We start from the raw sequence: 55,519 nt of genomic DNA on the forward strand, positions 1-55,519 counted from the left end.
TCAAGTTCCCTGCCGGGCTAGGAACCGGATCGGCCTACACGCTCAGCATCTACAACGCCAGCGGCACCAACCTCTACAGCTTCGACCTCGACGCCGCCGCCGGTAACGGAACCTGGCTCGCCGGCCAACAAATCAATCTCCCTGCCGGCCGCGCCTACATCAGGATCGACGGCTACGACAGCTGGGCCGCCTGGGGCAAGACCTACACCCTCAACGTGGGCTGGATTTGGTCCGCAACTCCTGTGCCAGGCATCTCCGGGACCCCCCAGGTGGGCCGGACCCTGACAGCTGTGACGGGAACCTGGTCGCCCACGCCGGACGTTCTCGGATACCAGTGGTTCCGCTCCGGAACCGCCATTACCGGGGCAACGGGCAAAACCTACACGCTGGTTGCCGCCGACCTTGGCAAGACCATCACCCTGAAAGTAACCGGCAGCAAGGCGGGGTACCCCAGCGCGACGAGGACCTCCGCCGCCACGACAGCGGTCACCCCAGGTACCCTGACCGCTCCGGTACCGACCATCTCAGGCACCGCGAAAGTTGGATCGACCCTGACCGCGGTCCCGGGCATCTGGGGGCCGGCACCCGTCACCCTGGCATATCAGTGGAAAGCCGGCGGCGTCGCCATCACCGGCGCCACCGCGGCCACCTACAAGGTCGCCGCGGCCGATACCGGCAAGACCCTGACCGTCACCGTCACCGGGACAAAGACCGGCTACACCACCACCGCGAAGACCTCCACCGTCACGACAGCAGTGACGCCAGGTACTCTGACGGCTCCGGTACCGACCATCACGGGTACCGCGAAGGTCGGATCGACCCTGACCGCGGTCCCGGGCACCTGGGGGCCGGCACCCGTCACCCTGGCATATCAGTGGAAAGCCGGCGGCGTCGCCATCACCGGCGCCACCGCGGCCACCTACAAACCCGTCGCGGCGAACATCGGCAAGACCATCACCGTTACCGTCACCGGGACAAAGACCGGCTACACCACCACGGCGAAGACCTCCACCGCCACAGCAGTAGTCGTTTGACGGTCGAAGATCGATCCGGCCGGCCTATATGAAGGTCAGTTCTCCCGTTGGTAGGTGCGATTTAGGCGTAGGAGCCGGCACGATTTGCGGCTCCTACGCCTCGCCTCGCCTCGCCTCGGTTAGACATCTCACCGTGTCAAGGGCTACCAAGGCCTACGGGGACCCGTGAGGCCGGGCCGGCCACGTCGGCCGCCATAGCCGGGAGCCCCAGGGCACCCGAACCGAGGATCGCCCCGACGTAGATCCCGGTGGCCCGGAACAGGCCCAGTCCCTTATTGCTGTTGCTGATTTCCACTCCTCCCCCAACTAGCTCGCAGCAGGGGCCGTTTTGAGGGCTCATAACGGCCCCTGCTGCGAGCTAGTTGGGTGGGTCCACCCATTTCCGATCCCGGGAGGGTAGCGTTCCATTATGAGTGCGCAGCAGCCTGACGATGTGTACACGCACGGTCACCACGAGTCGGTGGTCCGCGCCCACGCCTCCCGCACGGCGGAGAACTCGGCCGCGTTCGTGATCCCGCATCTCACACCCGGGGTCTCCGTCCTGGACGTCGGCTGCGGGCCGGGCAGCATCACCTGCGACTTCGCGGAGATGGTGGCACCGGGCAGGGTCGCGGGCCTGGACCGTTCCCCCGACATCATCGCCCAGGCAGCGGCCCTCGCCGCCGAGCGCGGCGTGGACAACGTCGACTTCGCCACCGGCAACGTCTACGACCTCGATTTCCCGGACGAGTCGTTCGACGTCGTCCACGCCCATCAGGTCCTGCAGCACCTCACGGACCCCGTCGCGGCCCTCCGCGAGATGCGCCGGGTGGCCAAAGCCGGCGGCATTGTGGCGGTGCGCGACGCCGATTTCCACGGCATGAGCTGGTACCCGGCCATCCCCGAACTCGACGACTGGATGGACTTGTATCAGCGGATCGCGCGCCGTAACGGCGCCGAACCCGATGCCGGCCGCCGGCTCGTGTCCTGGGCGCAGGCCGCCGGGTTCACCGACGTCGCGCCGTCGAGCAGCAACTGGCTCTACGCCACCGGGCAGCAGCGGCGGTGGCAGGCACGGGTGTGGGGTGAGCGGGTGCTGCATTCGTCCTTTGCCGACCAGGCGCTCGAGTACGGCTTTGCCAGCGAGGCTGACCTGGCCCGGATTTCCGCCGGGTGGCACCGGTGGGGCTCCACTGAGGACGGCTGGTTCCTGATTCCCAACGGCGAGGTCATCGCCCGGGCCTGAGGCGCGGGTCCCTTGGTCCGGACTCCCGGCTAGTGGTGGAAGGCCTGGGTTTTCCCGTCCGGGGTGGCCGCCGCACCCGAGCCGCTCCCACTCCGAATCTGACACGGCAGCAGGGCGGCTTTGACGCGCCTTCCGGGCACGTTCGATTCGCGTCAGCCCTCACAGCACGGGCACAGCGCCGCCAAAGTGCCGCCATACCTGCCACGCAGAGGCTGGGGACAGGCCGGATCCCCGGCCGGCCCGGATGCCCGGGCCCCAGCAAAGGAGTTTCACCATGGCACATATCAACAAGACGACGGCCGGCATCATGCTTGCCGCGGTGATCGGCGGCGGCGCCATCGGCGCGGCGGCCATCCCCGCAATGGCCGACGACGGCACCGGCACGTCCTCCTCGTCGAGCACCGCGGCCCCGGACGGCTACGGCGGCTACGGCATGCCCGGCGGCACGGGAGGCCAAGGCGGCCCGCACCAGGCCAACGGCAAGACGGAGGAGGTCCTCACCGGTGACACCGCCACGAAGGTCGAGGCGGCGGTGAAGGCTGCCCAGCCAAATGCGACGATCGAACGGATGGAGACCGACGCCGACGGCGCCACCTACGAAGCCCACATCACGAAGGCGGACGGCAGCCGCGCCACCGTCCTGCTGGATGCGAACTTCACCGTGACCGAGACCCAGGACCAAGGCCAGGGTGGCCCCGGCGCCGGCGGCCATGGCGGCCCAAATGACGGGGATGCGGACGATCCCGCCACGGGCGGCTCCACTTCCAACGGCTAACCCCTGGCGGGCGACGCGCTGGCGGTTCTGACGGGACGGTCCCGCCAGCCAGCACCTCACCGCAGGCAAGCGCTGCTCCGGGCGGCGGCACCGCCGTTGTCCGGAGCAGTCGCGAACGAGGTTGCTGACAGCCATTCCCTGCTCCCTGATGTGCGGATAGGGTGCACTGAAACACACATCGGTAAGGAGAACCCATGCGCAAAGTGACGGCCGGCCTTTTCTGTTCCGTGGACGGGGTGGTTGAAGACCCGTTCCTGTGGCAATTCGACAGTTTCGACGCGGAGTTGGGCGCCGGGATGGGCGAGATGATGGGCCGGATCGACACCGGGCTCCTGGGTCGCGTCGGGTACCAGCAGTGGGCGAGCTACTGGCCGAACGCCGAAAGCGACGCCGACTTTGGCGGCTTCATCAACAAGTTGCCCAAATTTGTGGCCTCCCGGACCCTGACCGGCGAGCTTGAGTGGCAAAACTCTCGGCTCATCGAAGGTCAGCTGGAGGACTTTGTGGCGGGCCTGAAGAACAGCGACGGCGGCGAAATAGGGGTCTTCAGCAGCATCTCGCTGGTCCGCCAGCTGCTGTTCGCCGGGCTGCTCGACACCTTGATGCTGATCGTCCACCCGGTCATCGCGGGCAGCGGCCGGCGCCTCTTCAACGACGGTGATCCCCTGACCCGGCTGGTACTGCAGGAGTCCCAGGAGACCAGCAAAGGCAACATGATCCTCAGTTATGGTGTCCGCGGGGACTGACTTCCCGCTGGACATCGGGGCGGACAAGCAGGCCGGCCAATGGGGCCGGCCAACTAGCGGGACCGGCTGCGTCATCCGTTCCGGTCGGTCACGGCCGGGACCGTAAACTTGGCTGGTGCAACCCTCCCTTTGGCTGGCCCTGGCCGGCGCCGGCGTCCTGATCAGCTTTACTCCCGGCGCGGGCGCCATCAACACCATGAGCAACTCCCTGAACTCAGGGTTCCGCCGTTCCATCTGGGGCATCCTGGGCCAGCAGGCCGCCCTCGTGGTGCATATCCTGATCGTTGCCCTCGGCGTCGGAGTGCTTGTGGCGAGCTCGCCGCTCGCCTTCAACGTGATCCGCTACGCCGGCGCCGCCTACCTGGTCTATCTGGGCATCCGTCAGTTCCTGCACAAACCGGATCTGGATCAGGAGAAGGCCGCAGCCCTGCGCAATGAGCCGGCCTTCTCCATGTTCCGCCGCGGCCTCTGGGTCAATCTGCTCAACCCCAAGGCCGTGGTGTTCTTCCTGGCCTTCATGCCCCAGTTCATCCGGCCGGAGCAGCCGCTGCTGCCGCAGTACGCGGTCCTGTCCGCCACCGTGATCGTGATCGACATCCTGGTCATGTGGTTCTTCTTCGCGGCGGCGGCCAGGTCCTTCCAGCGCTTCACCCATGACGCCCGCGGACAGAAAGTCCTGAACCGGACGTTCGGGGTGCTCTTCGTCGGCGTCGGCGTCCTGCTGGCCTCGATCCACTAGACACCGTCACCGCGGACGGGCTTAGAGCCCGAAGCCACCGACAGCGCCCGCGCCGTGCCCGCCAGTTCGGGCGCTTCCCGGGCCACGACTTCCTCAATGTAGGCGGTGGCACCGTCCGCGAGCCCGTCGTAGAGGAGCACCAGCAGGTCCCGGGCCTCAGTCCGGGGCCAGGCTTCCGGCAGAAGTTCGGCGGGAAGGTCAGGGTCACTCCACGGGAAGGCCCGCCACGCGTCCATCAGCTCGGTCCTGACCCTGAAGGCCTCCGCCGGGCTGACCGTACCGGCGTCGAGGCGCTCCGCCCAGGGCGTGAATTTCTCGGTAAACGGACGGTACTGTTCCTTGAACTCCTGCGGCGACCAGGCCTCGACGAGCCGTTTGCCGCGGAGGCTGGATTCCGCCGTGCGGAAGATGACGTATTCGTCCACGCCATAGCCCATGCAGGTGCTTTCGAGCTCCTCGGAGTGGTCGCGCGGCGAGACCCACAGCGCCCCGAACAGCGGTGCGAATCCGCGCCAACGCAAGCGTGAGCGGAACATTTCGCGGACATCCCGCGACGTCTCCGGAATGGAAAACGCGATGACGGTCCAGTTGCCGTCCCAGTGGCGGGACTCCTCGCCGAAGGCGGAGACCTGCGCGAAACCTTGGCGCAGCCGGTTCCGTGCGCCCTGGGTGATGCGGTAGCGCGAGGTCCGCCCGGCACTCGACTGCTCCAGCACCCCGCGGGACGCCAGGCGGCTTAGCGCCGTCGCCGTCGCCGAGCCCGTGATCCCGAGGCCGGCGGCCAGGGCGGCGATAAGCCGGGACGGCAGCCATTCCTCGCTGGTGAACCAGTAATCGACCAGCAGGGTGACCAACTGGTGCTGGGTGGACGGCCCCTTCAACGGCCGCGGAAAGTCGATGGCCAGGTCCGGGTCCATACCGGGCACTGAGGCCGGCCGCTCGCTCATCACGCCTCCATCATGCCAGCCGCATCCACTGTCATTCTTATTTTGCACTTAGATTGACGGACGCAGAACAAAGTGCATACCATTGCTTTCAGAGTGACGGAGGCCACAGCCGACCCCGCCGCCCGCTCAGCATGCGAGCCACAGATCTTTCCCAGCCTCACCGTTTCAGGTGCTATTCGCCTGCCCATCTAGGAGATCCGCAATGACCGCTGGTCCCATCGTTCCGCCGTCGCCGTTGACGCCGCCCGCGGAACAGGCCCCCGATTCCCGCGAGGGAACCACCCATGCCCGCCGTGCCGCTGCCGCCAGCTTCATCGGCAGCACCCTGGAGTACTACGACTTCTTCATCTACGGTTCGGCGTCGGCCCTGATCTTCAACAAGATCTTCTTCCCCGGCATCGATCCCGCCCTCGGCACCATCCTGTCCATGGCCACCATCGGCATCGGCTACGTCGTCCGGCCCCTCGCGGCCAGCGTGATCGGCCACTTTGGCGACCGCCTCGGTCGGCGCCAGATGCTGGTCCTGACGCTCGTCGTCATGGGCGTGGCCACCTTCCTCATCGGCTGCCTGCCGCCGGCGGCCGCCATCGGCGCCGCCGCCCCGGTCCTCTTGGTGGTTCTGCGCGCACTTCAGGGCGCCTCCGCGGCCGGAGAGTCCGTCGGCGCTGTCACTATGACCATGGAGCATGCGCCCAGCAACAAGCGGGCCTTCTACAGCAGCTGGGTCAACACCGGCGCCGTGGCCGGCATCATGCTCGCCTCCCTGGCCTTCCTCGCAGTGTCTCTCCTCCCGCAGGAAGACCTGCTCAGCTGGGGATGGCGGCTGCCGTTCCTTGCCAGCATCCTGGTGGTCGCCGTCGGCCTCTACATCCGCCTGCGACTGCCCGAATCCGAGGTCTTCGAAGCCGCGAAGGAGGAAGGCGCCAGCCAGGAACTGCCCCTCAAGGTGGTCCTGCGCGATCACTGGCGCACCATCGTCAAAGTCATCTTCTTCGGGCTCTGGAGCGTGGTGTCCTCGGTCTTCGCGGCCTTCGGACTGGCGTATGCGACCGGAAAATTCGGCGTCCCCTCCGCCGCCATGCTCGGGGTCACCATTGCCACGGCCGCCCTGGGCATCATCGCCCAGCCCTACGCCGGTATTCTGGCCGACCGGATCGGCCGCAAGCCGGTCTTCATCACCGGCAACATCATCTGTGCCGTGGCCGCCTTCGCCTACTTCTGGTCCATCAGTACCGGGGTCATCCCGCTGATCTTCGCCAGCGGCATCCTCTTCATGACCGTGGGCTACGGAATGGTCAACCCGCTGGGGCCGGCCATGACGGCCGAAATGTTCCCCACCCGGATCCGCTACACGGGCGCCGCCACGGCCTCGCAGCTGGGACTCGTCGTCACCGGCTTCGCCCCGGCAATTGCGGCCGCCATTGTCCAGCCCGGCCCCGTCGGCTGGGTCCCGGTGGCGGCCTTCACGGCAGCCTGCTGCCTGGTCTCCGCGGCCGTCACCGCGATCTGGGTCAAGGAAACCTACCAGGTGCCCACCGAGGCCCTCGGCGCCAAGGCATCGGCCGGCACCCCTGCCTAAAACCCGCCACTCACCCGCCACTCACCCGAGGGGGCCGGGACGCGTGCACCGCGCCCCGGCCCCTCCCGGCATGTCTATCCGCATCTCCGTTCCACGTTAGGACCCTTCCGTGACACCCCGCCCCGTGCTTATTGACCATGACGTCGAGACACCGCTGCCCGACGGCACCATCCTGCGCTCCACCGTGTACCGACCCGCGGACGGGGAACCCTGCCCGGTCCTGCTGACCAGGACGCCGTACGGCAGGGACCTTGCCGTCAATTCCGCCTACCTGAACCCGGCGACGGTCGCCGCCGCGGGCTACGTGGTGATCCTGCAGGACTGCCGCGGGCGCTTCGGTTCCGGCGGAACGTTCGACCCCTCTGTCAATGAGGCGTGCGACGGCGCCAGCACAGTCGAGTGGGCAGCGCGGCTGCCGTACTCCAACGGCGCGGTGGGCATGTGGGGGCGGTCATACTTCGCCGAAACCCAGTGGCGCGCGGCCTCGCGCCGACCCGCCGGGCTCGCCGCGTTGGCCCCCGGCATCTCCGCAGGAGCCAACGCAAACAACGGCTCCCTCTACCGCGGCGGCGCCTTCGAGCTCGGCAGCCGCCTCACGTGGGGCCATGCCTCCATCGCCGCCAATGAGCTGCTCCGGGAGTTCCCCGACGACCCCGAGCTCCGGGCCAAGGAAATGGAATCGTGGCTGGACCTCGACCGCTCGTTTTCCGACGCCACGGCCTTCGGCACACTGCCGCTCCGGGACCTGTCCCCAAGGCTCGGCACCTTCATGAGGCGCCACGTCCTGCCCTCGGCCGGAGAAACCCCGGGGAGCGGCTTCACGCGCGTGTGGGACGCCGCGTCGGCCGCGCCGGTGGACATGCCCACCCTGCACATCGGCGGCTGGTTCGACATCTTTGCCCCGAGCACGCTCGCGCAGTACCGGATGCAGCTCGAGCACAGCCGCGCCAATCCCGCGGCCGCGCCGCGGCTCATCATCGGCCCGTGGACCCACACCAACTTCTCCGGGGTCTACCCGGAGGTCAGCTTCGGGCTCAACGCGGCCGCCGGTGTGATGAACGGCCTCGGCGATCTGTCCGGACTCCAGACGGCCTGGTTCGATGCCGTCCTCAAGGGCGATCCCGACGGGCTGCGCAAGGTGCCGCCGGTCCTGCTGTACGTCATGGGGGAAAACCGGTGGCACGGCTTCGAGGAACTTCCGGCCCCGTCCCGGCAGCGCTCGTGGTTCCTGGGCGCCGGCGGGTCCCTCGGGGATGTGCCGGGCGCCGCCGGGCGGGAAAGCTACGCCTACGATCCCCTCGACCCCGTCCCGACGGCGGGCGGGGCCACCATGATCCACGGCTCCGTCCCGGCAGGGCCGGCGCACCAGCAGGCCGTCGAGGCGCGCGACGACGTCCTGACCTTCACGACGGCGCCGTTCGACGCACCCGTGACCATCTTCGGCGAGGTCAGCGCCACGTTCTTTGCCGCGTCCTCCGCCGTCGACACCGATTTCGTGGTGCGCCTCTGCCGGGTCACCCCGGACGGCACGTCCCTGGGCCTGGCCGATGGGATCATCCGTGCGTCCTGGCGGGACAGCTACGCAGGCAACGGGCTCTGGGAGCCCGGCCACGAGCCCTCCCCGATCGCACCCGGTAATCCGTATGAATACACCGTCAGTCTTTGGCAGACGGCGTACACCTTTGCGCCCGGTGAGCGGCTCCGCGTGCAGATCACGTCCAGCTGCCATCCGCGCTGGGACCGGAACCTCAACACGGGCAAGCTCGCCTACGACTCCGCCGAGACAATCGTTGCCCGGCAGTCCGTCCTGTTCGGCGAGGGCCACCCGAGCCGGCTGACGGTCGGCATCCTGTGACGGCCCCTCCTCCGGCACCGCCGGGACTGCCCTTCCCTCCCGGACTTTCCTTCCTGACGGAGGTGTCCGTGAGCGTCGGGGAGCCGGTGGAGGTCGGGCCCACGCCGGAGGGCCACCGCCGAATGGTTCCTATCACCGGCGGAACCGTCCGAGGGCCTTCCCTCAACGGGCGCGTCCTGCCCGGCGGCGCCGACTACCAGTTCCTCCGCGGCCCCACCCTGACGGAACTCGACGCCCGGTACGTGCTGGAAACCGACGACGGCCACCGGATCTTCGTGCACAACACGGCCCTCCGGCACGGCTCGGCCCGGGACATCGAACTGCTGAACTCCGGCGTCGCCGTCGACCCGTCCCTGATCTACTTCCGCTGCTGGCCGCGGCTCACCACCGCCTCCCCCGCCCTGGACTGGCTGAACACGCGCCTTACGCTCGGGACGGGCGTCCGGCAGCCCGGCCAGGTGGTCATCAGCATCTTCACTGTCGACTAACGGGCCGCGGGGATTAGTGGGCCTCCCCGTCCGGTTTCGCGCCGGGCACCCTCCGTTCGGGGGCACTTTGAGCACAATGCCCGACGCCGGCGCCCTGGTTGGCGGCGTGTCGGCACCAAAGTGCCCCCGGACCGCAGCCGCACCGCACCGCGGCCGCGGGGCAAGGACTCACACGGTCCCTGCTCCCTGTCAGACGTGGCCGGGCGTGAGTTTCCGAAGATCGGCCTTCCGGATCTTGCCGCTCGCCGTCCTGGGCATTTCCGCCACGAACACCACCGACTTGGGGATTTTGTACCGCGCGAGCCTGCCCTCCAGATGCGAGCGCAGCTGCTCTTCCGTGAGCCGTGCGCCCTCCCGCAGCAGCACCACGGCCCGCGGCACCTCGCCCCACTTTTCGTCCGCCACGCCGATCACCGCGACACTTCCGACGGCGTCGAGTTCGGCGATCGCCTGCTCCACCTCGGCAGGGTAGATGTTTTCCCCGCCGGAGATGATCATGTCCTTGAGCCGGTCGGAGATGAACACGAAGCCGTCCGGGTCCTTGTAGCCCATGTCGCCGGACTTGAACCAGCCGTCGGCGGTGTAGGAATCCGCGGAGGCCTCGGGTCTGTTCCAGTACTGGTGGATGACGTTGGGACCCTTGATCTGGATCTCCCCCACTGTTCCGGGCGCGGCCGGGCCGGCCCCCGGGTCCACGGGATCGGCCACCCGGACCTCGGTGAAGAAATGCGGCAGCCCCGAGGACCCCGCCTTGTCCCGGGACCGGGCCGCCGGCAGTGTGGTGGCGCCCGGCGCCGTCTCGGTCATGCCGTAGCCGTTGGAGAAGCGCAGCCCCCGCCGTTCGTAGGCTTCCAGGACCCGCAGGGGCACAGCGGACCCGCCGCACGTCAGCTTGTTCAGCGAACTGAGATCCGTGGCGTCCCAGTCCGGGTGCTCGCACAGCATCTGGTACGTGGTGGGCACCCCGCTGATGGTCGTCGCGCGGTGCCGCTCGATCAGCTCCAGCGTCCGGCGGGGATCGAACTTGGCTTCCAGGACCACCGTGCCGCCCTTGAGGAGCGTGGGCAGGACGCCCATGTCGAGGGAGGCGACGTGGAACATCGGGGAGATCATGAGGGCCACATCCGTGGAGGCAAAGTCGAAGTCGACCAGCACATTGACGCAGTTCCACGTGATGTTGCCGTGCGTCAGGAGCGCACCCTTGGGGTTTCCGGTGGTTCCGGAGGTGTAGAGGATCATGGCGGCGTCCTCGAGACCCACGGGCTCGTCCGGCGGCAGCGCCGCGCCGGAGGCGATCACGGCCTCAAAGGCCTCCACGGCGGTTCCGCCGGCAACACTGCCGGCCGCACCGCCGCCGTCGGGCCCTGTTTTCCCGGGAACTGTCGTGCCGGGCACCGCTGAATCGTCGACGACGATCCGCCGGCCCACCGCGGTTCCCGCCGAGCCGCGATCCGCGAGTTCCGCGAGCGCCGCCGAGTGGACCAGCAGGACGGCGCCGCTGTCCCGGAGCTGGAACTGGATTTCGGGCGGCGCGAGCCGGGTGTTCAGCGGGACGAAGACCGCCCCGGCCAGGCCGGCGGCGAACAGCGTCTCCAGGAAGGAGGGATCGTTTTCGCCGAGGTAGGCCACGCGGTCGCCCTTGGCCACGCCGCGGTCCAGGAGGGCGTTGGCGAGCCGGGCGGACCGGTCCGCGAGTTCGACGTAGCTGAGCTCCCTGTCCCCGGTGATGACGGCGGTCTTGGTGCCCGACTTCGGGCGGCGCCGTTGCAGCCACGAGCCGATGCCAAAATTCTCCACGGCAAATCCTTTCTAGTTAGACGGTAGTACGCTGGGACCGGGTTAGGACCGGACAGTCTGCAGATCGTTGTTCTTCGGCTCGCGGGTCAGCAGGATGAAGACGATCGACACGACGGACATGATGGCCAGGTACCAGACCACGGCGGCGGTGTTCTGGCCGGAATCCTTGAATATCTGCGCCACGATGCCCGGCGTGAATCCGGCCCCGAGGAGGGTGGCGAGCTGGTAGCCCAGCGAGGCGCCGGTGTAGCGCGAGGTGGTGCCGAACTGCTCGGACACGAAGGCCGCGAGCGGGCCGAACAGGGTGGAGTGGATCATGAGGCCGATTGCGAAGGCCACGAAGATCAGCCCGATGTTGTTCGAGGACAGGAGCTGGAACATCGGCGTGAGGTAGAGGATGAAGAGCACCAGGCCGCCGATCATCACCGGCCGCCGTCCCAGCTTGTCGGAGAGCCGGCCGCCCATGATCACGAACGCGATGGACACGAAGGAGGCTGCCGCAAAGGCGTAGAGCACGCCCTGCCGGTCAGCGCCCTTGGACACGGCATAGGTCACGGAGAACGTGGCCAGCACCACCTGGAGCGCGAAGCCCGCGGCGCCGGCCAGCATGGTGAAGATCAGCGTCTTGGGCCGGCGCAGGACCTGCAGGAGCGGAATTTCGCGACGCACGGGCGTACCGCCCGGGACTGTGCCCGGCGCCGTCTCGGCCTTTGCCCGTTCGGCCTGCTCCTGCTCCAGTGCCGCCTTGAAGATGGGGCTTTCGGTGACCTTGAGCCGGACAAACATGCCGACGCCCAGCAGGACGAAGGACAGCAGAAACGGCACGCGCCATCCCCAGGCCAGGAACTGGTCATTGGGCAGGGCCGCGAAGGCACCCATGACGAGGGTGCCCAGGACCGCGCCGGTGGGGGCGCCGGCGTTGACGAACGAGGCCGCGAAGCCGCGCTTGCCCGACTCCGAGTGCTCAAGCGCCATGAGCGCGGCGCCGCCCCACTCCCCGCCCACGGCAATGCCCTGGCAGACGCGGAGGAACACGAGCATCACGGCGCCCCAGGCTCCGGCCACCGCGGCGCCGGGCACCAGCCCAATCAGGGTGGAGGCGATGCCCATGACCAGCATCGAGATGATCAGCATGTTTTTGCGGCCCAGCCGGTCGCCGAAGTGGCCGAAGATGATGCCGCCGAGGGGCCGCGCCACGTAGCCTGCGGCGAAGGTGCCGTAGGCGGCCACCACCCCCACCCACTCGTCCATGCCGGTGAAGAACACCTTCGGGAAGACCACAGCGGCGGCCGTGGCGTAGAGCAGGAAGTCGTAATACTCAATGGTGCTGCCGAGATAGCTGGAGGCGATGACGGTCCGTGCTTCACGGCGACGCGTACCCGCGTCCAGGGCCTGCAACTGCGAAATTTGGGACATCGTTGTTCCTTTAAGTGCAGAGGGATGGGGGTGCAGAGGAATGGGGCGGAGAGTGGTGTGGCGGCCGTAGCGGCTTACTTGTAGAAGCGGGCGAGGAACTCCGCGACGACGGCGGGGCGTTCCTGGCCTTCGATCTCGATCGTGTTGGCGACCTTGATCTGGGCGCCCCCCTTGACTTCGGTGACCTCGGCGATGGTGGCCCGCATGCGGATGCGCGAGCCCACCTTGACCGGGGAGGTGAACCGGACCTTGTCGAGGCCGTAGTTGACCTTGGTGGTGACGCCCTCGACGTCGAACAGCTCGCCCCAGAACGGGATGATAAGAGAGAGGGTGAGGAAGCCGTGGGCGATCGGGGCGCCGAAGGGGCCGTCCTTGGCGCGTTCCGGATCCACGTGGATCCACTGGTCATCACCGGTGGCATCGGCGAACTTGTTGATCTGTTCCTGGGTGATTTCGCGGTAGTCGGTGACACCGAGGTCGGTGCCGGCGAGGGTGAGCAGTTTGTCGAAGTCGACGACGAGGTTGGGCATCTTTGGCTCCTGTGCTGATGGGGATGGGTTGATGGACGACGGCGGCGCGGTCAGCGTGTAAAGGCGCTTTCGCCGGTGAGGGCGCGGCCGACGATCAGGGCGTTGATTTCGTGGGTGCCTTCGTAGGAGTAGACGGCCTCGGCGTCGGCGTGGAACCTGGCGACGTCGGTGTCCAGCGTGATGCCGTTGCCGCCCACCACTTCGCGGGCGAGCGCCACGGTCTCGCGCATCAGCAGGGACGTCTGCATCTTGGCCAGGGCGGAGTCCTGGTCGCGGTAGATGCCCTTGTCCTGCTGTTCGGTCAGCCGGACCACCAGGGACAGCGATGAGGTGAGGTTGCCGAGCATCCGGGCGAGCTTTTCCTGGACCAGCTGGAAGGAGCCCACCGGACGGCCGAACTGCTGCCGCTGGGTGACGTATCCGAGCGCGGCTTCGAAGGCTCCGGCCTGGATGCCCGTGGCGATCCACGCGACGTCCGAGCGCATGGCCCGCAGCATCGCGGCCACGTCCTTGAAGGAGTTCACGTTGTGCAGCCGCCTGGCCTCGGGAACCCGCACTGCGTCGAGCGTGATGTGGGCATTCTGCATCATCCGCAGCGCCGTCTTGCGGTGGATCTTCTCCAGGGTCACGCCGGCCGCGTCGCGGTCCACGAGGAAGGCCTTGACCTGCCCGTCGGCCGTGTCGCGGGCGAAGACCGCCAGGACGTCGGCCGTGGCGGCGCCGCCGATCCAGCGCTTGGCGCCGTCCAGGACCCAGGTGTCGCCGTCCGGACCGGTCTCCCGGCGGGCGGTGGTCGCTAGACCGCCGGCGATGTCCGAGCCGGATTCCGGCTCGGTCAGCGAGAAAACGCCCTTGAGCGAGAAGTCGATGACCTTGGGCATCCACTCGGCCTGCTGTTCCGCGGAGGCGCCGACTCTGATGGCGGTCCGGAACAGCCCGGCCTGGGCGGTGTAAAAGGTGGCCAGCGAGGCGTCCGTCCGGGCGAGTTCGAAGATCCGGAAACCCTGGTAGATCCCCCGGGCGGGTCTGTCGGTCGTGCGCTCGGCGGGTTCCATGAGGTCCAGTTCGATCAGCGGCCGCGCCAGCTGGTCCGGAAACTCGCCGCGTTCCCAGTAGTCGGCCAGCAGCGGCTTCGCCTTCTCATCGAGGAAGGCCCGCAGCCTGCCGAGGACGCGGCGCTCGTCCGCGGTGAGGAGGGACTCGGCATCGTAGTAGTCGCAGACGCCGTAGAGCCTGGTCTGGTTTTCGGTCGTCACTGACATCTCAGCCTCCCAGCCCGAGCAGGCGGACGGCGTTGTCCTTGAGGATCTTGGGCCGCACCCCGTCCTTGAGCGGAAGGTCGGCGAAGGCGCCCAGCCATTTCTGCGGCGTGATCAACGGGAAGTCCGTGCCGAACAGGACCTTGTCTTGCAGCACCGAGTTGGCCATCCGGACCAGGGACTCCGGGAAGTACTTCGGGGACCAGCCGGAGAGGTCGATGAACACGTTGGACTTGTGCGTGGCGATCGAGTTGGCCTCGTCCTGCCACGGCACCGAGGGGTGGGCCATGATGATCTGCAGTTCCGGGAAGTCCGCGGCCACGGCGTCGAGCAGGAGCGGGTTGGAGTAGGCCAGCTTGATGCCGTACCCGCCGGGGAGCCCGGCGCCCATGCCGTTCTGGCCCGTATGGAAAATGGCCGGCAGGCGCAGTTCCTGCAGGGTTTCCCAGAGCGGGTAGAACTGCTCGTTGGAGGGGTCGAAGCCCTGCAGGCTCGGGTGGAACTTGAACCCGCGCGCGCCGAGGTCGATTGCCTGGTGCTTGGCGCCCTGGATGGCCTCGGCGCCGGTGCGCGGGTCCACGCTGCCGAACGGGATCAGGACGTCGTTGTTCCGTGCCGCCCCTGCAATAAGCTCCGGGATGCTGTTGGGCTCGTGCTTGAGCTGGGTCCGGGCGTCGACGGTGAAGACGACGGCGGCCATGTTCAGTTCGCGGTAGACCTCGGCGATCCGGTCCAGCGACGGAGTCCGATCCTCGGCCTTGAAGTACTTGGCGGAGGCTTCCGTGAGTGCCGGCGGCAGGGATTCGTGGCCGTGGCCGTCCACTTCGAGATGGACGTGCATGTCGATCGCATCCAGCGAGGCGGCGTCGATGCCCAGTTCATAGCGCTGCGCGGACATGGCTAGCCGACCTTCGCCGGCGCAGCGGACTCGGGCTGAGCCGTTGCTGGCTGCAGTTCCTCCGGCAGCGGCAGGAACTCTTCGCCGACGCTCTGCAGCTTGTCGCCGAAGAGCTTCCCGAAGTTTTCCACGAGATCCTGGTAGCCCCAGCCGCCCTCACGGTATTCGGTGGCGGCGGCCTCGGGGTGGGTCCAGAGCTGCAGCCGGTCGCCGCCGGCGCCGATCGCCTGGCCGGTGATTCCCGCGGCCGCGTCGGAGGCGAGGAACGCCACGAGGCCGGCGACGTCGTCGGCCGTGCCGAACCCGAGGTCGTGGCGGAAGAACGCCGGCATGGCCTCGCCGCGCTCGTCGGCCTCGACGGCCTTCTGGAAGTACGGGACGGTTTTGGTCATGGCGGTGGCGGCCACGGGGATGACGGCGTTGGCCGTGACGCCGGCTTTCTTCATTTCCAGGGCCCACGTGCGGACCATGCCCACGATGCCGGCCTTGGCGGCGGCGTAGTTGGTCTGGCCGAAGTTGCCGCGCTGGCCGGTCGGTGAGCCGATGGTGATGATGCGGCCGGCAATGCCGTTCTCCTTGAAGTAGCCGAAGGCTTCCCGGGCGCAGGTGAAGGTGCCCTTGAGGTGGACGTTGATCACGGCGTCGAAGTCCTCGTCCGTCATCTTCAGCAGGCTCTTGTCCCGCAGGATGCCGGCGTTGGTGACCAGGATGTCCAGCCGGCCGAACTCCGTAACGGCTGCCTGCACGAGCTGTTTGGCCACCTCGGAGCTGCCCACCGGGGCAACGACGGCGGCGGCCCGGCCGCCGTCGGACTCAATAATCCGGACCGCTTCGGCAGCCACCGCAGCGTCGACGTCATTGATAGCGACGGCGGCGCCCTGGCGGGCCAGTTCCCGGGCGTAGGCCAGGCCGAGGCCCCGTCCGCTTCCGGTGACGATTGCTACTTTTCCTGACAGGCTCATTGCCGCTCCTTTGCTAGCTGCCGCGTGCATCCGACCCTGCGGCGTGGGATGCTGGTCTGCATCCATGTAAATATGGATAGTTGAAAAAGTCAATGATTTATTTTTTGGACCATTGGAGATGGCATGCCGACAGAAGTTGACGACGCGCCGGGCACCGTCCCGGCAGAGAAGCTCATGGCGGCAACCATCAGCCGGGATGCGGGCTTCCTCCTAGCCAAGCTGCATGCCGCGGGTTCGGTCCTAAACAACCGCGCGCTGGCCGGATTCGGCCTCAAGGAGCGCTCCTATTCGGTGCTGGCCCTGGCCACCAGTGAGCTGGAGCCCACCCAGCGGGAGATGGCCGAATTCCTCAGCCTGGATCCCAGCCAGATCGTCGCGTTGATTGATGAGCTGGAGAAGCGCGGCCTGGTGATCCGCGCGCCCGGAAAACAGGACCGGCGCGCCAAGATCGTCTCCGCGACCGTGGAAGGCGCGGCAGTCTTCCGGCAAGCCGAGGCTGCGGCACGGGAGGCGGAATCCGCAGCCCTGGCCGGCCTCAGCGACACCGAGATCGCGGCCCTCAAGGGGCTGCTGCGCAAGGCTTTATGGGGGCCGGCGGCCTGATCCGCCCCGCACGGCGCGCGCCCATTCGCCCGGGCGCCGGAATCCGCAATCGGACGCGCTGAATCCGCCCCTTGCCGCCCCTTGTCAGGTCGCTATTCAGTGTTACTATCTAGTGGTAGTCAGTAACACTGAGTAGCTGTAGGGAGGGTTCCATGGGCAAGCAGATGACCGAAATGCTCAAGGGCACGCTCGAGGGCATCGTCCTCGCGATCCTGGCCGCGCAGCCGGCATACGGCTACGAGATCACGGCGCGGCTGCGCGAGCAGGGCTTCTCCGACATCGTCGAGGGCACCGTCTATGCGCTGCTGGTCAGGATCGAGCAGCGCGGCCTCGTGGACGTGGCGAAGGTCCCGTCCGAGAAAGGGCCGCCGCGCAAGGTCTATTCCCTCAACGCACTCGGCGGCGAGTACCTCGAAGAGTTCTGGAGGACTTGGAGCTTCCTCCAAATGCGGATCGAACAGCTCCACCACGACATAGAACACCCACAAAGCGAAGGGGAGTAACCATGGCCGCAGGATGGATCGAAAAGATCACCGGATCGTTCGAGGACAAGAAGCGCTGGCGCCGGTACAAGGATCGAAAAGAACAACTCCCCGCCAGCTATCGAACCGCAATCGACGGACTCGAGCGCTACTTCATGTACGCCGGGTCCATCGTCAAGGGCGATGTGCTGATGCAGATGCTCGAGGACCTCGCAGACCTGATCGAGCGGGCCGCCGTCGACGGCACCCCCATCCGCGACATCGTCGGGGACGACCCGGTGGAGTTCGCAGACACCTTCATCCAGAACTACTCCGACGGCCAGTGGATCAACAAGGAGCGCAAGCGCCTGACCGACGCCATCGATCAGGCCGCCGCCGACGGCGTGTGAACGCACCGGGAACGGAGAACCGGATATGACCACCGGACAGGCCCTCGAACCCGCGATCCGGGTGCAGGGCATCGAGAAATCATTCAAGGACCTGCACGTTCTGCGGGGCGTCGACTTCACCGTCAGTGCGGGGAGCATCTTCGCGTTGCTCGGTTCGAACGGTGCGGGCAAGACCACGCTGGTGCGGATCCTGTCGACGCTGCTGAAGGCCGACGCCGGCACCGCGACGGTTCACGGCTTCGACGTCGCCGCGAAGCCCGGCGACGTGCGCGAGTCGATCAGCCTGACCGGCCAGTTCGCCGCGGTCGATGAAGTGCTCACCGGTCGGGAAAACCTCGTGCTGATCGCCAAGTTGCGTCATCTGACAAACCCGGGTGCGATCGCTGACACACTGCTCGACCGCTTCGCACTCACCGAAGCAGGACACCGCAAGGCGTCGACATACTCCGGCGGCATGCGACGCCGACTCGACATTGCGATGAGCCTGATCGGGAACCCGCCGGTCGTCTTCCTCGACGAACCGACGACCGGGCTCGACCCCCAGGCACGCATCGAGGTGTGGCAGACCGTCAAGCAACTTGCCGGTCAGGGCACGACGGTACTGCTCACCACGCAGTACCTCGACGAGGCCGAAAAGCTCGCCGACCGCATCGCGATCCTGCATGAAGGCAGGATCATCCAGAACGGGACTCTCAGCGAACTCAAGCAACTCCTCCCGCCCGCCACGGTCGAGTACGTCGAGAAGCAGCCCTCCCTCGAGGACGTCTTCCTCGCCCTCGTCGGCGCCACCGGCGGCGACCGCACCGACGACGACCGCACCGACGACCCGGTCCCGGCACGAAAGGCACCCCGATGACCACCCGCGTCCTTGGCGACACCGGCGTCCTGACTGGCCGCTCGCTGCGCCACATCCTCCGCAGCCCGGACACGATCATGACCACCGCCGTCACCCCGATCGCGCTGATGCTGCTGTTCGTGTACGTATTCGGCGGCGCGATTAACACCGGATCCGGCGAGTCGTACGTCAACTACATGCTCCCCGGCATCCTGCTCATCACGATCGCGTCCGGCGTCGCGTACACCGCCTACCGGTTGTTCCTCGATATGCAGGGCGGTATCTTCGAACGCTTTCAGTCCATGCCGATCGCGAGGTCAAGCGTGCTCTGGGCGCACGTGCTCACATCCCTGGCAGCCAACCTTGTCGCGGTCGCGATCGTCATCGGCGTCGCGCTGATCATGGGGTTTCGGACCGGCGCCTCCGTGGCAAACTGGCTCGCCGTCGCTGGCATCCTGATCCTGTTCACCCTCGCACTGACCTGGATCGCCGTCATCGCAGGGCTGTCCGCGAAGAGCGTCGACGGCGCGAGCGCGTTCAGCTACCCGCTGATCTTTCTGCCGTTCATCAGCTCGGCGTTCGTACCCACCGACTCGATGCCCGGCCCGGTCGCCTGGTTCGCCGAGAACCAGCCGGTGACCTCCATCGTGAACACCATCCGAGCCTTGCTCGCCCAGGAACCCAGTGGCAGCGACATCTGGATCGCCCTCGCCTGGCTCGTCGGCATTCTCGTTGTCGCCTACGCCTTCGCGATCGCCATCTACCGTCGCAGGATCAGCTGAGGCCAGGCGCTGGCGGTCCCGGAATGCCGCGCCGGTTCAGGACCACCACCATTAGCCCTGAGAACCGGGTCCCCGGTCGCGTAGTTCTTCCTCCACCGGGGCCGGCCCGCCTGATTGACCCAGCTTTCGGGGGCAGGCCACAGCCCGCCACGCGCTTTGACTATGCCGGTTGAGATAGCGTTGGGACAGGAGGAGCCATGACCGTTCGGAGCGCCGGCATTCTGCTCTACCGGCTGGGCAGCACGCCCGGACCCGGCAGTGCGTCCCCGCAAACGAGCGCCCCGGAACACGGCAGCGCTTCTCCGCTGGAGGTCTGGATCGCCCACATGGGCGGACCGTTCTGGGCCGGCAAGGACGCCCGCGCGTGGTCCGTCCCCAAGGGCGAATACCCCGCCGGCGAGGACCCGTTGGAGGCCGCGCACCGGGAGTTCGCGGAGGAAATAGGCACCCCTGCACCCCCGGCCGACTACCACCGGCTCGGCGACTTCCGGCAGCCTTCCGGCAAGGTCATCACGGTCTACGCGGCCGAATCGGACTTTCAGCCCGACCGCATCGTGAGCAACACCTTCACCCTGGAGTGGCCCAAGGGATCCGGCGCCCTCCGCAGCTTCCCCGAGATCGACGACGCCGAATGGGCCACGGAAGAACAAGCCAGGGACCGGCTGGTGAAGGGCCAACTGCCGATCCTCGACGCGCTCCTCCGGCACCTCGGACTCAGCGTGGCACCGGCCGGGGAGCTAAATCCGACGGAATCTAAATGATGTTGTCAACGGATATTGGTGTGCCGCTCCGGCGTCCCGGCCAGCCGCGCCAGCGGTGGCCCTCATCCTGGTTGACGCCGCGAAAAGCAGGTGCGGGACAATCCCCTGCTGTTCCTGCGGCGCTGACCGGGTAGCGACAGCCGCCTAAGCCGCGTTGTCCGGGTTGTGTCCACTGGCGGGCAGGTGGAGCCCTCCGCACTGCTCAAAGCTGGGCGGTTTCTAACAACCGTCGCAACAAGTCTGCCGTGAAGCTACCAGTCCTAGTAAGTACTGCTGCCCTACCTTTCAGAAGCTTGACCTTCGCATTGCCGAGTTGGCCGCTAAACCATTTACCTCGTTGGATGTGGGTCCGCGCCGTAACCGCGTTGTCGCGCCACGCGACCGGATCCCAGATTTGAAACAAATGCATTTTCCTGACAAGCTGTCGGAAAGATGCCGACAGCTTGTCAGCAACTTCATACTTTCCGCCCCCAACCTAGGACTGCCAATGTTCCTCGCACTCCGCGAATTGATCTTCGCGCGTGGCCGCTTCAGCCTGATGGGCGGTGTCATTGCACTCATCGCCGTCCTGATGGTGATGCTCTCCGGCCTTTCCTCCGGCCTCGTCAACGACGGCGTGTCAGGCCTCAAGTCGATGCCCGTGACCACTATCGCCTTCGACCAGGGCACCAAGACCGACAACGCCTTCTCCCGCTCCGTGATCGATGACCAGCAGCTCAACGCCTGGCGCAGCGTCGAGGGCGTGGCCGCCGCCGCGAAGATGGGCGTGGGCATGGCCAATGCCACGACCGATTCCGGCAAGCAGATTGACCTCACGCTTTTCGGCATCGAGCCCGGATCCTTCCTGGAACCGTCCCGCTCCGCAGGCACCGGTCTCGGCGATCCTGACGGCATCGTCGTGTCCTCGACCGCGAAGGCTGAAGGCATCGACCTCGGCACGGTCGTGACGCTGGACCGGATCGGCACGAAGCTTAGAGTTGTTGGCTTCACCGATGGGCAGGCCACGTTCGGACACGTCGAGGTGGCCTACCTGCCCCTGAAAACCTGGCAGCTGATCGCCTCCGGCCAGGCCGCCGCCGGAGCCCCGAGCGCCGAGCGCATGTCCGCAGTGTCCTTTGATACCGCCAGCGTTGTTGCCGTCCAGGCCAAGCCCGGCGCCAGGCTGGACCTTGCCGCCGGCGACACTGCAGCCGGAACGACCAGCAAATCCCTGTCCGCCGCCTTCAATGCATCTCCCGGCTATGAGGCCGAGACCATGACCCTGAGCATGATCCAGGTCTTCCTCTACGCGATCTGCGCTCTGGTGGTCGGCGCGTTCTTCACCGTGTGGACGATCCAGCGCAAGCACGAAATTTCGGTCCTGCGGGCCATCGGAGCCTCAACGGGGTACCTGCTGCGGGATGGACTGGCCCAGGCCGCCATCCTGTTGGTGGGATTCACCGCGCTGGGCGTGGCCGCCGGTCTGGGACTCGGCGCCGCCATGCCGGACGCTATGCCGTTCGCTCTCGAGGCCACACCGATCGCCATCGCCACGGCTCTCACCATCGGGCTGGGCCTGATCGGTGCCACCGTGGCCGTGGTGCGCATTTCCCGGATCGACCCGCTCAACGCCCTCGGAGGACAGCGATGACCAGCTCCACCTTTCCCGCAGCCGGGGCAAGCCGTGCCGACGCACCGCAGGCCGCCGGCCTGTCCATCCGCCACGCGGTGATGGAACTCGGCGACGGCGACACCCGGGTGACAGCCCTGGATGACGTCAGCCTCGATGTTGCCCCAGGCGAGTTCCTGGCCATTGTGGGGCCGTCCGGTTCCGGCAAGTCTTCACTCCTCGCCGTCGCCGGCGCCCTGGCATCCCCGGATTCCGGAACGGTCACGGTCAACGGCCAGGACCTTTCCCAACTGAGCCAGGGCAAACGCGCTGCGTTCCGGCTGTCCAATATTGGCTTCGTCTTCCAGTCCGGCAACCTCATCCCTGCATTGACCGCGGCGGACCAGCTCCGCCTGATCAACCGGCTCGCGGGCGGCCCGAAGACCTTCGACCCGGTTCCCCTACTGGAATCCGTCGGCATGGCCCACCGTGCGACCAACCGTCCCGGCCAGCTCTCCGGCGGCGAACGCCAGCGCGTCGGCATCGCACGGGCACTCGTCACCGGAGCGAAACTCCTTCTCGTGGACGAACCGACCGCGTCCCTGGACCGGGCACGCAGCCGCGAAGTCGTGGAACTCCTCGCACGTCAAAGCCACGAGCACGGCGTCGCAACCATCATGGTCACCCACGACCACGACGTCCTCGGCTACTGCGACCGCATCGTCGAAATGGTGGACGGCCGCTTAGGCGCCCCGGCCCCGGTCCGCTAACACACCCGACCCCGGGCGCGAGACGGCGACCCGCTCAGCACGCCGCCGTCTCGCGCCGTACTCTTGATGCGTACGTCAGCCAGCGTCAAAGGATCCCCGCAATGCCCAGAATCAGTGCCGCCACCGTCGCGGAACACCGCGCCGCACAAGAACGCGCACTACTGGACGCTGCCCACGAACTCCTACAAGAAACCTCCGAAGCGCCCACCATGGCCGACGTGGCCTTGCGGGCCGGACTCTCACGTCCCAGTGTTTACCAGTACTTCGGCTCCCGCCACGACCTCCTCCAGGCGCTGGTCCGCGACATCTTTCCGCGCTGGACCGAGCGCGTCACCGGCGCCATGGCCGATGCCCCCACCAAAGCCGACCGCATCCTGGCCTACGCCACAGCCAACGTGGACCTTGTCGCCGAAGGAGCCCACGCCGTGGGTTCGGCGCTGGCCGCGCTGGCCCCGGGGGCCGAACTCGACGAGCAAGCCACCCGCATGCATCGCCAGCTTCAGGAACCGCTCATCGAGACGCTCACAGAACTCGGGGTTCCGGACCCCGAGTCGCTGGCAGAGATGATCAACTCCGTCGTCCACGCCGGCACCCGCATGCTCGAATCCGGGCAAACGCTGGAACAAGTCCACTCCCACCTCAGCACGCTGCTCGGTCCCTTCGTGACAGCACACCAAAACTCCGAAGGCACCCGCATTTAGGTCTCTTCGACCGCACCCTCATGGGTTCTTGTGTCCTTTGCTGAGGATTCCGTGACCGGAGGCGGCTCAGGTGCCCGCAGGACGGAAGCATGACAAAAGCCGATAAGTAATTGACATTGTTTGTAACACGGCGGAGGTCTCTGCTAGCCAAGAGGGCCGGGATCGTTCATGCTTAGCTATGACCTCAATGCCGAGCCAGTACCGGATCATCGCGGTATGCACCGGAAACATCTGCCGGTCCCCGATGGCAGAGCTCATGCTGGCGGAGGCATTCCGTGCCGAGCGCCTCACCCGGGCGGTGGTCGATTCGGCAGGAACCACCGCGTATGAGGCCGGCCGGCCCATCGATCCCCGGGCCGCGCGCAAACTCACCTCCCAGAACATAGCCTCGGACCGCCACATGGCGCGCGAATGGCGCCCTGAATGGTTCGTCAGCCGCGAGCTGATCCTGGCCCTCGACGTCGACCACTACGGCTGGCTCCGGCAGGCGGCACCGGACCGCGAGTCGCTGGCCAAAATCCGCATGCTGCGCAGCTTCGACCCCGCGGTGGCGGACAAGGACCCGCTGGAGCAGGGCATCGAGGACCCGTGGTACGGCGGCCACACCGACTTCGACACCACCTGGAACCTCATCCGGGCCTCCGTTCCGGGGATCGTGGAGCACGTCCGCACCGAGCTTCAGCGCCGGGACGGGCACCATCACGGCAGTGATCAACCCAATGCAGAGCAGCGGGTACGCTCTATTTCATGAGCCCCGCACCCGTCATCATCGCAATCGACGGGCGGTCCGGCTCCGGCAAGACCACCCTGGCCATCGAGCTGGCGGCGCGCCTCCGGGAACACCACAAAGTCTCGCTCTTCCACCTGGAGGACATCTACCCCGGCTGGAACGGGCTGGCGGCCGGCATTGAACGTTACGTCACTACAGTGCTGTCGCCCTTGCGTCGCGGGGAGGCCGCGGAGTGGGTCAGCTGGGACTGGGAGCGGCACTACGACGGCGAAGTCCGCACCACGCGCCCGGCCGAAATTGTCCTGGTGGAGGGCGTCGGCGCCGGCGCCGCAGCGGCGCGCCCGCTGCTGGACGCGGTGATCTGGGCCGATTCTTCCGACTCCGACCGCCGGGCCCGGGCGCTGGCCCGGGACGGCGAGACCTATGAACCGTTCTGGGACCAGTGGTCAGCCCAGGAAGATCAGTGGCTGGCGGCTGACGACGTCCCGGCCCGCGCCGATGTGCACGTGCTGAACCGTGCGGACGGCGCCGCCCCCGACGACGTCCTGCAGGCCCTTCAATACCTTCCGGCCGTCGCGCCCGCGCTGCTGCCCGAACTCGCCATCCGACGCGCCCTGCAGTTGCGGGCTGAACGGATCGACACCGAGCCTGACGCCGCGCAACTGTTCGATGCGCTCTTCGGCGGCTCAGCCAACGCCGTGTGGCTCGACTCCTCGCTGGATCCGGCGGGCCTCGCCCCGGAGGCTGCGGAACGGAGCCGCTTCAGCATCCTGGCCGACGACGGCGGCCGCTTCGGCCAGGCGGTCCGGCACAGTTCCGGCCTGACCCGCGTCAGCGCGGGCCAGGCCACGGCGACCACCGACGGCCCGTTCTTCCGCTGGCTCGACGGCGTCTGGGGTCGCCGGGCGCTCCGCGCCCCCGAAGACTATCCGTGCGGGTTCACCCTGGGCTGGCTCGGGTACCTGGGCTACGAACTCAAGCGCGAAACCGGCGGCACCGACGTCGCGTCCCCCACCCCGGACGCCTGCCTGATCTTCGCCGGCCGCGCCGTCGTCCTGGACCATGCCGAGGGCACGGCCTGGCTGCTGGCCCTGGACACGCCCGACGCCGTCGACTGGCTGACGACCGCCCGCGGGGCCGTGGCCGCCGCAGCGGCGCCCGGTTCCGGAGTGTCCGGCTCCGGTGGATCCGCGGCACTTCGTTCGACCGTGCCTCAGCTCGCCTCGCCGCAGTTCACCGCCCGAGACGCGGAAGCCGGCTACAAGGCCAAGGTCGCCGAGGCCCAGCGGGAGATCGCGGAAGGCAATACCTACGAGGTCTGCCTGACCACCGCGCTCACCGCGGCCACATCCGCGGTCCCGCACCGCGTGGGCCCGGACGGCCTGGATCCGTGGCAGACCTATCTGGAGCTGCGGCGCCGCAACCCGGCTCCCTTCGCCAGCTATCTGCGGTTCGACGGCCTCGCCGTGGCGAGCACATCTCCGGAGCGTTTCCTGCAGATTGCCGCGGACGGCAGGATGCGGGCCGAGCCGATCAAGGGGACGCGCGGCCGGGATGCGGACCCGGGTGCGGACGCGGCCCTGCGGCAGGAACTGGAGACTTCGGCGAAGGACCGCGCGGAAAACATCATGATCGTGGACCTGCTGCGCAATGACTTGAGCCACTTCGCCGTCCCCGGTTCGGTGGCCGTCAGCCGGCTGTGCGCGATCGAGAGCTACGCCACGGTGCACCAGATGGTGAGCACCATCGACGCTCAGCTGCGGCCCGGAATGCCGCGGGCCGAGGCTGTCGCCGCCTGCTTCCCTGCCGGTTCGATGACCGGCGCCCCGAAAGTCAGCACCATGGCCATCCTGGACCGGCTGGAGGCCGCCCCGCGCGGCGTGTACTCCGGGGCGATCGGCTATTTCTCCCTAAACGGGGCCGCCGACCTCGCCGTGGCGATCCGGACCCTGGTGGTCCGGGCCCTCGGCGACGGAACGGCGGAACTGAGTCTCGGCGTCGGCGGTGCCGTCACCGCCGATTCGTCCCCGCAGGAGGAATACGAGGAAATCCGGACCAAAGCGTTCGGGATCCTCTCGGCGCTCGGCACCGAGTTTCCCCGAGGCTGAGTTCCACGAGGACCGATTTTCCCCGAAGCTGAGTTCCGCCAGACCTGACGTCCCTGGACGCTGACGGCACCACACAGCAGTTCCATCAACGCCGGCGCTATTGCAGCGTTGCCGTCAGCCTCGACACGTTGTCCACGTATTTGACCTTCATAGGCCGTTTGATCCAGTCCTCCAGCACGAGTTCGTGCGAGATGCTGCGGTAGGTGTCTTCAACCTCACGGATCCGCTGGACGATGTCCTCGCCAAGGAGCATGACGGACACCTCGAGGTTCAGCGAGAAGGAGCGCATGTCCATGTTGCTGGAACCCAGCACGGCAACCTCGTTGTCGATCGTGAAGTGCTTCGCGTGCAGCACGAACGGCGCCTTGTAGAGGAAAATCCGCACCCCTGCCTCGAGCAGGGCCTCGTAGTACGACTGCTGCGCGTGGTGGACCAAAAACTGATCACCCTTTTCCGAGACGAAGAGTTCCACCTCGACGCCGCGCTGCGCCGCCGTCGTCACGGCATAGAGCAGCGAGTCGTCCGGGACGAAGTAGGGGCTGCAGAGGGAGATCTTGTGCTGCGCCGAGTAAATGAGGGTATTGAAGAGCCGCAGGTTGTTCTCGGTGATGAACCCGGGGCCGCTGGGAACCACCTGTGCCGTGATGTTTCCGGGGTGGGACTCCGGCTGGTGCGCCAACTGCGCTTCAAGGGATTCGTCGGTTTCGCTGAGCCAGTCCGTCGCGAAAACCACATTCAGGGTCGTGACAATCGGCCCGCGCAGGCAGGCCATGAGCTCCACCCATTCGCGGCCCACCTTGCGATGCTTGGGATTGTTGTAGGACGGCTCGATCAGGTTCTGGGATCCGGTGAAGGCGATCTCGCCGTCGATCACCATGATCTTGCGGTGGTTGCGAAGATCCGGCCGGCGCCACTGGCCGTGCACCGGGCTGAGCGGCAGCATGGGCCGCCAGCGGATCTTGCTGGCCTTGAGCCGGTCCTTCAGCCTGCGGTAACCCTTGATACGGAGTGTGCCCAGGTGGTCGAACAGGACGCGGACCTCGACACCGCGCTCCGCCGCTTCCTCCATCGCGGTCAACAGATCGTCCGTGACGTGGTCCGAACTCATGATGTAGAACTCAGCGTTGACGAAGGATTTGGCGCCGCGGACCGCCTCCGTCATCGCCTTGATGGAATCGGGGTAGCCGGGCAGCAGCTCCACGCTGTTGCCGTCCACCATCGGCAGCGATCCCAGCGTCTTGTTCAGTTCAGAGGCGGACGCCACCCATTCGGGTCCGCTGTAGCGGCTTTCGACGGCCTGCAGCGCCGATGTCCCCGCCCGGACCCGGGTGTTGACGGCCTCCTGCTGCGCACGGCGGCGGCGGGAAAGCCGGAAGTTGCCGAACAGCAGGAACAAGGCCAGGCCCAGGGTGGGCACAATGAAGATGCCCAGGAGCCAGGCCATCGCGGTGGTGGGCCGCCGGTTCCCGGGGATGATGCCCAGGGCCAGCACCCGGATGGCGAAGTCGACCAGGGTCAGGATCAGGACCGCCCAGGACGGTAAAGTCTCCGCCAGCGGAAATGGCCACAGCACAGGCGAACCCCTCAAGCTTCAGGCCCGCGGAACAGTTCCGGAACGGGCAACGAGCAAATCCTATCCCGGGACCGGCGAGACTAAGCTGTAGCCATGACCTCTCCTGCCACTATGCCCGCGCCCGCGACCGTGCTGGTCTTCCTCGATCCGGCGTTCGAGGGCGGCCGCGTTGCTGACGCATCAAAGCCGCAACTGATGGCCACGGACCTGGGCGCCACCCGCGGCGACGGCGTTTTCGAATCACTGCTGGCCGTGGGCGGCCGGCCCCGCAAGATCCAGGCGCACCTGACCCGGCTGGCCGGCTCTGCCCGCCTGCTGGAGCTGGCTATCCCCGCCGAGGACGCCTGGCGGCGCGCTGTGGAGACCGCCATCGGCGAGTACCGGCGCCAGGATCCTGCCGTGACCGCAGCCGGCGGCACGGACGATGACGAAGTAGTGGTGAAGCTGCTGGTCACCCGCGGGCCGGAGGGCGCCGCCGCACCCACCTGCTGGGTCCAGGCGTCCGCCCCCGGGACGGCGGGCCGCCGGCAGCGCGAGACCGGAATCGACGTCATCCTGCTGGACCGCGGCTACGACAGCGAAGTCGGCGAGCGCGCGCCCTGGCTGCTGCTCGGCGCCAAGACCCTCTCCTACGCCGTGAACATGGCAGCGCTGCGCTACGCCCACGAGCACGGCGCGGACGATGTCATCTTCACATCCGCGGACGGCCGGGTCCTGGAGGGACCGACGTCGACTGTTCTGTTGGCGCACCTGGAAACGACGGACGACGGCGCCGGCGGCGTTCGCACGATCCGGCGGCTCATCACCCCGCAGCTGGACAGCGGCATCCTCCCGGGCACCTCGCAGGGCGCCCTGTTCACGGCCGCCAAGGCTGCCGGCTGGGAGCTGGGCTACGGCCCGTTGGAACCCAAGGACCTGCTGGACGCCGACGCCGTCTGGTTGATCTCCAGCATCCGGCTCCTGGCCCCGGTAAACCACATCGACGGCCAGGAAATCGGCACCCCGGAACTGCGCCGGCAGCTCACGGCCGAGCTCAACGCCCTCTTCGCCACGATCGAATAGCCGGCGGCACGGAGCTCCGCACCGATGGCAGCCAGCACGGCGAACCCCGAGAACACCGCGTAGAGCGGCAGCGCCGGGAGTGCCCACAAGTGACGCAGGTTGCTGATCGGGCCGTCGACGGCAAGTGCGAGAGCCCCGGCGCAGGAAACCGCCAGGACGACTGCGCCGCCGAGCCCCCAGGCCTCCGGGTGTGCCCAGATGTCCGGAAGCGGTTCGGCTCCGGGACGGGTTCCGGACAGGAGGTTCGCCGGCGCGAGGCAGGCCAGCGCGAGCACGCCGGCGGTCCGGACCGCTGGCAGGATGATGGCGGCAACCGTGATGGCCGCCAGGCAGTCGCCCATCGGACGCCGACGGAGGTCACCAACGGCTGACTTGTGGATCCCCAGGCACTGAAGCAGCGACCGTTCGCGCGCCACCCGCCGCCTCCACAGCTCACCGACGCACACCGGGTGTTGGCCCGTGATGACGGCCCGCGGGGCGAATCCCACCCGGTAGCCTGCGCTTCGCACCCGCCAGCCCAACTCAAGCTGCGCGGCACCGGTGTCCTCCCTGAAGCCGCCGATCTCCGTCAGGACGTCACGCCGCACCGCGCCCATACCTGCCGCGAAGACGGGCAGGAAACCGGAGGCCGCTTGCGCCCGCCGGGCCATCCCGCCGCAGCCGCGGCCTATCAGGTCTACAATCCGCGCGGCAGGACCGGCAGTGAGGGTCCGTTCGCCGCCCCACACGGCACCGACTCCGTCGGGACCGCCACTCCCGGCGTCGAAGGCTTGCAGCATCCGGTCCACGGTCCGCCGGGTGAGGACGGCGTCCGCGGGAAGGAACATGAGCACCTCCCCCGCGGCCCGGCCCAAGCCCAGGTTCAGTGCCGCCCCGTATCCCGCCGCCGCGGCGGGCGACCTTCCCGCAAACACAATCCGTCCGTCCTCGGCGGCGAACCCCGCCATGAGCTCCGGGGTGTCGTCCGTGGAGCCGGCATCCACCAGGATCAGCTCGTACCGCTCATACCGGCTCCCCTGGACTGACCGGATGCAGTCCGCCAGAAGCCCGCCCCCATTGTGCGCCGCCACAATGATGGACACGGTGGGCCACTGCTGCCAGAGAGTGGGCGCGTGGCGGCGCCGACGCCGCGCGGACCGCACCTCAAAAGAGACGGCCAACGCCAGGACAACAGCCGCCATCACCGCCGCCGCAAGGACGGGCAATCCGATGAACACCCAGACGAGTTCCTGTGCCGGGCCGACCGGCACCGGCGCCTCACCCCAGGGCATCGGCGGGAATCGCCGGGCACCGCCGGAAGGACGCCGGGTTGAATGCCGGGAGCATGAACGTTGCCAGGACGGCGTCGAGCAGTTCGGGCGCCCACGTGCTGTTCGCCCCGAGTGTCGGGCAGACGCCCAGCACCACGGGGGTTCCGTCCGCGCGGCGGCGGATCTGGACCTGGACCGGGCCGGTCAGCCCGAGCGTGCGGACGGCGGCCAGGCCCAGCTTCCGCACATCGTTGGCCTCGGCCGCCGGCACCCTGCGGCTGACTTCGTCGCTGCCGGCCCGACCGTACGGGGTTTTTGTCTTTTCGAGGACCACGGCCACCGGCGCCATCGCGTTGCGGGGCGGCGTGCCGAACACCAGGGCCACGTAGTCGGCGCCCGGGATGAATTCCTGGACCAGCTGCCCGGCCGGCAGGTTCTTCCAGCTGACGGAGCCGGTCCCGGCCAGGAGGTGGACGGCGTGGGTGCCTTTGAAGGTTCGCGGCTTGACGACGACGGGACCGTTGAGGCCGGCCAGGGACGCCGGCGCGGCGGCGAGGTCGCCCGGAACCCCGAAACGCGGGACGGGAATGCCGGCTGCCTGCAACGCCCATGCGGTGAACAGGTGGTCGTTGGCGAGGGCCACCGCGGCAGGGTCGCCGACGATGATCCGCACGTCCCGGCCGAATCCGGCGCGGGCCGCAGCCAGGACCGGGAGTTCCACGGTGAGGGTCGGAATGATGACGTTGATAGCTTCCCGGTCCACCAGCCTGCGCAGGTCCAGGACCATGTCCGGGTCCGTCGCCGGCAGGAGCCTGACTGCCGCTGCGGCGGTGGCGTCCTCGCCCAGCCGGGTGACGTCGCGGGCGTCGGAGCCGAGGCACGGGATGCCGCGGGCGGCGAGCTGGGCCGCGACGGCCCGGCCGGCGGCGCCTGCAATGCCGGTAACCAGTATGCGCGGGCCCACGGTTGCTCCATTCCGCCGTCACCCGCCGGGCCGCGGCTGCGGCTCCGGCGGTTCCGGCCACCGATTCAGACAAAAATTGAGGGACAGACAACTGCACGCAGAAATAACTTGATCCACAGAAAACGTGGGACGGGCCGACGCGTCAGTCCGATCCCCTCAGTAGACTGCGCAAACTCGCGGCGGACACGAGTGGGCAGTACCCGAAACTGGAGCCCGCTACTACTCGGCTTGGCGCCGCACCCGGTTCTCACCCCGCAACTCTGATTTCTCAGTCCGCCGCGTGTGTCACCCCGCGGAGGCGCGGTCCGGTTACGGAACATGACGACGGCGGCGGTGCGGGCCGGCGTCGTAAGTGTTACGTTTTTGGGGAGTAATGAGAACCGGTGCCAAGCCCTGACTGGCCGGTCGGCAACCCTCCCTTTCGCGGCGGGGTGCCTCAGGTGAATACTCGGCATATCGACCATTCGAGCTGCAAGCGTGAAAGAGGAGATCCGTCGTGCCCGACACATCCATACCCGCTGTACCCGGTACAGCAGCCGCCCCCGGCACAGCCCCCGCCGCAGCTCCCGCCGGCGAGGACAAACTGGCCTACCGCCTGTTCACCGGCGCCGACGACCGCGCCTTCTGTGAGCGCGTGTCGGCCGCCCTGGCCGAGGGCTATGTCCTGCACGGAAGCCCCGCCGCCACCTTCAACGGCAGCACGGTGATCGTGGCGCAGGCCCTGGTCCTGCCAGCCGCAATTGCGAGCGCCGACGCCGCCGTGGCCAACGCCGTGGATGAACTCGACAGTGACGAGTTTGGTGCCGAAGACGCCTTCGAGGGCCACGCATGAGCTACGCCGGAGACCTCAGCCCGCACGAGGCGTGGGCCAAACTGGAGGCCGGCGCCATCCTGGTGGACGTCCGGACCGAGGGCGAATGGGCCCACATCGGCATCCCGGATACGAAGGCCACGGACAACGATCCTCTCTTCATCCAGTGGACCCTCGCCGGCGGGGTGCCCAACCCGCACTTCGTGGAACAGCTCCAGCGCCAGGCGCCCGAGGACACCGCCGTCGAGCTCGTGTTCCTGTGCCGCTCCGGCGCCCGGTCGATTGCCGCCGCGACAGCCGCGACGCAGGCCGGCTACACCTCGTACAACGTCCTTGAGGGCTTCGAAGGCGAGACCGACCGCTTTGGCGACCGCACCGTCAACGGCTGGAAGAACCGCGGCCTGCCCACCAACCTCGGAAAGATTTAAGTGACTTTCAATCCCGACGCCGCCGGATGGGCGGCCGACACCCAGGCCGTCCGCGGAGGCCTTGACCGTACAGGCTTCCAGGAAACCGCCGAGCCGATCTTCCTCAACTCAGGATTCGTCTACGAGTCTGCGGCCGCCGCCGAGCGCGCCTTCACCGGGGAGGACGAGCGCTTCGTCTACTCCCGCTACGGCAACCCGTCCGTCGCAACCTTCCAGGAGCGGCTGCGGTTGCTCGAGGGCACCGAGGCATGTTTTGCGACGGCGTCCGGCATGTCGGCCGTCTTCACCGCCCTAGGCGCGCTGCTGGGGGCCGGCGACCGGGTGGTCGCCGCCCGCTCGCTGTTTGGCTCGTGCTTTGTGATCCTCAACGAGATCCTGCCGCGCTGGGGCGTCGAGACCGTGTTCGTGGACGGCCCGGACCTGGAACAGTGGAAGTCTGCGCTGTCCGAGCCGACGACGGCGGTCTTCTTCGAATCGCCGTCGAACCCGATGCAGGAGATCGTGGACATCGCCGCCGTGAGCGCGCTGGCCCACGCGGCCGGCGCCACGGTGGTGGTCGACAACGTCTTCGCCACCCCGCTGCTGCAGCGCTGCGGAGACCTCGGGGCCGACGTGATCGTCTACTCCGGCACCAAGCACATCGATGGACAGGGACGCGTGCTCGGCGGGGCAATCCTGGGCACCAAAGAATTCATCGACGGGCCCGTCAAGCAGCTCATGCGGCACACCGGACCGTCGCTCTCCGCGTTCAACGCCTGGGTCCTGACCAAGGGCCTGGAGACGATGGCCCTGCGCGTCAACCATTCCTCCGCCTCCGCCCTGCGGCTGGCCGGCTGGCTTGAGCAGCAGCCCGCGGTCAGCTGGGTCAAGTACCCGCTGCTGCCCTCCCACCCGCAGTACGATCTCGCGGCGAAGCAGATGAAGGCCGGCGGCACCGTGCTCACGCTGGAACTCTCGCCGTCCCCGGGCCGCACCGCCAAGGAGGCCGCCTTCGCGCTCCTGGATGCGCTGAGGATCATCGACATCTCCAACAACCTCGGCGATTCGAAGTCACTCATCACGCACCCGGCCACCACGACACACCGCGCCATGGGCCCGGAAGGCCGCGCGGCAATCGGGCTCAGCGACGGCGTGGTGCGGCTTTCAGTCGGCTTGGAGGACGTCGACGACCTCATCCGCGACCTCGGCCAGGCGCTCAAGCAGGTCTAGCCCCGGCGCACCCGGCCCAGGGATGGCTCCTGCCCGGCCGGCTCTCCGGCGGCGTCCCCTTGCGTCGTCACTTCGACGGCCCGTTCGACGACGGCGGCCAGCCCGCCGGCCCGGAACGGCTCCCGCTGCAGCTGCGATCCCGTGCCCTCCGCCAGGATCCGCTCGACGCCCGCGCGCACCAGGTCCAGCTCGCCCTGTTCCTCAAGGACCGGGGCAACGAAGTCCACGAGTGCCCGGACGACGTCGGCGGCCGGGGCAGGGGTGAAAGTTCCAAAGTCCAGGAGCTGCCCGCGCAGTCCGCAGTTGCTGGCCTGCCATGCGGCCATCCGCAGCAGTAACGTGGGTACCGGGGCGGGCTCGACGCCGTCGTTCCATTCCCGCGACGCCGATTCCACGAGGGCGCGCACCAGCACGGCGATCAGCGCCGCATCCTCGGCCCGCAGGCAGACATCGGCGACCCTGACCTCCACGGTGGGATGCAGCCGGGCCAGCCGGGCATCGAAATAGATCATCCCTTCATCCATCAGGACATTGCTTTCCACCAGCCGGGTCACCAGCCGCCGGTAGACGGGCAGGCTGCCGAAGATCATCGTGGGGCCCGAGCCCGGCCAGCGGTTCCAGGCCTGGGTGCGGTAGCTTTCGAACCCTGTCTCTGCGCCGTTCCAGTACGGGGAATTCGCGCTGAGGGCGATCAGGACGGCAAGCTTGTCGCGGATCCGGTCCATCACGGCCACGCCCTCCTCCGGCGATTCCACAAAGGTGTGGACGTGGAGGCCGCAGGTCAGCTGGTTCCGGACCGTGAGCCCGAAGCGTTCCTGCATGGTCATGTACCGCTGATTCGGGGTGAGGTGCGTGGCGGCGCCTTGGGGCGAGGTGGCCAAGGCCGCCACTCGGCCGCCGTGCACGCGGGCGGCCTGGTCCGCCAAGGCCCGGCCCTGGCTGAGCTGCCGAAGAAGTTCCCTATAGTCCAGGCACGGCCGGGTCTGGGTCTCAATTTGTTCGAGCTTGAGCTCGTAGCTGAAGTCGGCGCCGCCCTCGTGGACCGGTTGCTGCCCCGGGAGAACCTGGGCGGCGTCCTGCTTCGGCGGGAGCAGGCTGGCCAGCATGAGGTCGGCGAGGGCAAGCAGCCGGCCCGATTCCGGGTCGACTATCAGCAGTTCTTCCTCCACGCCGAAGGTGCGCATAAATCTATTGTGCGTCAGGAACCGCCGACACGCCCCACACGAACGCCGGGTCACTTCGCGCCCACCCCCCCTGCGGACGGGCGCGATCAGACCTCGCGTTGCTTGGGATCAGTCTGGGATCAGTCTTGGAAATACTCGATCTTCGCGCCGATGGTGTTGAGCCGTTCGGCCAGATCCTCGTAGCCGCGCTCAATGACGTAGATGTTCCGCAGTTCCGAGACGCCGCGGGCCGCGAGCATGGCCAGCAGCAGGCAGGCCGCGGGGCGCAGGGCCGGCGGGCAGCCCACCTCGGCGGCACGCCACTTGGTGGGCCCGTTGACGTAGATCCGGTGCGGGTCGAGCAGCTGCACCTGGGCGCCCAGCTTGTTCAGCTCGGTCAGGTAGATGGCCCGGTTCTCGTAGACCCAGTCGTGGATCATCGTCTGGCCGTGGGCGTTGGCCGCGATCACGGCGAAGAAGGGCAGGTTGTCGATGTTCAGGCCCGGGAAGGGCATGGGGTGGATCTTGTCTTCCGGCGCCCGCAGTTCCGAAGGCTTGGTGGTGACGTCCACCAGGCGGGTGCGGCCATTGCGGGCAAAGTACTCCCCGGACACTTCGAGCCGCTGGCCCATCTGTTCCAGGGTCGCCAGCTCGATTTCCATGAACTCGATCGGGACGCGGCGGATGGTGACTTCCGAGTTCGTCACGATGCCGGCGGTGATGAGGCTCATCGCCTCGATCGGGTCCTCGGAGGGGAAGTATTCGATATCGACGTCGATCGACGGGCGGCCGGTGATCTTCAACGTGGTGGTGCCGACGCCGTCGATCTCCACCCCGAGCATCTGCAGGTAGAAGCAGAGGTCCTGCACCATGTAGTTGGGGCTGGCGTTGCGGATGATGGTGGTGCCGCGGCGGTGCGCGGCGGCCATGATGGCGTTCTCGGTGACGGTGTCACCGCGTTCGCTGAGCACGAAGGAGCGGTCGTGGCTGTCCGACGGCGGTGCCTGGACCGCGTAGAACCCGGACTTCGCGTCCACGCTAAGCCCGAACTGGCTTAGCGCCTGCATGTGCGGCTGCACGGTGCGGGTGCCGAGGTCGCAGCCGCCGGCGTAGGGCAGCCGGTAGGTGTCGGCCTCGTCCAGCAGCGGGCCCAGGAGCATGATGACGCTGCGGGTCCGGCGGGCCGCCTCCACATCCATGGATGCGAGGTCCAGGACAGCGGGGCGGCGGATCTGGAGGTCGTTCGCGTTGAGCCAGGTGCATTCGACGCCGATGCTGGTCAGCACCTCGACGATCCGGTTGACTTCCTCGATCCGGGCCAGCCGGCGCAGGGTGGTGGTGCCGCGGTTGATGAGGCTGGCGCACAAAAGGGCGACGCCGGCGTTCTTGCTGCTGTTGACGTCCACCGCGCCGGAAAGCGTGCGACCGCCCTCGACCCGGAGGTGGGTCATCTGGGGCCGGCCCACTTTGACGATGCTGTGCCCGACGATCGTCTCCAGCCGCTGGATCATCTTCAGGCTCAGGTTCTGCTTGCCCTGCTCCATCCGGGCGATGGCGCTCTGGCTGGTGCCGAGCTCGGCCGCGAGTTGTCCCTGCGTCCAGCCCTTGTCCCCGCGGGCCTCGCGGAGCAGGAGGCCGACATGTTCAGCAGTCTGTTGAGTCATGTCCCGAAAATATCACGCATGATCTACCGCACCCGGTATTTGCCGCCGGAATGGCGCCAATCTCACATGCATACCCGCATCATGCGATAACCGGAGCGGCGGCGGCGTGACAAGCGACAGCGCGCAGGCGCGCCGGACGCTGCCCCGGCTACTGGCGGGTGAGGAAGACGAGGTTCCAGGTGCCCGCGCCGAGGGCCGCAGCGACGGCGGCTGCCGCAATGCCCAGCCCGCCCAAGAGCACCCAGGCGTCGAGTCCGCTGAACGTGGACGGCCTCGCCCAGGTCCGCGCCGCGCCGCCGAACCCGCGGGCCTCCATGGTCACCGCGAGCCGGGACGCGCTCCGGATCGCCTGGACCAGCAACCCGAAGCTTTGGCCCATGGTGGCGCGGAAGCGCTGGTAGGGGTTGCCGCTTGAGCCCACGCCGCGGGCGCGCCGGGCCATCCCGATGGTCTGCCATTGCTCGGCCATGATTCCCACGAGCCGCATGGCGGCCAAGGTGCCCAGGACGAACCGGTGCGGCAGTTTCGCGTTCTGGGCCAGAGCGTCGGCCAGGTCCGTGGGGTCTGTGCAGCTCATCAGCAGCACCGCGGGCAGGGCGATCGCGAGCCCGCGGAGCATGAAACCGATCCCGAGCTGCAGGGAACCGGCGCTGATGGACCAGATCCCGGCGTCGAACAGGACGGCCCCGGCGTCGGGCGCCAGGATGGCGGTGCTCCAGCCGCCGAGCGCCGCCGCGAGGATCAGCGGCCAGCCGCGCTGCCACAGCAGGGCAACGGTCAGCCCGGCCAGCGGCAGAAGCATCAGTTCGAAGGCCAGCGCCACCGAGGCAGAGACCCAGTCGATGGACAGAGCCAGCACCAGGGTGACCATGGTGACCGCCGTGAACTTCGCGAGCGGGTTGGCGCGGGTCAGCAGCGCATGGTTGCCGCGGACGCTCAGTTCGTCCCTCATGATGCGGCCGCCTCCGGCAGCTCCCGGTCCGGGCCGGCGGCGTTGACGGCGGCGTTGACGGCACCCGACCCGGCGGCGTCCCTGCCGTGAAGGCGCAGTTCGGTGCCGCCAAGGACGGCGCTGAATTCGGCGTCGTGCGTCACGGAGACGACGGCGGTGCCGGCGTCGAGAAGTTCAGAGAGGAACGAGGCAAGCTCGGCCCAGGTGTTGGCGTCCTGGCCGAACGTGGGCTCGTCCAGGACCAGTACCTGCGGGTGCGCCGCCAGCACGGTGGCCACCGAGAGGCGTCGTTTCTCGCCGCCCGAGAGCGTGTAGGGGTTGGCGTCCACGAGCTCCGTCAGCCGCAGCCGCTCCAGGAGCTCGTCCACACGGTCCTCGCCATAGCCGAGGTGGCGGGGCCCGAACATGAGTTCGTCGTGGACCCTGCCGGTGACAAACTGGTGCTCGGGTTCCTGGAACACGGTCCCGATCCTGGCGATCAGCTGCTGGGCTTTCCACCGGTACGGGTCGGTCCCGGCGCCATCGCCTACGCGACGATCGGCGCAACCACTGAGTTCCGTCGTGGCGGAGACCGTCCCCGCCACGGGGCGCAGGAGGCCGGCGAGCGTCAGTGCCAGGGTCGACTTCCCCGAACCGTTCTGCCCGGTGATGGTCAAGGCCTCTCCGGCGCGGACCCGGGCCATGACCCCGGATTGCACGGGGCGCGGCGCAATCGTGCGGAAACCCTGGCGCAGTCCAGCCCGCCGCGGCCGCTCGCGGGAGACCGCGAGGGCGTCCGACGAGAGCAGGAGCTGCCCGGAGGCCGGGGCGGTCCGGGTGCGTGTTGCGGGCACGTAGCCGGGCACCCAGACGCCCGCACCGATGAGCATGTCCCGCGCCTCGGCCAGGACCTGGTCCGGCGGCCCGTCAATCAGGACCGCGGAGTCCGTGGCGGACCCGGGCTGCAGCACCACGATCCGGTCCACGAGGTCCTTCCAGACCGCCACCCGGTGCTCCACCACCACTAGGGTGGCGCCGGTCTTGTCCAGGCAGCGGCCAACGGCGTCGCGGACTTCCAGGACGCCGGCGGGATCCAGGTTGGCGGTCGGCTCGTCGAGCAGCAGCAACCCCGGCCGCATCGCGAGGATCCCGGCGAGCGCCAGGCGCTGCTTTTGGCCGCCGGACAACGCCGACGTCGGGTGGTCCAGCGGCAGCCAGCCCAGCCCGACGTCGTCGAGCGCCTCGCGGACCCGCGGCCAGATCTCCCCGGCCGGGACAGAGAGGTTTTCGGCGCCGAAGGCGACGTCGTCGCCGAGGCGCGAGAGCACCACCTGGGTCTCCGGGTCCTGCTGCACGAGTCCGGCGCGGCCGCGCTGCGCCCGGGGCACAGCGCCATCGATCAGCAGACTGCCGGTCTCGTCAGATTCTTCGGCGTCGCCGGCTTCCCCCGCCGTGCTGTCCCCGAGCACACCCGCCAGGGCGTGGAGCAGCGTCGATTTGCCGGCGCCGGACGGGCCCAGCAGGAGGACGCGCTCCCCCGGCCGGATGTCCAGGTCAAGTCCGCTGACCGCGGGCCGGGGCCTTCCGGCGTGCCGCCAGCCCCAGCCGCGGGCCGTGACGGCGGCCGGGCGGACGCCTGGTGAAGATGTCATGAGTCGCCTGTGCAATTCCAAGAGGGCCGTTCCGGAGTGGGTGCAGGAACGTGGTTCAGGAGAAGACAGGCTCCGTGACGGCTTTGCGGGAGGCAAAGGAGCCCAGCACGCCGGTCTTGGCCAGGCCGCGGGTGGCGAGCCAGGACAGTCCGCCGGCAATCACGGCGCCGGAGACGGTGGTGAAGACGATGTAGGCGAGCTTGTCGCCGGCTTCGTAGGCAATGTTCCAGCCCCACGGCAGGAAGGAGTCGTTCAGGCCGCAGAAGAGGCCCGCGCCGGCTCCGGCCAGGAGGGACACCGGGAGGTTGAACTTCTTGTAGAGGAAGGCCGCGAACACCAGTTCCGCGCCGAGGCCCTGCAGGACTCCGGAGATCAGAACCGTGGTGCCGTACTGCGAGCCCATGATCAGCTCGCCCGTGGCCGCCACGGTCTCGCAGAAGAGGGCTGCCCCGGGCTTGCGGATGATGAGCATGCCGAGCACTGCCGGGATCATCCATCCGCCGGCGTAGAGCCCGCTGAGCGGCGGGTAGATCGCGTTGACCGGGGTGGAAATCAGGTTCGCGCCCTGATCCCAGGCCCAGAAGATGACGCCCCCGGCGACGGCGATCAAGGCGGCCACCACGATGTCCACCACACGCCAGTTGTAGGTGCGCCGGGCCGATGAACGGCTGCTGGAACCATGCTGTGCTGAAATATCTGTCATGTCGTCCTCCTGAGGAACAGGAGGGGAGGGTGCTCCGGCCGGCCTCGGCTTCCGCCGCCCTCCGCGCACCCTGAGAACTCGACTCCCTTGCGCCGGTACTAACCGGATCAGGTTCGAGGGTCTGCGGCTGTCCGCACTCTCAGCGCCCACCACTGGTTTCCCCGGACTCTTCCGGCGATGCCCGACGGCGGCGCTCCCCTGTCGTAATTATTTCGCCCTTGTGGGCTGGCTCAGTTTACACCCGAACGGCCCGGGTTATCAGTGGAGTGCTGTCACAATCCGGGGCCTGCCCCAGGCGCTCCCCGCGGCCGGGAAGAGCCGCTTGGTAGAGTCGACGTGTCGGCCCCCGGACCCGCGAGCGGGCGGCCTTGTCGCCCACGGAAAGCTGGACCATTTTGACGCACACACCGGCCACGTCAGATCCCTCCGCCGAGTACGACCCGGACTCGAGCGAGCCGCAACCGCACGGTTCCCTGGCGGCGCTCATTGGCGGTGTGCTGGCCGAAATGGATGCGCTCCAGTTTGCATCGTTCAGCAAGGACGATGCCCTGGACCTCGGGCTGCTCCTGGTCGAACTGGGCAGGCAACGCTCGCTGCCCATCGCCGTCGACATCACCAAGGGCGAGCAAGTGCTCTTCCACGCGGCGCTGGACGGCGCCACCCCGGACAACGAACGCTGGATCAACGCCAAGAAGCGCACGGCCCAGCGCTACGAGGTCCCGTCCCTGCTGGTGGGCCTCCGGGCCCGCGCTGCCGGCGGAAGGATCGAGGACAACGCCTGGTTCGATCAGATGGAGTTCGCCGCCCACGGCGGAGCGTTCCCCATCTACGTGCGCGGCACCGGTGCCGTAGCCGTCGTGACTGTCTCCGGGCTGCCGCAGAAGGCAGACCACGACCTCGTGGTCGAGGCTTTACGGACGGTCCTCACGCCGGGAGCTTAGGCGGCGGCGCCGTCCGCGCGCGGCGTCCTCCGGGACAGCCGGATCAGCGCAATCCCCACCGCCGTGAACCAGGCCCACATCAGGATGCCGTACACCAGGTAGACCTCCGGAACGGCGAAACGGAGTGCCTCCGCCACCACGCCAACCGCGCCCGCGGCCACCCCGAGCCAGGCCACCGCGCGGGGCAGCACGCCCTTGAGCATGGTCAGCGACATCAGCAGGATGCCGAGCGCGGACAGGACGCCGACGGCGGCAGGCGTGTTGTTCTCGGCGATCACCGCCTCCGCCGCGGCGGCATAGCGGAGCCGGGCATCGGCCCCGGCGGTGCCGATCGCGTTCGCGTAGCTGTCACTGAGATTGACCAGGATCATCGATCCGCGGCTCGTGACCGGAACGGCCAGGAACAGCGCCCACGGCAGGGCGCCGATCACCGTGGCCATGAGGGCCAGGCTCTTGTTGAGCGGGGCGAGTGCCACGAAGAGGGTCACGAATACCAGAACTGGAAGAATGTTGGGCACGGTCCACAGGAGTTGTTCGGCGACGTAGACCGCCTTGTGCCCGGCGATGAACTCGAGGGTTTCGGCACCGCCGTGGATCGGTGGCGGGGCAATGGCGTCCAGAACCACTGCCACGATCAACAACGCCACGAACGCGACGGCGGAGATTCCGGCCCAGAAGTAGAGTTGCCGCCAGCTCTGACTGTCCGCCGCGGCGCCCCGGGCATGGCCGAGCGGGCGGGTCCGGGGCTGTTCCATGCTCAAAAGTACGTCCGGCGGGCGAGGCAATACAGGGGCGTTGGCCCTGTCCGGATGCCCGGGCAAGGAACGCTAGGCTAGGGGCAGCCCTGTTTCCTCCCTTAAGGAGTTACGAAGAATGAACCTCTTCATCAAGCTGCTCGGCACCGGCGTCAGCCTCCTGGCCGGTTACGCCGGCGCCAAGCTCGTTGACACCGTCTGGGAGAAGTCCACGGGCAGCAAGCCGCCCACGGACAACGACGACGTCCCCACCACGCTGCACCACGCATTGGCGTTCGCGCTGATCTCGGCCGCGGTCAGCACCGTCATCCAGGTGCTCGCCAACCGCGGCACCCAGCGCGCGATCACCCGCTTCGCCAAATCCCAGGACGTCGTCTAACGAGGGCATTTCAAGGACGTTGACTAGCTTGGCTCGACGAGCAGCTTCCTGATCTCGGTGAGCTTGGCTTCGGACTCTTCGAGGCGCAGGCGGAGTCCTTCGACCGTCGCGCTGGTGTCGGCCGCATCGACTAGCGGCGCGGGAGCCTTCTTCTTGGGAGAGAGGAAGAAGTTGGCAAGGTAACCGGTGAACGTGCCGAAGATGCCGACACCGATGACGATGATGCCAGCCCCGATGGCACGGCCCGCATCCGTGACCGGATATTGGTCACCGTATCCGACTGTCGAGATCGTGACGATCGTGTACCAGAGGGCGTCCGAGGCGGTCCTGATATTGGCCCCCGGGGCGCCCTGCTCGACGCGGAGCATCGAGAGGCTTCCGAATTCCAGCACGAAAATGCCCATGAGCAGCAGTATGTAGAGGGAGCTGCCGGCCCGATCCTTGCTCAGCGCGCGGCCGATCGTGCCGATGCCGACATCGCGGAGCAGGCGGTACACCCGGATCAGCCGGAAGATGCGCAGGATCTTGAATTGCTCGAAAGGCATGCTGGCCAAGAGATCGGCCCAGCCGAAGTGCTTGAAGACATAGGCGCCCGGCGATGGCGCGGTGAAGATCCGGTAGATGAAGTCGGCGAGGAAGATCACGCTGAAAACGGCGTTCATCACCGTGAGCACGGTGTCGAGCGACTTATCCTGCACAACATACAAGAGCACGAGATTGATGATCGACAGGATCGAAAGGATACCGATGAAGATCTCGTATCCGATGCTCTTCAGTTCACTGCGTTCCTTGGTCATGTGAGGATTCTGGCACGCAAGCAGCCGCGCGGCCGCCACTATTTTCGGATCGGTCCACCCTCAACGGTCGGCGTCGTCGTCCGTTCCATGGCGGGCAGCCGCCTGCCGGGCGGCCTTCTGGGCCGCCTTCTGAACGACGGCCTCGAGTTCGTCGGCGCTCAGCAGTTCCGGGTGCAGGTGCTTGGTGCGGTACCCGGCCCGCCCCACCATGTGGGCTGAAACTGGGACGGTCAGCAATTGGAAGAGCCACGCCACCACCAGGACGGGCCACACCCACCAGGTGCGCATCTGCAGGCCAAGGGCGGCCAGGAGCAGGAAGAGCCCCAGGACCTGCGGTTTGGTGGCGGCGTGCATCCTGCTCATGAGGTCCGGAAACCGCAGCAGGCCGACGGCCGCGCCGAGGGACATCAGGGCGCCGACCACCATAAACACGGCAGAGACGGCGTCGATCACTGTTTCAGGATTCACGGACGTTCTCCCTCCGGTCGGCCACGAACCTGGCCACGGTGACCGAGCCGACGAATCCGATGAGCGAAATAGCCACCAGCAGCATCAGGTTGTTCAGGTGCCGGTTAGCGGCCATGTCGATGCACAGGGCCGCACCGAAGATGGCCAGGAGCACGTCGGCGGCCAGCACCCGGTCCAGCAGCGACGGGCCCCGCGCGATCCGGATGATCGCCCCCGCGGCGGCCAGGGAAAGTACGACGGCTGTCACCGTCAGGACGATCTGCATCATGCGGCGGCCTCCTGGGCAAGTGCGGACAGTTCCTCTTTGGTCCCCATGATCCTGATCAGCCCGGCCTCGGTGTCACGGACTTCCTTACGCAGCTTGGCCGCGTCCTGGGCGTTGCGGACGTTGATGCCGTGAATGTAGAGGGTGGACGTGGACCTGTCCACCTCCACCACGAGTGATCCGGGAATCAGCGAGATCACGTGCCCCGTGGCCGTCACCAGGAGGTCCGAATGGCTCCGCAGCGGCACGGCGACGATTGCGCTGACCACGTCCGGGCCGCGGACCACGGCGAGGTAGAGGACCTGGAAGCTGGCCGCGACGACTTTTCCGAGGAAGACGACGGCGAAGGGGACGGCGCGGAGCACGTTGAAGCGGCCGCCGAGTTCCACCGGGGGCAGGTAGAAAACCCGCGCCACGACCACGGCGATGAGGGCGCCGAAGAGGAGATTGCCGGGGCTGAAGTTCTGCCACAGGGCACCCCAGACAAACACGAGCCACACCAGCAGCGGCAGTTCCTGGCGCAGGGAGATCCTTTTCCGGTTCATTTCCCGCCGCCCTGCTGCTGGCCGGGCCGGACCGCCGACGGCACGGGCGGGACCGGGGCGTCCTCGCCAAGCACGGCGTGGATGTAGGCGGACCTGTCCAGCATCTCGTGGGCGGACTGGTCCGCGACCTTGAACAACGGCCCGGCAAAGACGGTCAGGGCCACGCCAAAGAGCACCAGGCCCAGGGTGGAGCCCACCATGGTGCGCGGCAGGAGGGTCACGTTGGTCCGGCCGGCCCGGTCTCCGGTCGCGGAATCCTCCGGTGCGGCCAGGAGCACCGGATCGGGGTGTTCCGCGTCCTCGGGCTTGCGCCAGAACGCCCGGTTCCAGACCCTGGCGATCGCCAGCAGGGTCAACAGACTGGTCAGCACTCCTCCGATCACCAGTGCGTAGGCCAGCGGCGTCCCGAGTTCGATGCCCGCTTGCAGGAGCCCCAGTTTGCCCAGGAAGCCCGAGAACGGCGGGATGCCGGCCAGGTTCATGGCCGGAATGAAGAACAGCACGCCCAGGACCGGGGAGAGCTTGGCCAGCCCGGCGACGCGGTCCATGGACGAACTGCCGCCCCGGCGTTCAATCAGGCCGGTCACGAGGAACAGGCTGGTTTGGATGGTGATGTGGTGGACCACGTAGAACACCGCGGCGCCCAGCCCGGCCACCGTAGACATGGCCAGGCCGAACACCATGTAGCCGATGTGGCTGACCAGGGTGAAGGACAGGAGTCGCTTGATGTCGCTTTGGGCCAGGGCGCCGAGGATTCCCACCACCATGGTCAGCAGCGCCGCGACCATGAGCGGGGCGTTGAGCGCATCCCCCGGGAAGAGCAGCGTCTCCGTGCGGACCATGGCGTAGACACCCACCTTGGTCAGCAGCCCGGCAAACACGGCGGTGACGGGGGCCGGCGCGGTGGGATAGGAGTCGGGGAGCCAGAAGGACAGCGGGAAGACGGCGGCTTTGATGCCGAAGGCCACCAGGAGCATGACGTGCAGCAGCGTCCGGGTGCCCTGGTCCAGGTCGCCGAGCTTGATGGCCAGGTCCGCCATGTTGATGGTTCCGGTGGCGCCGTAGATCATGGCGATCGCGATCAGGAACAGCACCGAGGACACCACGGAGACCACGACGTAGGTCACGCCTGCCCGGATGCGCGGGCCCGTGCCGCCGAGGGTGATGAGCACGTAGCTGGCGGTCAGCAGGATCTCAAAGCCGACGTAGAGGTTGAAGAGGTCTCCGGAGAGGAATGCGTTGGACACCCCGGCGACGAGGATCAGGTAGGTCGGGTGGAAGATCGAGACCGGCGCGTCACGGTCGCCGTCGGCCATGCCCTGTCCGGTTGCGTAGATCAGCACCGCAAGGCTCACGGCCGAGGACACCACGAGCATGAGCGAGGAGAACTGGTCCACCACCAGCACGATCCCCCAGGGCGGCATCCACCCGCCGATATTCACCGCGGCCGTCCCGCCCTCCCAAACGGAGGCCAGCAGCCAGCATTCCAGCAGCAGGGTCACGGTCAGGATGGCGATGCTGACGGCCCGCTGGGCCCGGGAGTGGCGGATCAGCAGGAACGTCAGGGCGGCGCCCAGGATGGGGAGTACGACGGCGAGCGGGGCAAAGCTGGCGATGTTCACTGTCCGCCTCCTTCCGGTCTGGGGTCAACGTTCAGGGAGCCGGGCTGTTCTTCGGAGGCGGCCTGTTCGGCCCGCACCGGGCGGTCGCCGGACATGACCGCGGCCGCACCGCTTCCCTGGCTGGAACCGGATCCGGGACCCGGACCTCCACCGACAGGGGTGTCCACCAGCCCGGCGCCGTCGGAGCCGATCATCGCCAGCGGGAACTCCGAGGTCTCGACCGGAATCACGGAGTCGTCCTCGGCGTCAAAGCTCGGGGTTTCCGCGACGCGGCGGTCCTCGGCGTCGTCCTGGATTTCATCCTGGCGGGCCAGGACCCAGGTCCGGTAGATGATGCCCAGCATGAACGCCGTGACGGCGAAGGAGATCACGATCGAGGTCAGGATCAGCGCCTGCGGGAGGGGGTCGCTGTAGTCGCCGGCGGGGGTGTTCTTGTCGAAGATCGGCGCCAGTCCGGCGTACCCGCCGGTGGCGAGAATCAGGAGGTTGGTGGCGTTGGCCAGCAGCATGAGGCCCAGCAGGACCCGGGTGAGGCTGCGTTCAAGGATGAGGTAGATGCCGCAGGCGTACAGGGCCCCCATGACCGTCAGCAGGGTCAGATTGACGCTCATGCTTTCCCCCTGGCTGTCGTTTCCGCGTCGGCTGTTTCAGCCGGGAGACCGCCCTCATCGTCATCGGACGGCCCTTCGTCGGATGGCTCGGGCTGTTCCTCGAAGTGCTCGTCGATTTCGGCCCCCAGGCTGCGCAGCACGTCCAGGGCCAGGCCGACCACGACGACGTACACGCCGATGTCGAAGATGGTCGAGGTGACGAACTTGATGTCGCCGAACACGGGCAGCCACAGTTCCACGATGGCGCTCTGGAACACCTGTCCGCCCAGCAGCAGCGGCGTCATTCCGGCGGCCGCGGCGGTGGCCAGGCCGATTCCCAGCAGGGTACCGGCGCCGACCGGCGTGGCTTCGCGCAGTTCGAAGCGGCCGCCGGCGAGGTAGCGGATGGTCAGGGCGAGTCCGGCTGTGAGGCCGCCGGCGAAGCCGCCGCCGGGCAGGTTGTGGCCGGCGAGCAGCAGATAGATGGAGAACACGATCATGGAGTGGAAGATCAAGCGGGTGACCACCTCGAAGATGATCGAGCGGCGTTCGGGGGCCAGAGTCCGGCCGGCCACCAGCCAGGCGTCCCGGGTGGCTGCAGCGAACCGACGGTTCATGGCCAGGGCGGCATCGTCACGGGTGCTGCCCCGGGCCCCGGTCAACCGGCCGACGGTCCCTTCCGCGACTGTGGCGGCCGTCCGGATGCGGTCGCCGCGGCCTCGGACGAAGATGAGGCTGGCCACGCCGGTGGCGGCCAGGGCCAGGACGGAGATCTCGCCAAAGGTGTCCCATGCGCGGATATCCACGAGGGTCACGTTGACGACGTTGAGGCCGCCGCCGCCCTCGTAGGCCAGCTGCGGGAACTGCAGGGAGACCGGCTCGGCCACGCGGGCGCCCAGGGCATAGATGGCCACGAAGATCATGGTGGCGCCGAACGCCAGGCCGATCACCACGCGGATGACCCGGTATTTCCCGCCGGTGCGGTCCCGCAGCCCCGCGGGGAGGCTCCGCATGGCCAGCACGAACGCCACCAGAATGATCGTTTCGACCAGCATCTGGGTCAGCGCGAGGTCAGGGGCGCCCTGCAGCGCGAACATCAGGGCAATGCCGTAGCCGGTGACGGACACCATCAGGACGGCCAGGAACCGCTTGTTGGCGCGGACCGCGGCGAGCGCGCCGATCACGACTCCCGCACCGGCCACCAGCTGCAGCGGCGAGCCCGGATCGATGACATAGAGTCCGGGCGGGAGCGGCTTGTTGGCCACGAGCAGCGCCGTCAGCGGCAGGACGAACGCCACGGTCAGGATGACGGAGAGGTAGAAGAACAGCGAGCCTCGCTGGGTCCGGCCGGTGACCCAGACGGCGGTGTCGTCCAGCGCGCCGATCGTCTGCTGGTACGCGCGGTCGGCGTCGATCCAGCCCGGCACCAAGGCCTGCAGCCGGGCCACGGCGTTGCGGCCGAAGAACATGGCCAGGCCCAGGGCGAACGTCACCGCGGTCAGCCCCAGAGCCGGGGTGATGCCGTGCCACAGCGCCAGGTGGCCGGGCGAGGAGCCGGAGCCGTCCACAAAGAGCTCCGCATAGGGCTGGATCCAGCCGTCGACGGCGGCGGGCCACAGGCCGTACAGGATCGTGAGGAGGCTCAGGATTGCCGGTGCGGCAAGGAAAGCGGCTTTGATCGGTTTGAACGCCGTGGGCTCCACGCCGGGCTTGACGGCGAAGGCGCCCCACATGAAGCGGGCGCTGTAGGCGAAGGTCAGGACGGAGCCGAGGACCACGCCTCCCAGCAGCCAGGGCCCGGTCCCGGACTCCGAGCTGTACTGGATGAAGGCCTCGAACACCGATTCCTTGGCGACGTAGCCGGCCAGCGGGGGGACGCCCGCCATCGAGGCCGCACCGATTGCCGCTACGACCGCCAGTGCCCGGGCCGAGCCGTAGACGCCGGAGAGCTTGCGGATGTCCCGTGTCCCCGCTTGGTGGTCGATGATGCCCACCACCAGGAACAGCGTGGCCTTGAACAATCCGTGCGCCAGGAGCAGGGCGAGTCCGGCGAGCGCCGCGTCGGGAGTGCCGAGGCCCACCACCATGGTCAGGAAGCCCAGCTGGCTCACGGTGCCGTAGGCGAGGATGAGTTTGATGTCGGTTTGCCGGAGGGCCCGGTAGCCGCCGACCAGCATGGTCGCCAGGCCCAGGCCCAGCACGATCGGCAGCCACGGCGGGATCCCGGCGAACCCGGGGGCGAGCCGGGCCACCAGGTAGATCCCCGCCTTCACCATGGCCGCGGCGTGCAGGTAGGCGCTCACGGGCGTGGGGGCGGCCATCGCTCCGGGGAGCCAGAAGTGGAACGGAACCAGGGCGGATTTGGTGATCGCACCGATCAGGATCAGGACGACGGCGGCGCTTACGGCGCCTGCCGCGGGGCCGGTGACGAGCGCGGGGGCCATGTCCAGAATGGCCTGGATCCGGTAGGTTCCGGCTGTCGAACCCAGGATGATGAGTCCCACGAGCATGGCCAGGCCGCCGGCAGTGGTCACCACGAGCGCCTGCAGCGCCGAGCGCCGGGCGGACAGCCTGGTCCGGGCGTATCCGATCAGCAGGTAGGACAGCACCGTGGTCAGTTCCCAGAAGATGAACATCAGCAGGAGGTCATCAGCGGTGACGAGGCCGAACATGGCACCGGCGAAGGCCAGAAGTTGGGCCCCGAACCCGCCGAGGTAGTCGTCCTTGTTCTTGAAGTACCGGGCGCAGTAGACCAGCACCAGCGCGCCGACCCCAAGAACCAGCAGGGACATGACCCAGGCTAGCGCGTCCATCCGGAACGCGAGTTCCAGCTGGAGGGCGGGAACCCAGGGGATCGCCTCGGCGATCGCGCTGTCTGAATTGACTGCACCTGAATAAACGGCATCGTGCTGCAGGAGCAGCCAGATGAAGGAGGCCGCGGGAACCGCGGCCAGGGCATAGAACGAATTCCTGCCGAACTTTCGGAACAGCAGCGGGGCCACGACAGCCACCGCAAAGTGCACGGCAAGGACTGTGATCACTGGTGTCTCCGCAACGTCAGAAATTCGATTGTCAGCAAGTTAGAGCAGGCGGTTCATTTGTTAGGTTCGGTGCGGACAGTTTACCAAGCGTGTACAAATTCTTTTGGCAGGGACGCCGGCCACTGAATAATTCGTAGCAAAAGCCGCCAGGGACTCCCGCGGGGAACAGGCCGCGGGCGTCCTAGGCGGCTACGATTCTGGCTATGAACACTGCCGCCGCCCCCGAGGCCATGCGACCGTCGTCGGAACTGGAAGCGGGAAGTCCCGTCTCGCACAAGGGTCGGATCCTCGCGTGGGCGTCGTGGGACTGGGGCTCGGCAGCCTTCAATGCCGTCATGACAACCTTCGTTTTCACCGTCTACCTGACCTCCAGGGCCTTCGGCGGCGAGGACCAAGCCTCGGCGGTCCTGGGCGCCGCGCTGGCCGTTGCCGGCGTGGCCATCGCCCTGCTGGCCCCCGTCACCGGGCAGCGCTCGGACACCGGGGGCCGGCGCAAGCTGTGGCTGGGGGTCAACACGGCCGCCGTCGCGGTCCTGACCGGGCTGTGTTTCTTCGTCTTCCCGCGGCCGGAATTCCTGCTCCTCGGCGTCACGCTGATTGCGCTGGGCAATGTCTTCTTCGAATTCGCGGGCGTCAACTACAACGCCATGCTCGCGCAGATTTCCACCCCGCGGAACATCGGCAAGGTCAGCGGCTTCGGCTGGGGCATGGGGTACCTCGGCGGCATTGTGGCGCTGCTGATTGTGCTCCAACTCTTTGTCCAGCCCAGCTTCGACTGGATTGGCGCCTCCACCGCGGACAGTCTCAACATCCGGCTTGTGGCAGTGTTTTCGGCCCTGTGGTTCTTCATTTTCGCCCTGCCCGTGCTCTTCGCCGTGCCGGAGTTGCCGCGCGCCGGGCGGGGCGCGCGGCTGGGCTTCTTCGCCTCCTACGGCCTGCTGCTCCGGCGCATCAAGGCGATCTACCGGACCAGCCCGCACACCATCTACTTCCTCCTCGCAAGCGCCATCTTCCGGGACGGTCTGGCCGCCGTGTTCACCTTCGGCGGCGTGATCGCGGCCGGAACCTTTGGCTTCGAGCTCAAGGACGTCATCTTCTTCGCGATCTTCGGAAATGTCGTGGCGGCCGTCGGGGCCGTTTTCGGTGGCTTCCTGGATGACAGGATCGGGCCGAAGGCCGTGATTATCGCGTCCCTGGCCGGACTGCTGCTCGCGGGCACCGCCATTCTGGTGCTCGGCAACGGAAGCTACGAATTCCTCGGCGTGGCCTGGGCCGGCACCACCACCTTCTGGATCTTCGGTCTCTTCCTGTGCCTCTTCGTGGGACCGGCCCAGTCGTCCTCCCGCGCGTACCTCGCCCGGCTCGCCCCGCACGGGGAATCCGGCGAGCTCTTCGGGCTCTACGCCACCACAGGCCGGGCTGTGAGTTTCCTTGCCCCGGCCCTTTTTACCCTGTGCATCACCGTCGCCACCCCCCTCACGGCCGCCGGGGAGGCCCAGCGTTGGGGCATCCTGGGCATCATGGTGGTGCTGCTTGCGGGCCTGCTCGTCCTCCTGCCGGTCAAGGCCCCGGAGAAGACCGAAATCGCGGTCGTCCCCGCGGCCTGAGGCGTCCGAATTTCCGGTTCGCGCACTAGGCTGAAGATATGAACGTGGATGAGACGGACCTCCCCGGCCTCGGCCGGCGCAAGGACTTCATGACTGCCTCGGGACGCCGGATCGGCGTGGTCGAATACCGTGAAGGCCAAACGGAACTCATCGTCTCGACCTGGGACGATCCTGATACCTGCCAGGCCTCCATTCCGCTGACGGCAGACGAGGCCGCCGCCCTGGGCAACCTCCTGGGTGGCCAGCGCCTCGCCATGCAGCTCTCGGAAGCCCACCGGGAAGTCCCGGGCATCGTGACGCGCCAGTTCTCAATCAGTGCCGAATCCCCCTTCCACAACCAGCCGATGGGAAAGGCCTGCATCCGGACCCGCAGCGGCGTCTCAATCGTGGCCATCATGCGCGAGGGCGAGGTCCTCCCCTCGCCGGGGCCCGACGTCGTCCTCCACCCCGGCGACCTCCTCGTCGCAGTCGGAACGCAAGAAGGCCTGGACACGGCGGCCAGCATTCTTCGCAACGGATAAGCGGGATGGATCCGCTCGCGCTGACCCTGATCGAGCTGGGGGCTGTCGTCTTCTGTCTCGGCCTGCTGGCCAGACTGGCCGGGCGGATCGGCATGTCCCCTATTCCGCTCTACCTGGTGGGCGGTCTGTTCTTCGGCGCCGGAGGCCTCGTCAAGCTCGAAGGGATGCACGAGTTCGCCCATCTTTCCGGCGAGATCGGCGTCATCCTCCTGCTGCTTATGCTCGGTCTGGAATATACGGCGGCCGAGCTCGTCACCGGGCTGCGGCGGTCCTGGCAGGCCGGCGTCCTGGACCTTCTGCTCAATTTCCTGCCCGGCGCAGGGCTCGCCCTGATACTGGGATGGGGCGTCGTGGGAGCCATGGTGATGGGCGGGGTGACGTACATTTCATCGTCCGGGATCGCGGCGAAAGTCATCACCGATCTTGGCCGGATCGGCAACAGGGAAACCCCGGTGGTCCTCGCCATCCTGGTGTTCGAGGACCTCGCCATGGCCGTGTACCTCCCTATCCTGACCGCCACACTGGCGGGAGTCAGTTTCCTGATGGGCCTGCAGACCGTGGGCATCTCCCTCGCCGTCGTCACCCTGGTCCTGGTGGTGGCCCTCCGGCACGGCCACCACGTGTCCAAAGCCGTGCACAGTGAGAACTCCGAGGTCTTCCTGCTCAATCTGCTCGGTGCTGCGCTGCTGGTGGCGGGGCTCGCGGCCGCCATGCAGGTCTCCGCGGCGGTAGGCGCGTTCATGCTCGGCATCGCGATTTCCGGCGCCACGGCCCACAGCGCCACCCGCATCCTGGAGCCGCTCCGGGACCTTTTCGCGGCGATCTTCTTTGTTGTCTTTGGCCTCAACACGGACCCACGGTCCATCCCGCCCGTCCTGGGCTGGGCGCTGCTGCTGGCCCTGGTGACGGCAGCCACCAAGATGATCACCGGATTCTGGGCGGCCAAACGGGCCGGCATTGGAATTCCCGGCCGCTTCCGCGCGGGGGCCGCCCTGATCGCGCGCGGCGAATTTTCCATTGTCATCGCCGGCCTCGCCGTTGCCTCGGGTGTGGTGCCCGCGGATCTGGCGGCCCTCGCCACGGCCTATGTTCTGATCATGGCGATCGCGGGGCCGCTGGCCGCCCGTTTCGTGGAACCAGTCGTCCGGCTGCTGCGCCGCCCGGTCCGGCGCCCGGCTGTCCGGACATCGGGGCAAGCGTAAGCCTGAGACTGCGCCGCAAACGGCCCTAAATGTCGGTGCGGTGGAAATTCAGGTGGCTGCGGCTGGCAGTCGGGCCGCGCTGGCCCTGGTAGCGGTTGCCGTACTCCCCCGAACCGTAAGGGTGCTCCGCGGCCGAGGAAAGCCGGAAGAAGCACAGCTGGCCAATCTTCATGCCGGGCCACAGCTTAATGGGCAGCGTGGCCATGTTGGACAGCTCCAGCGTGACGTGGCCGGAGAACCCGGGGTCGATGAATCCCGCCGTCGAGTGCGTGAGGAGACCGAGCCGGCCGAGCGAGGACTTTCCCTCGAGTCGGGCCGCAATGTCATCCGGCAGCGTCACGGTCTCGTAGGTGGAGCCCAGGACGAACTCGCCCGGGTGCAGGATGAACGGCTCGCCGGATTCCACCTCCACCAGGCGGGTCAGCTCGGGCTGCTCCTCGGCCGGATCAATGTGGGCGTACTTGTGGTTGTCGAACAGCCGGAAGAACTTGTCGATCCTGACGTCCACCGAGGACGGCTGGACCATCGCCGGGTCGAACGGTTCAAGGACAATCCGCTGGGAGTCGATTTCGGTTCGAATGTCGCGGTCAGAGATCAGCACAGGTTCAAAAATACCGCACAGCGCCCAACCCGGCTTCACGGACCGGCACGGACGCCGAGTGTTACTTCCCCGGCCCGTCTATTCCGCGGCGGGCATATGTTCCAGGATGGACTTGAGCCGGTCGAGCTGGCCGACCTCAGCCTTCATCCGACGGCGCAACGGGTTGGACAGCCGGGCCAGGAATCCCTTGGGCTCGCAGTTCAGGGCGAAGCGGACGCGTGTGCCGGGTCCCTCTGTGCTCAGGTAGTAGCCGCCGTGCGGCCGGGCCGGCCCGGCGATGACCTGGTACTGGATTTCCGCGCCCGGCCGCGCCTCGACGATTTCGAAATCCGCGGCCACAGGGCGTCCGCCCGGTCCGGCGACGGTCTGCCGGTACACGGCGCCTTTGGCGCCGGCCGCACCGGAAAGCAGCTCTACGCTCCGGACCCCGTCCCGCCACAGCGGCAGGTGGCCAGGGTCCATGAGGTAGTTATAGACGCTCATGGCATCGCGGCGGATAACGACGTCGTACTCTGCAAATGCCACGGAAATCCTTGCTCGGCGGACGGTTAATGGGCGTAGCCCGCTTCCCCGGAACTGCAGCTAACCATTTCAGGATAGACAGCACGGGCCACCGCACCGGGTCCTGTGACGGGCTTTCGCCCAAGAGTGTCCGAAGAGTTATGAGACGTGGCCGACGGCGATCCGGCCGCCTATCCGCCAACGCGCGGACGTGGCGTGTTCAACCTCGCCGCCAGACTGGGGTAATGTAAATCTCGTTGTTTCACCGGGGCAAAAGTCCAGCACTTTGGACAGTCCCACTGCGGCTGTAGCTCAATGGTAGAGCGCTAGCTTCCCAAGCTTGATACGCGGGTTCGATTCCCGTCAGCCGCTCCAATCCCCTCCTCCGCCTCCGGCGCTGCGCCGCCCCGCTCCGGCCTCCCATTAGGTTCCTACCTGTATCGTCAGAAGTCAGGAACCTCTTCGGTTCCGCTACAGGAGCAATCATGGCTGACAAGTCCCCCCGTCAAGCAGCATCCAAGAAATCCGGCAAATCCATCAAGGAAAAGCGCGCTGACAAGAGGGCCGCCTCAGCGCCGGCCAGCTCCCTCGACAAAGTGACCGCCGCCAAGACTGCGAGCCCCAAAAAGAAGTGACCGGGTCCCCGAACCGCCTCACCCTCGGCATCCTCGCCAGCACACGAAAACCCGACGAGCGACGCCTGCCTATCCATCCCCTGCACTTGGACCGCATCGCGCCGGAAATCCGGGAGCAGCTGATCCTTGAGGAAGGCTACGGCGAGCGTTTCGGCGTGTCGGACGAGCACCTCGCATCCCTCGTGGGGCGCATCGCCCCGCGCCGACAGCTGCTGGTGGACGCCGACGTCGTCCTCCTGCCCAAGCCGCAGCCCGAAGACCTTGCCGAACTCCGCGACGGTCAGGTCCTCTGGGGCTGGCCGCACTGCGTCCAGGACCGGGCCATCACCCAGCTGGCGATCGATAAGAAACTCACGCTCATCGCCTTCGAAGCCATGAACCACTGGGCCAGCGACGGCGGCTTCGGCCTGCACGTCTTCCACAAGAACAACGAGCTCGCCGGCTACTGCTCCGTGCTGCATTCCCTGGCGCTGACCGGGTCCACCGGGGACTACGGCCGCCGGCTGAGCGCCGTCGTGATCGGCTTCGGCGCAACGGCCCGCGGCGCGGTAACCGCCTTGAACGCCCACGGCGTCCACGACGTGCAGGTGCTGACCAACCGCGGTGTTGCCGCGGTGGGCTCGCCCATCCACTCCGTCCGGATCGCGCAGTTCGACCACGACAGCAACGCGCCGTACCTCAGCGAGGTCATCACCGAACGCGGGCGCGTGCCGCTTGCACCGTTCCTCGCCGAGAGCGACATCGTGGTCAACTGCACCCTGCAGGACCCCAACGCGCCGCTGACCTACCTGCGCACCGAGGACCTGGCCGCTTTCCGGCCCGGCAGCTTGATCGTGGACGTGTCCTGCGACGAGGGCATGGGGTTCAGCTGGGCGAAAACCACCACCTTCGCCGAGCCGATGTTCAAGGTCGGGGACCACATCGACTACTACGCGGTGGACCACAGCCCGTCCTACCTCTGGAATTCCTCCAGCTGGGAGATCAGCGAGGCCCTGCTGCCGTTCCTCGAGACCGTGATCACCGGCCCCGAGGCCTGGACCGCGAACGAGACCATCCGCCGTGCGATCGAAATCCGCGACGGCGTCGTCCAGAACCCGGATGTGCTGCAGTTCCAGCACCGGGAACCGGACTACCCGCACGTGCCGCTGGCCAAATAGGGGCTCCGCACGGTTTCAGCACCGCTCCCGGGTTTTAGCTGCGAAAAAAGACAGCCGCGGCGTGGATCCACGCCGCGGCTGTCCGATATCGGCGCGGAAAGCTAGGACGCGGCGGCTGTCTGCCGCCGGCCCTGGCTCGGGACGATCCGCAGCAGCCGGCGCCGGTCCTTCAGATCCACCTTGAGCATGAGCTGCCCCCGCCGTGCCAGGACGACGGCGACGCTTGCCGCGGCGAGCACCGGCGCCCCTCCGGAGATGAGGACAGCCGTGTGCGGGTTCGCGTGTTCGGCGAGCCAGCCGATCATCGGGCCGCCGATCGCCTGCCCGCCGATCAGCACCATGATGTAAAGGCTCATGACGCGCCCGCGGATTGCCAGGTTGGCGCTGACCTGGACTAGCTGGTTCGCGGCGGTAAGGAACATGAGGCACCAGAACCCGGCCAGCACCATCGCCGCACCGAACCAGGGCATCGACGGCGCCAGG

General features: G+C 67.6%; 55 protein-coding genes, 1 tRNA gene, 2 pseudogenes and 2 riboswitches (1 of these 60 cut by a window edge). Of the genes and pseudogenes, 31 read left to right on the forward strand and 27 right to left on the reverse strand.

What is annotated here, in order from left to right:
• Window positions 1–1,034, forward strand: a pseudogene (locus tag C9424_RS21470) (hypothetical protein); the annotation flags it as partial.
• A 136-nt stretch (window positions 1,035–1,170) separates the two neighbouring features.
• Here C9424_RS21470 and C9424_RS21705 read toward each other — a convergent pair.
• Window positions 1,171–1,329, reverse strand: a complete 159-nt coding sequence (locus C9424_RS21705; protein WP_202615906.1) for a hypothetical protein — start codon at window positions 1,327–1,329, stop codon at window positions 1,171–1,173.
• Window positions 1,330–1,443: 114 nt separating this feature from the next.
• On the opposite strand from C9424_RS21705, the gene C9424_RS15785 reads away from it, so the two are divergent.
• From C9424_RS15785 to C9424_RS15800, 4 genes are all read left to right on the forward strand, one after another.
• Window positions 1,444–2,259, forward strand: a complete 816-nt coding sequence (locus tag C9424_RS15785) for a methyltransferase domain-containing protein (protein ID WP_116767854.1) — start codon at window positions 1,444–1,446, stop codon at window positions 2,257–2,259.
• 274 nt (window positions 2,260–2,533) lie between these two features.
• A complete protein-coding gene (locus C9424_RS15790; protein ID WP_116767855.1) occupies window positions 2,534–3,034 on the forward strand; it encodes a hypothetical protein in 501 nt (166 codons plus the stop codon).
• Window positions 3,035–3,228: 194 nt separating this feature from the next.
• Complete coding sequence (locus C9424_RS15795; RefSeq protein WP_116767856.1) at window positions 3,229–3,780, forward strand: dihydrofolate reductase family protein; 552 nt, start codon at window positions 3,229–3,231, stop codon at window positions 3,778–3,780.
• 115 nt (window positions 3,781–3,895) lie between these two features.
• Window positions 3,896–4,519, forward strand: coding sequence for a LysE family transporter (locus C9424_RS15800; RefSeq protein WP_116767857.1), 624 nt, complete (start codon window positions 3,896–3,898; stop codon window positions 4,517–4,519).
• On the opposite strand, the gene C9424_RS15805 is transcribed toward C9424_RS15800, so the two are convergent.
• Window positions 4,516–5,466, reverse strand: coding sequence for a PaaX family transcriptional regulator (locus C9424_RS15805; RefSeq protein WP_116767858.1), 951 nt, complete (start codon window positions 5,464–5,466; stop codon window positions 4,516–4,518). The genes C9424_RS15800 and C9424_RS15805 overlap by 4 nt on opposite strands.
• A 202-nt stretch (window positions 5,467–5,668) precedes the next feature.
• On the opposite strand from C9424_RS15805, the gene C9424_RS15810 reads away from it, so the two are divergent.
• The 3 genes from C9424_RS15810 to C9424_RS15820 all read left to right on the forward strand — a co-directional run bounded on the left by C9424_RS15810 (window position 5,669) and on the right by C9424_RS15820 (window position 9,388).
• Window positions 5,669–7,045: an MFS transporter gene (locus C9424_RS15810; protein ID WP_116767859.1), complete on the forward strand. Its 1,377-nt coding sequence runs from the start codon at window positions 5,669–5,671 to the stop codon at window positions 7,043–7,045.
• Window positions 7,046–7,154: 109 nt separating this feature from the next.
• Window positions 7,155–8,900 (forward strand): CocE/NonD family hydrolase, encoded by a 1,746-nt coding sequence (locus C9424_RS15815; protein WP_116767860.1) that lies wholly within the window; start codon window positions 7,155–7,157, stop codon window positions 8,898–8,900.
• Window positions 8,897–9,388: a DUF3237 domain-containing protein gene (locus tag C9424_RS15820; protein WP_272914155.1), complete on the forward strand. Its 492-nt coding sequence runs from the start codon at window positions 8,897–8,899 to the stop codon at window positions 9,386–9,388. Before C9424_RS15815 ends, C9424_RS15820 begins: the two co-directional genes overlap by 4 nt.
• Window positions 9,389–9,577: 189 nt before the next feature.
• Here C9424_RS15820 and C9424_RS15825 read toward each other — a convergent pair whose 3' ends face one another.
• The 6 genes from C9424_RS15825 to C9424_RS15850 all read right to left on the reverse strand — a co-directional run bounded on the left by C9424_RS15825 (window position 9,578) and on the right by C9424_RS15850 (window position 16,250).
• Window positions 9,578–11,185 carry an acyl-CoA synthetase gene (locus tag C9424_RS15825; protein WP_116767861.1) on the reverse strand — a complete coding sequence of 536 codons (1,608 nt, stop codon included), beginning with the start codon at window positions 11,183–11,185 and terminating at the stop codon, window positions 9,578–9,580.
• Window positions 11,186–11,227: 42 nt separating this feature from the next.
• Entirely contained in the window at window positions 11,228–12,601 is a 1,374-nt protein-coding gene (locus tag C9424_RS15830; protein WP_116767862.1) for an MFS transporter, read from the reverse strand.
• 74 nt (window positions 12,602–12,675) lie between these two features.
• Window positions 12,676–13,131 carry a MaoC family dehydratase gene (locus C9424_RS15835; RefSeq protein WP_091563445.1) on the reverse strand — a complete coding sequence of 152 codons (456 nt, stop codon included), beginning with the start codon at window positions 13,129–13,131 and terminating at the stop codon, window positions 12,676–12,678.
• Window positions 13,132–13,181: 50 nt separating this feature from the next.
• Window positions 13,182–14,393, reverse strand: a complete 1,212-nt coding sequence (locus C9424_RS15840) for an acyl-CoA dehydrogenase family protein (RefSeq protein ID WP_116767863.1) — start codon at window positions 14,391–14,393, stop codon at window positions 13,182–13,184.
• 1 nt (window position 14,394) lies between these two features.
• Complete coding sequence (locus C9424_RS15845) at window positions 14,395–15,288, reverse strand: amidohydrolase family protein (protein ID WP_116767864.1); 894 nt, start codon at window positions 15,286–15,288, stop codon at window positions 14,395–14,397.
• A 2-nt stretch (window positions 15,289–15,290) separates the two neighbouring features.
• Entirely contained in the window at window positions 15,291–16,250 is a 960-nt protein-coding gene (locus tag C9424_RS15850) for an SDR family oxidoreductase (protein ID WP_116767865.1), read from the reverse strand.
• A gap of 123 nt (window positions 16,251–16,373) precedes the next feature.
• On the opposite strand from C9424_RS15850, the gene C9424_RS15855 reads away from it, so the two are divergent.
• The 11 genes from C9424_RS15855 (at window position 16,374) to pabB (ending at window position 25,999) form a co-directional block, all read left to right on the forward strand.
• The gene (locus C9424_RS15855; protein ID WP_116767866.1) at window positions 16,374–16,853 is read left to right on the forward strand and encodes a MarR family winged helix-turn-helix transcriptional regulator; all 480 of its coding nucleotides are present in this window, start codon (window positions 16,374–16,376) and stop codon (window positions 16,851–16,853) included.
• A 152-nt stretch (window positions 16,854–17,005) separates the two neighbouring features.
• Window positions 17,006–17,356: a PadR family transcriptional regulator gene (locus tag C9424_RS15860; RefSeq protein WP_116767867.1), complete on the forward strand. Its 351-nt coding sequence runs from the start codon at window positions 17,006–17,008 to the stop codon at window positions 17,354–17,356.
• Between the two features lie 2 nt (window positions 17,357–17,358).
• On the forward strand, window positions 17,359–17,724 hold the full coding sequence (locus tag C9424_RS15865; RefSeq protein ID WP_116767868.1) for a DUF1048 domain-containing protein: 366 nt from the start codon (window positions 17,359–17,361) through the stop codon (window positions 17,722–17,724).
• A gap of 25 nt (window positions 17,725–17,749) precedes the next feature.
• Entirely contained in the window at window positions 17,750–18,580 is an 831-nt protein-coding gene (locus C9424_RS15870; protein WP_116767869.1) for an ABC transporter ATP-binding protein, read from the forward strand.
• Window positions 18,577–19,341, forward strand: a complete 765-nt coding sequence (locus C9424_RS15875) for an ABC transporter permease (protein ID WP_116767870.1) — start codon at window positions 18,577–18,579, stop codon at window positions 19,339–19,341. The genes C9424_RS15870 and C9424_RS15875 overlap by 4 nt, the downstream gene beginning before the upstream one ends.
• Window positions 19,342–19,538: 197 nt before the next feature.
• Window positions 19,539–20,102, forward strand: a complete 564-nt coding sequence (locus C9424_RS15880) for an NUDIX domain-containing protein (protein ID WP_116767871.1) — start codon at window positions 19,539–19,541, stop codon at window positions 20,100–20,102.
• Window positions 20,103–20,589: 487 nt separating this feature from the next.
• On the forward strand, window positions 20,590–21,732 hold the full coding sequence (locus C9424_RS15885) for an ABC transporter permease (RefSeq protein WP_116767872.1): 1,143 nt from the start codon (window positions 20,590–20,592) through the stop codon (window positions 21,730–21,732).
• Entirely contained in the window at window positions 21,729–22,460 is a 732-nt protein-coding gene (locus tag C9424_RS15890; RefSeq protein ID WP_116767873.1) for an ABC transporter ATP-binding protein, read from the forward strand. Before C9424_RS15885 ends, C9424_RS15890 begins: the two co-directional genes overlap by 4 nt.
• 101 nt (window positions 22,461–22,561) lie before the next feature.
• A complete protein-coding gene (locus tag C9424_RS15895; RefSeq protein WP_116767874.1) occupies window positions 22,562–23,161 on the forward strand; it encodes a TetR/AcrR family transcriptional regulator in 600 nt (199 codons plus the stop codon).
• Window positions 23,162–23,339: 178 nt separating this feature from the next.
• A complete protein-coding gene (locus C9424_RS15900; protein WP_237563497.1) occupies window positions 23,340–23,912 on the forward strand; it encodes a low molecular weight protein-tyrosine-phosphatase in 573 nt (190 codons plus the stop codon).
• Window positions 23,909–25,999 carry an aminodeoxychorismate synthase component I gene (gene pabB, locus C9424_RS15905; RefSeq protein WP_116767875.1) on the forward strand — a complete coding sequence of 697 codons (2,091 nt, stop codon included), beginning with the start codon at window positions 23,909–23,911 and terminating at the stop codon, window positions 25,997–25,999. Before C9424_RS15900 ends, pabB begins: the two co-directional genes overlap by 4 nt.
• A 97-nt stretch (window positions 26,000–26,096) precedes the next feature.
• Here pabB and cls read toward each other — a convergent pair whose 3' ends face one another.
• On the reverse strand, window positions 26,097–27,572 hold the full coding sequence (cls, locus tag C9424_RS15910; RefSeq protein WP_442862049.1) for a cardiolipin synthase: 1,476 nt from the start codon (window positions 27,570–27,572) through the stop codon (window positions 26,097–26,099).
• 93 nt (window positions 27,573–27,665) lie between these two features.
• On the opposite strand from cls, the gene C9424_RS15915 reads away from it, so the two are divergent.
• Entirely contained in the window at window positions 27,666–28,634 is a 969-nt protein-coding gene (locus tag C9424_RS15915) for an aminodeoxychorismate lyase (RefSeq protein WP_116767876.1), read from the forward strand.
• A 431-nt stretch (window positions 28,635–29,065) separates the two neighbouring features.
• Here C9424_RS15915 and C9424_RS21945 read toward each other — a convergent pair.
• Window positions 29,066–29,905 (reverse strand): annotated as a pseudogene (locus C9424_RS21945) (glycosyltransferase); the annotation flags it as partial.
• Window positions 29,892–30,848, reverse strand: a complete 957-nt coding sequence (locus tag C9424_RS15925; RefSeq protein ID WP_116767878.1) for a hypothetical protein — start codon at window positions 30,846–30,848, stop codon at window positions 29,892–29,894. The gene C9424_RS15925 and the pseudogene C9424_RS21945, both read right to left, overlap by 14 nt.
• Window positions 30,849–31,217: 369 nt before the next feature.
• Window positions 31,218–31,332, forward strand: a riboswitch (SAM riboswitch).
• 99 nt (window positions 31,333–31,431) lie between these two features.
• Here C9424_RS15925 and C9424_RS15930 point away from each other — a divergent pair.
• The 3 genes from C9424_RS15930 to C9424_RS15940 are packed head-to-tail and all read left to right on the forward strand — an operon-like array spanning window position 31,432 to window position 33,296.
• Window positions 31,432–31,680, forward strand: a complete 249-nt coding sequence (locus C9424_RS15930) for a DUF1737 domain-containing protein (RefSeq protein ID WP_237563499.1) — start codon at window positions 31,432–31,434, stop codon at window positions 31,678–31,680.
• The gene (locus C9424_RS15935) at window positions 31,677–32,087 is read left to right on the forward strand and encodes a rhodanese-like domain-containing protein (protein ID WP_116767880.1); all 411 of its coding nucleotides are present in this window, start codon (window positions 31,677–31,679) and stop codon (window positions 32,085–32,087) included. The genes C9424_RS15930 and C9424_RS15935 overlap by 4 nt, the downstream gene beginning before the upstream one ends.
• Window positions 32,088–33,296 carry an O-succinylhomoserine sulfhydrylase gene (locus tag C9424_RS15940; RefSeq protein WP_116767881.1) on the forward strand — a complete coding sequence of 403 codons (1,209 nt, stop codon included), beginning with the start codon at window positions 32,088–32,090 and terminating at the stop codon, window positions 33,294–33,296. It abuts the gene before it with no gap.
• Here C9424_RS15940 and C9424_RS15945 read toward each other — a convergent pair.
• The 5 genes from C9424_RS15945 to C9424_RS15965 all read right to left on the reverse strand — a co-directional run bounded on the left by C9424_RS15945 (window position 33,293) and on the right by C9424_RS15965 (window position 39,409).
• Complete coding sequence (locus tag C9424_RS15945) at window positions 33,293–34,480, reverse strand: glutamate--cysteine ligase 2 (RefSeq protein WP_116767882.1); 1,188 nt, start codon at window positions 34,478–34,480, stop codon at window positions 33,293–33,295. The genes C9424_RS15940 and C9424_RS15945 overlap by 4 nt on opposite strands.
• Window positions 34,481–34,599: 119 nt before the next feature.
• Window positions 34,600–36,123 carry a UDP-N-acetylglucosamine 1-carboxyvinyltransferase gene (locus C9424_RS15950; protein WP_091254494.1) on the reverse strand — a complete coding sequence of 508 codons (1,524 nt, stop codon included), beginning with the start codon at window positions 36,121–36,123 and terminating at the stop codon, window positions 34,600–34,602.
• 148 nt (window positions 36,124–36,271) lie between these two features.
• Complete coding sequence (locus tag C9424_RS15955; protein WP_116767883.1) at window positions 36,272–37,075, reverse strand: energy-coupling factor transporter transmembrane component T family protein; 804 nt, start codon at window positions 37,073–37,075, stop codon at window positions 36,272–36,274.
• The gene (locus tag C9424_RS15960) at window positions 37,072–38,706 is read right to left on the reverse strand and encodes an ABC transporter ATP-binding protein (protein ID WP_116767884.1); all 1,635 of its coding nucleotides are present in this window, start codon (window positions 38,704–38,706) and stop codon (window positions 37,072–37,074) included. The genes C9424_RS15955 and C9424_RS15960 overlap by 4 nt, the downstream gene beginning before the upstream one ends.
• 55 nt (window positions 38,707–38,761) lie before the next feature.
• Window positions 38,762–39,409, reverse strand: a complete 648-nt coding sequence (locus tag C9424_RS15965) for an ECF transporter S component (RefSeq protein WP_116767885.1) — start codon at window positions 39,407–39,409, stop codon at window positions 38,762–38,764.
• Window positions 39,410–39,475: 66 nt separating this feature from the next.
• Window positions 39,476–39,619: riboswitch (TPP riboswitch) on the reverse strand.
• A 185-nt stretch (window positions 39,620–39,804) separates the two neighbouring features.
• Here C9424_RS15965 and C9424_RS15970 point away from each other — a divergent pair.
• Window positions 39,805–40,350, forward strand: a complete 546-nt coding sequence (locus C9424_RS15970) for a heme-degrading domain-containing protein (protein ID WP_116767886.1) — start codon at window positions 39,805–39,807, stop codon at window positions 40,348–40,350.
• Here C9424_RS15970 and C9424_RS15975 read toward each other — a convergent pair.
• Entirely contained in the window at window positions 40,347–41,105 is a 759-nt protein-coding gene (locus C9424_RS15975) for a DUF4386 family protein (protein WP_116767887.1), read from the reverse strand. The genes C9424_RS15970 and C9424_RS15975 overlap by 4 nt on opposite strands.
• 118 nt (window positions 41,106–41,223) lie before the next feature.
• On the opposite strand from C9424_RS15975, the gene C9424_RS15980 reads away from it, so the two are divergent.
• A complete protein-coding gene (locus C9424_RS15980) occupies window positions 41,224–41,484 on the forward strand; it encodes a DUF4235 domain-containing protein (RefSeq protein ID WP_116767888.1) in 261 nt (86 codons plus the stop codon).
• Window positions 41,485–41,507: 23 nt separating this feature from the next.
• Here C9424_RS15980 and C9424_RS15985 read toward each other — a convergent pair whose 3' ends face one another.
• From C9424_RS15985 to C9424_RS16015, 7 genes are read right to left on the reverse strand one after another with little or no spacing between them, the layout of a single operon-like run.
• The gene (locus tag C9424_RS15985; protein ID WP_116767889.1) at window positions 41,508–42,281 is read right to left on the reverse strand and encodes an ion transporter; all 774 of its coding nucleotides are present in this window, start codon (window positions 42,279–42,281) and stop codon (window positions 41,508–41,510) included.
• A 60-nt stretch (window positions 42,282–42,341) separates the two neighbouring features.
• A complete protein-coding gene (gene mnhG / locus C9424_RS15990; protein ID WP_272914156.1) occupies window positions 42,342–42,749 on the reverse strand; it encodes a monovalent cation/H(+) antiporter subunit G in 408 nt (135 codons plus the stop codon).
• Entirely contained in the window at window positions 42,739–43,017 is a 279-nt protein-coding gene (locus C9424_RS15995) for a monovalent cation/H+ antiporter complex subunit F (RefSeq protein ID WP_116767891.1), read from the reverse strand. Before C9424_RS15995 ends, mnhG begins: the two co-directional genes overlap by 11 nt.
• Window positions 43,014–43,559: a Na+/H+ antiporter subunit E gene (locus C9424_RS16000; protein ID WP_116767892.1), complete on the reverse strand. Its 546-nt coding sequence runs from the start codon at window positions 43,557–43,559 to the stop codon at window positions 43,014–43,016. Before C9424_RS16000 ends, C9424_RS15995 begins: the two co-directional genes overlap by 4 nt.
• On the reverse strand, window positions 43,556–45,181 hold the full coding sequence (locus tag C9424_RS16005; RefSeq protein WP_116767893.1) for a Na+/H+ antiporter subunit D: 1,626 nt from the start codon (window positions 45,179–45,181) through the stop codon (window positions 43,556–43,558). Before C9424_RS16005 ends, C9424_RS16000 begins: the two co-directional genes overlap by 4 nt.
• Window positions 45,178–45,792, reverse strand: a complete 615-nt coding sequence (locus C9424_RS16010) for a Na(+)/H(+) antiporter subunit C (protein ID WP_116767894.1) — start codon at window positions 45,790–45,792, stop codon at window positions 45,178–45,180. Before C9424_RS16010 ends, C9424_RS16005 begins: the two co-directional genes overlap by 4 nt.
• Window positions 45,789–48,812, reverse strand: a complete 3,024-nt coding sequence (locus C9424_RS16015) for a Na+/H+ antiporter subunit A (RefSeq protein ID WP_116767895.1) — start codon at window positions 48,810–48,812, stop codon at window positions 45,789–45,791. Before C9424_RS16015 ends, C9424_RS16010 begins: the two co-directional genes overlap by 4 nt.
• Window positions 48,813–49,015: 203 nt before the next feature.
• Here C9424_RS16015 and C9424_RS16020 point away from each other — a divergent pair, with 203 nt between their 5' ends.
• The 3 genes from C9424_RS16020 to C9424_RS16030 are packed head-to-tail and all read left to right on the forward strand — an operon-like array spanning window position 49,016 to window position 52,142.
• Window positions 49,016–50,419 (forward strand): MFS transporter, encoded by a 1,404-nt coding sequence (locus tag C9424_RS16020; RefSeq protein WP_116767896.1) that lies wholly within the window; start codon window positions 49,016–49,018, stop codon window positions 50,417–50,419.
• Window positions 50,420–50,457: 38 nt separating this feature from the next.
• Window positions 50,458–50,940, forward strand: a complete 483-nt coding sequence (locus tag C9424_RS16025) for a cation:proton antiporter regulatory subunit (protein ID WP_091254529.1) — start codon at window positions 50,458–50,460, stop codon at window positions 50,938–50,940.
• 5 nt (window positions 50,941–50,945) lie between these two features.
• Entirely contained in the window at window positions 50,946–52,142 is a 1,197-nt protein-coding gene (locus C9424_RS16030; protein WP_116767897.1) for a cation:proton antiporter, read from the forward strand.
• A 25-nt stretch (window positions 52,143–52,167) separates the two neighbouring features.
• On the opposite strand, the gene dcd is transcribed toward C9424_RS16030, so the two are convergent.
• Together dcd and C9424_RS16040 are read right to left on the reverse strand one after the other, a co-directional pair.
• Window positions 52,168–52,743 carry a dCTP deaminase gene (gene dcd / locus C9424_RS16035; RefSeq protein WP_091254534.1) on the reverse strand — a complete coding sequence of 192 codons (576 nt, stop codon included), beginning with the start codon at window positions 52,741–52,743 and terminating at the stop codon, window positions 52,168–52,170.
• Between the two features lie 78 nt (window positions 52,744–52,821).
• The gene (locus tag C9424_RS16040) at window positions 52,822–53,268 is read right to left on the reverse strand and encodes an SRPBCC family protein (protein ID WP_116767898.1); all 447 of its coding nucleotides are present in this window, start codon (window positions 53,266–53,268) and stop codon (window positions 52,822–52,824) included.
• Between the two features lie 277 nt (window positions 53,269–53,545).
• On the opposite strand from C9424_RS16040, the gene C9424_RS16045 reads away from it, so the two are divergent.
• The 3 genes from C9424_RS16045 (at window position 53,546) to C9424_RS16050 (ending at window position 55,036) form a co-directional block, all read left to right on the forward strand.
• Window positions 53,546–53,619 (forward strand) — tRNA-Gly (locus tag C9424_RS16045).
• A gap of 110 nt (window positions 53,620–53,729) precedes the next feature.
• Window positions 53,730–53,879, forward strand: a complete 150-nt coding sequence (locus C9424_RS21710) for a hypothetical protein (protein ID WP_018774018.1) — start codon at window positions 53,730–53,732, stop codon at window positions 53,877–53,879.
• The gene (locus tag C9424_RS16050) at window positions 53,876–55,036 is read left to right on the forward strand and encodes a N(5)-(carboxyethyl)ornithine synthase (protein WP_116767899.1); all 1,161 of its coding nucleotides are present in this window, start codon (window positions 53,876–53,878) and stop codon (window positions 55,034–55,036) included. The genes C9424_RS21710 and C9424_RS16050 overlap by 4 nt, the downstream gene beginning before the upstream one ends.
• A 101-nt stretch (window positions 55,037–55,137) precedes the next feature.
• Here the strand turns inward: C9424_RS16050 and C9424_RS16055 are convergent, their stop codons facing one another.
• Window positions 55,138–55,519 carry the 3' end of an MFS transporter gene (locus C9424_RS16055; protein WP_116767900.1) on the reverse strand. Its footprint extends 992 nt past the window's final position, so the window shows 382 of its 1,374 coding nt (coding positions 993–1,374); the start codon falls outside the window, past its right edge; it ends in the stop codon at window positions 55,138–55,140.

Source organism: Arthrobacter sp. H-02-3 (assembly GCF_003097355.1).
GTDB classification, from domain to species: Bacteria; Actinomycetota; Actinomycetes; order Actinomycetales; family Micrococcaceae; genus Arthrobacter; species Arthrobacter humicola.

Excerpts from the sequence above, each read along its gene's own strand:
- C9424_RS15785 (WP_116767854.1), top strand. The coding sequence starts at position 1,444 with ATGAGTGCGCAGCAGCCTGACGATGTGTACACGCACGGTCACCACGAG.
- C9424_RS15790 (WP_116767855.1), top strand. The coding sequence starts at position 2,534 with ATGGCACATATCAACAAGACGACGGCCGGCATCATGCTTGCCGCGGTG.
- C9424_RS15795 (WP_116767856.1), top strand. The coding sequence starts at position 3,229 with ATGCGCAAAGTGACGGCCGGCCTTTTCTGTTCCGTGGACGGGGTGGTT.
- C9424_RS15805 (WP_116767858.1), bottom strand. The coding sequence starts at position 5,466 with ATGAGCGAGCGGCCGGCCTCAGTGCCCGGTATGGACCCGGACCTGGCC.
- C9424_RS15810 (WP_116767859.1), top strand. The coding sequence starts at position 5,669 with ATGACCGCTGGTCCCATCGTTCCGCCGTCGCCGTTGACGCCGCCCGCG.
- C9424_RS15830 (WP_116767862.1), bottom strand. The coding sequence starts at position 12,601 with ATGTCCCAAATTTCGCAGTTGCAGGCCCTGGACGCGGGTACGCGTCGC.
- C9424_RS15835 (WP_091563445.1), bottom strand. The coding sequence starts at position 13,131 with ATGCCCAACCTCGTCGTCGACTTCGACAAACTGCTCACCCTCGCCGGC.
- C9424_RS15840 (WP_116767863.1), bottom strand. The coding sequence starts at position 14,393 with ATGTCAGTGACGACCGAAAACCAGACCAGGCTCTACGGCGTCTGCGAC.
- C9424_RS15845 (WP_116767864.1), bottom strand. The coding sequence starts at position 15,288 with ATGTCCGCGCAGCGCTATGAACTGGGCATCGACGCCGCCTCGCTGGAT.
- C9424_RS15850 (WP_116767865.1), bottom strand. The coding sequence starts at position 16,250 with ATGAGCCTGTCAGGAAAAGTAGCAATCGTCACCGGAAGCGGACGGGGC.
- C9424_RS15855 (WP_116767866.1), top strand. The coding sequence starts at position 16,374 with ATGCCGACAGAAGTTGACGACGCGCCGGGCACCGTCCCGGCAGAGAAG.
- C9424_RS15860 (WP_116767867.1), top strand. The coding sequence starts at position 17,006 with ATGGGCAAGCAGATGACCGAAATGCTCAAGGGCACGCTCGAGGGCATC.
- C9424_RS15865 (WP_116767868.1), top strand. The coding sequence starts at position 17,359 with ATGGCCGCAGGATGGATCGAAAAGATCACCGGATCGTTCGAGGACAAG.
- C9424_RS15870 (WP_116767869.1), top strand. The coding sequence starts at position 17,750 with ATGACCACCGGACAGGCCCTCGAACCCGCGATCCGGGTGCAGGGCATC.
- C9424_RS15875 (WP_116767870.1), top strand. The coding sequence starts at position 18,577 with ATGACCACCCGCGTCCTTGGCGACACCGGCGTCCTGACTGGCCGCTCG.
- C9424_RS15880 (WP_116767871.1), top strand. The coding sequence starts at position 19,539 with ATGACCGTTCGGAGCGCCGGCATTCTGCTCTACCGGCTGGGCAGCACG.
- C9424_RS15885 (WP_116767872.1), top strand. The coding sequence starts at position 20,590 with ATGTTCCTCGCACTCCGCGAATTGATCTTCGCGCGTGGCCGCTTCAGC.
- C9424_RS15890 (WP_116767873.1), top strand. The coding sequence starts at position 21,729 with ATGACCAGCTCCACCTTTCCCGCAGCCGGGGCAAGCCGTGCCGACGCA.
- C9424_RS15895 (WP_116767874.1), top strand. The coding sequence starts at position 22,562 with ATGCCCAGAATCAGTGCCGCCACCGTCGCGGAACACCGCGCCGCACAA.
- C9424_RS15900 (WP_237563497.1), top strand. The coding sequence starts at position 23,340 with ATGACCTCAATGCCGAGCCAGTACCGGATCATCGCGGTATGCACCGGA.
- pabB (WP_116767875.1), top strand. The coding sequence starts at position 23,909 with ATGAGCCCCGCACCCGTCATCATCGCAATCGACGGGCGGTCCGGCTCC.
- C9424_RS15915 (WP_116767876.1), top strand. The coding sequence starts at position 27,666 with ATGACCTCTCCTGCCACTATGCCCGCGCCCGCGACCGTGCTGGTCTTC.
- C9424_RS15935 (WP_116767880.1), top strand. The coding sequence starts at position 31,677 with ATGAGCTACGCCGGAGACCTCAGCCCGCACGAGGCGTGGGCCAAACTG.
- C9424_RS15945 (WP_116767882.1), bottom strand. The coding sequence starts at position 34,480 with ATGCGCACCTTCGGCGTGGAGGAAGAACTGCTGATAGTCGACCCGGAA.
- C9424_RS15950 (WP_091254494.1), bottom strand. The coding sequence starts at position 36,123 with ATGACTCAACAGACTGCTGAACATGTCGGCCTCCTGCTCCGCGAGGCC.
- C9424_RS15955 (WP_116767883.1), bottom strand. The coding sequence starts at position 37,075 with ATGAGGGACGAACTGAGCGTCCGCGGCAACCATGCGCTGCTGACCCGC.
- C9424_RS15960 (WP_116767884.1), bottom strand. The coding sequence starts at position 38,706 with ATGACATCTTCACCAGGCGTCCGCCCGGCCGCCGTCACGGCCCGCGGC.
- C9424_RS15965 (WP_116767885.1), bottom strand. The coding sequence starts at position 39,409 with ATGACAGATATTTCAGCACAGCATGGTTCCAGCAGCCGTTCATCGGCC.
- C9424_RS15975 (WP_116767887.1), bottom strand. The coding sequence starts at position 41,105 with ATGGAACAGCCCCGGACCCGCCCGCTCGGCCATGCCCGGGGCGCCGCG.
- C9424_RS15980 (WP_116767888.1), top strand. The coding sequence starts at position 41,224 with ATGAACCTCTTCATCAAGCTGCTCGGCACCGGCGTCAGCCTCCTGGCC.
- C9424_RS15985 (WP_116767889.1), bottom strand. The coding sequence starts at position 42,281 with ATGACCAAGGAACGCAGTGAACTGAAGAGCATCGGATACGAGATCTTC.
- C9424_RS15995 (WP_116767891.1), bottom strand. The coding sequence starts at position 43,017 with ATGATGCAGATCGTCCTGACGGTGACAGCCGTCGTACTTTCCCTGGCC.
- C9424_RS16000 (WP_116767892.1), bottom strand. The coding sequence starts at position 43,559 with ATGAACCGGAAAAGGATCTCCCTGCGCCAGGAACTGCCGCTGCTGGTG.
- C9424_RS16010 (WP_116767894.1), bottom strand. The coding sequence starts at position 45,792 with ATGAGCGTCAATCTGACCCTGCTGACGGTCATGGGGGCCCTGTACGCC.
- C9424_RS16020 (WP_116767896.1), top strand. The coding sequence starts at position 49,016 with ATGAACACTGCCGCCGCCCCCGAGGCCATGCGACCGTCGTCGGAACTG.
- C9424_RS16025 (WP_091254529.1), top strand. The coding sequence starts at position 50,458 with ATGAACGTGGATGAGACGGACCTCCCCGGCCTCGGCCGGCGCAAGGAC.
- C9424_RS16030 (WP_116767897.1), top strand. The coding sequence starts at position 50,946 with ATGGATCCGCTCGCGCTGACCCTGATCGAGCTGGGGGCTGTCGTCTTC.
- C9424_RS21710 (WP_018774018.1), top strand. The coding sequence starts at position 53,730 with ATGGCTGACAAGTCCCCCCGTCAAGCAGCATCCAAGAAATCCGGCAAA.